The sequence below is a fragment of the Chitinophaga niastensis genome (assembly GCF_003014755.1).
GTDB classification, from domain to species: Bacteria; Bacteroidota; Bacteroidia; order Chitinophagales; family Chitinophagaceae; genus Chitinophaga; species Chitinophaga niastensis.
On the sequence record NZ_PYAW01000002.1, the window covers coordinates 691,588 to 749,258 of the forward strand.

Consider the following 57,671-nt stretch of genomic DNA (forward strand, 5'->3'; position numbering starts at 1 on the left):
ACTGCAGCAAATGTCGGTAACCGTGTGGGTGGAGCAGGGGGCCGGTGCGCATGCTTTCTATAACGATGACGCCTATATGGACGCCGGCGCATTGATTAAACAAGCCGGAGAAATTCTTTCAGGTGCGGATATCATTTTTACACTGCAACCTCCATCCAGAGATCTTATAGACCAGATTCCTCCCAGGAAAATCATCACCGGCATTTTACAGCCACTCTACCACGTGAGTGAAGTGGAATACTGGGCTTCCAAAAACATTACTGCTTTTAGTTTAGATACCATTCCGCGTACCACCCGTGCGCAGATAATGGATGTGCTCAGTTCTCAGGCTAATATTGCCGGCTACAAGGCTGTGCTGCTGGCTGCGTATAGCTATTCCCGTTATTTACCAATGTTTATGACTGCAGCCGGAAGTATTGCACCTGCAAAGGTGCTTATTCTTGGCGCCGGGGTAGCCGGGCTACAGGCTATTGCCACTGCACGCCGGCTGGGGGCTGTGGTAGAAGTATTTGATACCCGTCCGGCTGTGAAGGAAGAGGTGATAAGCCTGGGAGCTAAATTTGTAGAAGTAGATGGTGCTGCTGATGCTTCCAAAGCGGGCGGATATGCCGTAGAACAGAGTGAAGATTATAAAGAAAAACAACAACAACGCATAGCGGAGAGTATTGCGAAAGCAGATATTGTGATCACTACCGCACAAATTCCGGGTAAAGCGGCTCCTATTCTGATTACGACGCTTATGCTGGATCAGATGCGTGCCGGCTCCGTTATCGTTGATCTGGCAGCGGCCACCGGCGGCAATACCAGTGTTACTAAAAACAACGAAACGGTGCATTACAGGGGTGTGAGTATCATCGGTAACTCCAATCTCCCGGCTACTATGCCTGCAGATGCGAGCAAACTATATGCAAAAAATGTATTCAATTTTCTAAAACTTATATTAACAAAAGAAGGCAACCTGCTCCTGAATTTTGAAGATGATATTGTGAAAGGTGCCTGTATAACTCATAACGGTGAAATAGTGAATGATCGCGTAAAAAGTGTGATGCAGCAGCTGGCATAGCTGATAGCTTTTAGTTTAATCGAAATACCCGTCAACATGGAACATATTTTATCTTTCCTGCATCAGCATATTGAATTGATCTACATCGTAATCCTGTCTATTTTTCTGGGGGTAGAAGTGATTTCCAGGGTACCATCGGTATTACATACACCACTGATGAGCGGTGCCAACGCTATTCATGGGGTAGTGATCATTGGTGCTATCATTGTGATGGGAAAAGCAGAAACCGATAATTACCTGGCGCTGATCCTGGGCTTCTTAGCTGTAATCCTGGGTACGATCAATGTGGTGGGTGGTTTTGTGGTGACTGACCGGATGCTGGAAATGTTTAAAGGAAAAAAGAAATAGCGAAAGACTCACAGCTAAAACATCATTATGGGATCCAGCATTTTATCTATCATCTACCTGATTGGCTCTGTTACTTTTATCCTCGGACTGAAAATGTTAAGCAAACCGGATACAGCCCGCAAGGGTAACCTGGTAGCCGCTGCCGGCATGACACTGGCTATCCTGGGTACTATCTTTCTCTATAAAACAAATGGTGAACATCTGCATAATTACGGATGGATAACTGCAGGGCTACTCATTGGTGGCATTGTGGGCGTACTATCTGCGAAGAAAGTGAAGATGACGGCGATGCCGGAAATGGTGAGTATGTTTAACGGTATGGGTGGGGCCTGTGCGGCATTGATTTCAATAGTAGAGTTTAATCACCTGATACATTTCAGCTCGCAACCAGGTGATGTGATAAAGGATGGCATGTCGCAGTTAACAAAACTATTACAACAGGTGATCGCTAATTCCAGCTCCATGGCCAATAGCGACCTGAATTTGAATAACATCATAGATTTCCGCGGACAACTCACTATTATTTTACTGGGTCTTATCATAGGTTCTGTTTCTTTTGCGGGAAGTGTAGTGGCCTGGGGGAAACTGAGCGGTAAAGTGAAAGATTTTTCCTTCAACGGACAGCATATCCTGAATCTCCTGGTAATGGCTGTTTTAGTTATTGCGGCTATTGTGTTGGTGGTTATTGTTAACGATAGGTTATTAACCACGCAAACAGATGGCAACCCTTTACTGGTGCTGAAATTGCTGTTTTACAGTATTTTATTACTTTCCCTGTTCTATGGTGTTTTATTTGTACTGCCTATTGGTGGTGCAGATATGCCTGTGGTGATTTCATTACTTAACTCTTTTACCGGCGTAGCCGCTGCCTGTGGCGGATTTTTGTATGATAATCCTGTGATGCTCACAGGTGGTATTCTCGTAGGTTCTGCGGGTACTATCCTCACCATTCTTATGTGTAAGGCGATGAACCGCTCCCTGAAAAATGTGTTGATTGGTTCTTTTGGAGGTGTAAAAACTGCTAACGCAGATAATAAAGATCAGGGTGTTTACAAAGAAATCAGTTTAAACGATGCTGCTGTTGTGCTCGCATATGCTAATAAAGTAATTATTGTACCTGGTTATGGATTGGCTGTAGCGCAGGCTCAGCATGCCTGTCATGAGTTAGAGAAAATGCTGGAAGATAAAGGCGTAATAGTAAAATATGCTATACATCCGGTGGCCGGCCGTATGCCCGGACATATGAATGTATTGCTGGCAGAGGCAGACGTGCCATATGAGAAATTACTGGAGATGGAAGATGCCAATGCAGAATTTCCTACTACCGATGTTGTACTGGTGCTGGGCGCAAATGATGTAGTAAACCCTGCCGCCAAGAGCGATCCCAATAGCCCTATTTACGGGATGCCCATACTGGAAGTGGAAAATGCGAAGTTGGTTATTGTGAATAAACGTAGTATGAAACCGGGTTATGCCGGTATTGAAAATGATCTTTTCTTTCAACCTAAAACATCCATGTTATTTGGGGATGCCAAACAGGTATTGCAGCATTTGCTGGCGGAGATAAAGCAGGTGTAATGGCCACCTTCGGTGGCGAAATTGTCTTTCTCCCGATTAGGCTGATTATGATGATTTTTCTGATTTTATTTTTTTTGATTATAAGAAGATTAGGACGGGTATTATTCGCATTAATCTTCGTTAATTTTTCTAAATCAAAAAATAAAATCAGAAAAATCATCATAATCAGTCTAATCGGGAGAAAGACAATTTCAGCAGCTTTGCTGCTATCCGCACTCTGATTTTTCCTCATTTCCACTTATTTTTGCGGAAAAACTTCCCTTGTCCAGTCATTTACCAGCAGCGCTGATTGAATCATTAGCAGGACTCCCGGGTTATAACCGGGAAACATTTGAGCGTGTACATGCCGCAGCCGAAAAAATCACCTCGCTGCGATTAAATCCTTTTAAGCTAAAAACGCAGGAAAAAGCACAGGAAGTGCTGCAGGCCTTGTCTCCCGCCGGTGTGGGCAAAGTGCCCTGGAGCGGTGACGGATATTATTTACCTGCCAGGCCGTCCTTTACTTTCGATCCTTTTTTTCATGCCGGCGCATATTATGTGCAGGAGGCTTCTTCCATGTTTGTGGAACAGGCAGTGCGTGCTACCGTAGATGTATCTGCGCCGTTAAAGGTGTTGGATCTATGTGCAGCGCCTGGTGGAAAATCTACTTTGTTGCAATCGTTGATAAGCCCGGAAAGTATACTGGTGGCTAATGAAGTGATTAAGCCACGTGCAGCATTGCTGGCGGATAATCTTACTAAATGGGGGGCTGTCAATGTAGTGGTAAGTAATAATGATCCGCGTGATTTTTCGAAATTGTCAGGTTATTTTGATCTGATGGTCGTGGATGCACCTTGTTCCGGTTCCGGTTTATTCCGCCGGGACCCGGAGTTGGTGAAGGAGTGGTCGCCCGAAAGTGTAGCGCTCTGTAGCCAGCGGCAGCAGCGGATTTTAGCCGATGTGTTACCTGCGTTGAAAGAGGGGGGAGTAGTCATTTATTCTACCTGTTCTTTTTCACAGGAAGAGGATGAAGCTATTCTGGATTGGCTGGCAGATCATTTTGAGCTGGAAAATATTCCGGTGACCATCGATGAAGGCTGGAAAATTATACCAACGGTAACGCATAAACGAAATTGCACCGGTTATCGTTTTTATCCTGATAAACTAAAAGGTGAAGGTTTCTTCATTGCCTGTTTCCGTAAGCGCAGCGGCGAATCTGCGCGTAAATTTAAAGAACAGAAAACAGCGTTGCTGAGCGCAAAGGAGCGGGGTAAAATTACACCCTGGATCAATGCGCCGGAAGATCATCAATATTTTCAGCACCAGGAAGATGTATTGATTTTACCGCCCTTATTGGCAGCAGAAATACCATTGTTGCAGCAACAATTGTATATTCGCAAAGCAGGCGTTAAAGCAGGGCAGCTTGGCGCAAAGGAATTGATTCCTGATCATCAGCTGGCCGCCAGTACGCTGGTGTCTGACGACCTGCCTGCTGTGTCGCTTAGTTTGCCGCAGGCCTTGCAATACCTGCGTAAAGAAGATCCGGGAGTTACTACAGATGTGAGAGGATGGGCATTAATCAGGTATGGAGATATGAATCTTGGCTGGGCCAAATTTTTATCTAACCGCATGAATAATTATTATCCGAAAGAGCTCCGCATCTTAAAAGAAATTACCGGGGTGTAAAAAATAATCCGCTGCTATTTATCTCTGTCGCATAGCAACTATGAAATGCGCTGCCAACGAGTGTTTGATGAGTATATTGTTGTGAACGTGCTTATGCTGACTACCACAACAAAAAGCTTATTTTTCCGTTTGGTTTATTAAACAAAATTGTCAATTTTAACGCATATATTCGTTGCCCGAAATAGTATAAACAGAGTTAGTATGGTAAAATCGATTCTATCAATCGTCTTGTTTGGTTTCAGTGCAGGAGCGGTGCAAGCGCAGGACACGCTGCAGGTACAAGGTACCTCACCCGCCCTTTACATATCCCACACCGTTAAAAAAGGAGAAAATTTTTATAGCCTGAGCCGTGCCTACGGATTGCCGCCAAAAGAAATAGCCACTGCCAATAAAGTGACTATGGAACAAGGCTTGCAGCTGGGACACAACCTGCATATTCCGCTCACTGCTGCTAACTTTTCCCAGAAGGCAGATGCAGCCGGTAAGCCGGTGTATCATAAAGTAACTGACAAAGAAACTTTATACCGCGTGAGCGTTAATTTTAACAAAGTGCCGTTGGATAATATCCGTCAGTGGAATAATTTTTCCGGTGATGGGTTGAAGAAAGATAGCTATGTGATTGTCGGCTTCCTGAAAGGTGGTGGCGCTGCTGCTGAGCCTGTGAAACATGTAGAAAAAGCGGTGCCTGTTGGTACTGAACCTGTAGAAGTGGCGAAGGAAGCACCGGTAGCACCTGCTCCTAAAAAAGAAGCCGCTAAAAAAGAACCGGAAGTTGCCCGGCCGGTAACTGACAGTCCGGAAACCACCCCTGCACCGGCTAAACCAGCCGTAGTCAGTGGTAGTGGCGATTTTGAACAGCTATACGATAAACAAACCAACGGTGGTAAAAAGGCTGCTTCTGAAAAAGGCCCCGGTACCTGGTTTAAGAGTAATGCAGTCGGTAAATATTATGCACTGCATAACACTGCTCCACGTGGTACGATCATTAAAGTTACCAATCCGCTGAATGGAAAATCTGTATACGCAAAAGTGCTGGATGTAATTCCACAGATGAAATCCAACGCCGGTTTGATCATTAAGCTGAGCGACAGTGCCATGCAGGCCCTGGGCAGCAATGAAACACGTTTTTACTGTGAACTGAACTACGAGAACTAGCTTTTAGTATTTAGCTTTTAGCTCTTAGGAAAGATGTTTTACTAAGAGCTAAGAGCTAAAAGCTAAGAGAGCTAAATGCGCTACAAAAATCTATACCCTCTTAAAAAGGCTTCGATATCCATCCGTTTTTTGCCTTCCAGCTGTATTTCATCCAGGAATAAATAGCCGTCAGGAGTAGCTATTTTCACATACGTTTTCTGGTCGGTGTCAAAATCACCGGGAGCTTTTGATGGTGTTGTATGTTCTTTATGTGCTTTGTAGATCTTTAGATTTTTCCCCTGAAAAACTGTCCACGCTGCCGGATAGGGGCTGAGGCCACGTACCAGGTTATAAACTTTATCCAGCGGTTGCTGCCAGTTAACCTGACAGGTTTCCTTAAATATTTTAGGGGCATGTTTGATGGCTGCAGCCGGGATATTGGCCTGAGGTGTTTCTTTTACCTGTCCTGCTGCAATGGCCTGTACTGTTTTGAGTAGCAGTCCTGCACCGGTTTGCATAAGGTCATCATGCAGTTCTCCTGCTGTTTCATCTTCCCTGATCGTTACCTTATCACTGAACAGGATATCGCCGGTATCAATTTCATGTTGCAGTTTAAAAGTAGTTACACCGGATTCTTTTTCACCGTTGATGATAGCCCAGTTGATAGGCGCCGCTCCGCGATAATTTGGCAGCAGTGAAGCATGTACATTTATAGTGCCTTCCGGGGGCATATTCCATACCATTTCCGGTAGCATACGAAAAGCTACCACTACTTGCAGATCAGCCTTTAGCGCCGTTAATTCCGCTATAAAATCAGGGTTCTTTAACTTCTCCGGTTGCAAAACGTTTAATCCTTTGCTCACAGCATATTGTTTAACAGCACTCTCTTGCAACTGTAAGCCACGACCAGCGGGCTTATCCGGAGCGGTGATCACACCAACAATATTAAACCCGTTCTGAACCAGTATATCCAGGGACGCTACTGCGAAATCAGGCGTGCCCATAAAAACGATGCGGAGATCTTTACTCATAGGGTGCAAAAATAACTGTGATTTTTGTGATTTCCCTGATGAAGGAAGTCTGAACTGTGATTATTATGATTTTTGTGATTATCCTGATGAGCGGAGATCTGTGCGGGTGTTGTCTGAACCAGGATTTTTAAGATTTTACAGATTACCTTGATGGGTGCCGAAGATATTAGCGGAGATTGTCTGAACTGTGATTTTTATGATTATTCTGATTATCCTGATGAGCGAAGATTTCAGTGGAGATAATCGCATATATCTATGGGGTTTGCAACATAACACCCATCAGGGTAATCCATTCAATCCTAAAAATCCTGGTTCAGACAACACCCGCACAGATCTCCGCTCATCAGGATAATCAGAATAATCATAAAAATCACAGTTCAGACAATCTCCGCTGAAATCTCCGCTCATCAGGATAATCACAAAAATCATAATAATCACAGTTCAGACATCTTTAATACAATAAGTATTTCGCACGTAAGGTCCTGAATTTCTTTAACCCCGGTTCCCAGCTTTTGCGGATATCCGCTTCAGATACGCCGGTTTTTATCTGTTGTTGCAATTGTGCGTTACCAGCCAATTTATTGAAGAAGGGATTGAAAAATTTATCTTTCTCCGGAAATAAACGATAGGCTTCCAGCAGCCACTTTAATTCCAGCTTACGACCCTTATGGGGCGTAGCTTCCGGGGCATTACTCAGATCAAAACCGTAACACAGCTGGTCTTTTAATACCGGGTTTTTAGCGCCGGCAGTACTGCGTGGAGTGAACGAGTAGCCTGTTTTAGGAAACCCTGGTGCACCATAAACCTGGAAAGGCTTATCCGTACCGCGTCCCAGACTTACTGCGGTGCCTTCAAAAAAGCAGATGGAAGGGTACAGGTTAATAGCCGCCATGTCAGGCAGATTGGGCGAAGGTTTTACAGGCAAACGATAAAATGTTTGATGGCCGTAGTTTTCGCAAGGGATCACCCTGATATCGCATTGTATTCCTTTGCTGAGCCAGTGCTGTCCGTTCAGCATCCGGGCGTATTCTCCTACGGTCATGCCATGTACGATGGGAACCGGTTGCATACCTACAAAAGAATGAAAAGCAGTATCCAGAACAGGACCGTCCACATAATCCCCGTTGGGATTGGGGCGATCCAGGATGATCAGTGTTTTTTTGTTTTCAGCAGCGGATTCCATGAGTTCCTGTAATGAGGAAATGTAGGTGTAGAAGCGGGCGCCTACATCCTGTATATCAAATATCAGGATATCCACATCCTGCAGATCGGCTGCAGTGGCCTTCCGGTGCTGCCCATAGAGTGAAATAACAGGCAGGCCAGTTTTGCCATCGGTGCTGTTGCCTACTGTTTCGCCAGCATCGGCGTTGCCCCGAAACCCGTGCTCAGGGCTGAAAATCTTCTGAATTTTTATGTGCAGCTGCAATAAAGAGTCTACCAGGTGTGTATTATCAATGGTAGCTGTTTGATTTACCAGCAGGGCTACGCGCTTATTTTTCAGCAGGGGCAGGTAGCGGGAAGTCTGCGCTGCGCCTGGTATTACATGGTCTGCGTATTGTGCCGATGCATTAAACAAACACCCACAAATAAGGGTGCAAATAAGGAGAATACGGTTCATGCCGTTAAGATACAGCAAACCTTTATTGGGTGCATCAAAAAGTGGTGATTATAGCAGCTTTTTGTATCTTGTGCGGAATTATTAACACTAAACAATTTATTTTTATGCAAGCTGTTAAAAACGGGGATACAGTGAAGGTGCATTACCATGGCCGTTTAACGAACGGAACTACTTTTGATTCTTCTGAGGGCAGGGCTCCACTCGAATTCAAAGTAGGTGCTGGTATGGTTATCAAAGGTTTTGAGAATGGTGTGTTGGACATGAAAGTGGGCGACAAGAAAACCGTTCACATCCCTGTTGATCAGGCTTATGGTCCCAAGAGCGAAGAAATGATCATGGATTTTCCAAAAGAAAATATCCCGGCTGATCTGAATCCTGAAGTAGGTATGGAACTGCAGATGAGCAATCCTCAGGGCCAGGTATTCCAGGTAAAGGTAGCTGCTATCGGTAACGAATTCATCACCCTGGATGCTAACCACGCGCTTGCTGGTGAGGACCTGGTGTTTGATCTGGAACTGGTAGAAATCGTATAATATTTAGGGATTTTTTGATTTTTGTATGTAGATAGATAGTTACCATGAAAACGTTCTTGCTGTAATTAAATAGCTACATACAAAAATCGGAAAATCCCTAAATAATTATAGCCGCCGGCTTCTTATTCTCATCTATTGCTACAAACGTAAAAGTACCACTGATAGCCTTCTCCCGGTGATCCAGGTACATCTGCTCCACAAATACTTCTACTTCTACCTTTAAACTGGTGTTTCCTACATGGATCACTCTTCCTACCAATTCTATAATTGTTCCGTGCGGAATAGGTTTCTTAAAATCGATTTTGTCTGATGACACCGTAACGGTGCGCATCCTGGTAAAGCGGGTAGCCGTAATAAATGCTACTTCATCCATCAGTGCCATGGCTGTGCCACCGAATAAGGTGTCATAATGGTTTACTGTATTGGGAAATACTGCTTTGAAGATCCGGGTAACGGAATTTTCAATCTCTTGCTCGTAGGCCATAATATTTTTTATGATGATGCATCCGGCAGTTGATAAACTGCTTTCATATCGCGTAAACAATCTGCACAAAGACAACCATTGTACTGTTGCCGGATGAAGCTCCGTTCCTCTTCCGTTAATGTAACATCCTGGCACTGGCAGCGAAGGATAGAACCAACGCGGCATTCGAAGGTGCGTTGACATCGCGGGCATGTAACGGTTTCATGACTGGCCATGAGCTAAATTACGAATTAAAGCGTAAGGGAAGGCCTTCGGCCTTTGTCTTTTCTTTACCATGATTTTGATGATTAATCTTGATTTTTCTGATTTTATTTTCTTTTTAACGATATCTATATCGTTTAATAATATGCTTTTAGAAAATCAGTATAGATATTGATTAGCAAGAAATGAAATCAGAAAAATCAAGATTAATCATCAAAATCATGGTAAAGAAAAGACAAAGGCCGAAGGCCTTCCCCTACGCTTTAATTCGCTTGAGCTCTCATATTTTTAGCAGCGGTTACCATGTTACGTAATGCCATTTCCGTTTCGGGCCATTTCCTCGTTTTGAGGCCACAGTCGGGATTTACCCAGATATTGCGTGGCGGTAATAATTTAGCCGCCTTGTGCAGGAGTGCTTCCATTTCCGCTACAGCAGGCACTCTGGGAGAATGGATATCATATACACCCGGTCCTGTTTCATTTGGGTAGTGAAAATGGGCAAATGCTTCCAGCAATTCCATCTGTGACCGCGAAGTTTCTATTGTGATCACATCTGCATCCATGGCGGCGATGTGCTCAATGATATCATTAAATTCTGCATAACACATATGTGTGTGGATTTGTGTGGCATCGGCTACTGTACTTACGGCTAGCCGGAACGCGGCTACGGATTGCTGCAGATACGCTGGGCGACGGGCTTTGCGAAGTGGCAGCCCTTCCCGCAGGGCAGGTTCATCTACCTGTATCACCGTAATACCGGCATCTTCCAGGTCTTTTACTTCGTCACGGATGGCCAATGCCAGCTGAAATGCTGTTTGCATACGGGGTTGATCGTTTCGTACAAAAGACCACTGCAAAATGGTAATGGGGCCGGTGAGCATACCCTTTACCGGTTTGTTGGTGAGCGACTGTGCATAGCTGCTCCAGCCTACTGTCATAGGTTTGGGGCGCTGCACATCTCCAAAAATAACAGGTGGTTTTACACAGCGGGTACCATAACTCTGCACCCAGCCGTGTTGCGTGAATACAAATCCCTGTAGCTGCTCACCGAAATATTCTACCATGTCATTCCGCTCAAACTCGCCATGCACCAGTACATCCAGCCCCAGGTGTTCCTGCCAGTGGATGGCCTGTGTAATAGCGGTGCGTATATCTGTGTCATAAGTTTCCAGTGAGATATTTCCTTTTTTGAGATTAGCACGCAGCTGCCGGATTTCATCTGTTTGCGGAAAAGAGCCGATAGTGGTAGTAGGAAATAAAGGCAGTTTAAGTGCGGACTGCTGCAGCGATTGTCTGACTGGAAAAGTACTGTGGCGCTGCATATCAGTATCTGCAATATTTTGCATCCGCGCCTTTACTGCCGGGATATGTATGCTGGCGGCCGTTTTACGGCTGTTCATCACCTGCTGGTTTTCTTCCAGCAGATTTTTATCTCCCGCAATAATATCCTTTAATGCTATTACCTCTGCTACTTTCTGTTCTGCGAAAGCCATCCATTGTTTTATTTCCTGTGGTAATGCTGTTTCATTATCCAGGTTGTAGGGAGTATGGAGCAATGAGCAGGAAGTAGCCAGCAGTATGCGTTCGGAGCCGATGCTGTTGATAGCTTGTGTAATCAGCGCCACGGAAGATACATAATCGTTCTTCCAGATATTCCGGCCGTCTACAACACCCAGGGAAAGTTGCATTGCTTCCGGAAAGTTGGATAATACCGTTTCCAGCTGTTCCGGTGCACGTACAAGATCAATGTGCAGTGCCTGCACTGGTAGCTGCAAAGCCAGGTCTGTATTGTCTTCCAGACCACCGAAGTAGGTGGTTAATAAGATGTTTAAAGTAGGTAAAGCCCGTTTAATGGATGCATAGGCCCTGCGATAAAGCTCTCTGGTAGCTGGTTCCAGGTCAGTAACAAGACAGGGTTCATCCAGTTGGACCCATTCAGCGCCGGCATTGTGCAATTCAGTGAGCAATTGAATGTATACGGGCAAAAGTCTTTCCAGTAGCGTGTTGTAGCCAATACTGCTGTCTTTTATTTTGCCACTCAATATAAATGTGAGTGGTCCAATCAGTACTGGCTTGGTAACAATACCGAGGCTGAGGGCTTCTTTAAATTCTTCCACACATTTGCGGGAATGCAGTGTGTATTGTTGTTCCGCTTCAAATTCCGGTACCAGGTAATGATAATTGGTATCAAACCATTTGGTCATTTCCATGGCGGTAATATCGAAATTATTTTTCTGGTAGCCACGGGCCATAGCGAAGTACAGTTCCAGGCAGGCCGGGTTGGCGAGTGTTTGTTGTAATGCTTTGAAGCGTGCAGGTATCACGCCCATTGTGAGGCACATATCCAGTACCTGGTCATAATAAGAGAAGTCGTTGGAGGGTATCAGATTGATGCCGGCATCCTGCAGGAGGCTCCAGTGTTGTTTTCGTAGCTGCCTTGCCGTTAGTTCCAATCTTTCGAGTGAAATTTTTCCCGTCCAGTAGTTTTCGCAGGCTTTTTTTAGTTCCCGCTGGCTACCTATCCGTGGGTAGCCTGGAATGTTGGTAAGCATATATAGGATGTGTTTTTATTCTACGCAAACCTATAATTATTGCATCTTTGTTCGATCAAATGGGTAATATTTAGTGTTTTGTCTTTAAATTATCTGTTTAAAAAGAAAATATTACTTTATCATATATTGTGAGAGATGGTAAAACAGAAAATTCTACGGCAGAAGTGTGTCGGTGTTTTTTCCTTAGGTTTGCAATATGTTTACAAATTACTCATATACGGTTGACACACGCTTTATGCGTTATGTGCAAATAGATACGCAATCAGATCCGATGAGCAACAGCTTTCCTACCACAGAAAAGCAGAAAGACCTCTCACGTTTGCTGGTAAAGGAATTAAAAGACATGGGCATCAAGGATGCGGAGCTGGATGAGCATGGCTATGTGTATGCTACCATCCCCGCTAATACCGATAAGAAGGTACCGGTGATCTGTTTTTGTTCTCACGTAGATACTTCTTCAGATAGCAGTGGCACTGGTGTAAAGCCCATTGTACACAGGCAATATGATGGCGGTGATATTGCATTACCGGACGATGAAACAGTGGTGATCAGTGCAAAAGAGCATCCATATCTGGCCAGCAAAAAAGGAGATGATATCATTACTGCCAGCGGTACTACCTTGCTGGGCGCAGATGATAAGGCTGGTGTGGCAGAAATCATGGACGCTGCCAATTTTCTGATCACACATCCTGAAATAAAGCATGGTGCTATCCGCATCCTGTTTACGCCAGATGAAGAAGTAGGTCGTGGTGTAGAAAAAGTAAATATGAAAAAGCTGGCCGCCCAGTTTGGTTATACGATGGATGGTGGTGAACTGGGATCACTGGAAGATGAAAATTTTTCTGCTGATGGTGCTAAAATTACTATACATGGTATCAGTGCGCATCCCGGTGCTGCTAAGGATAAGCTGATCAGCGCTATCAAAATAGCCGGTGAAATTGTGGATGGATTGCCGAAAGACAGCCTGTCGCCTGAAACTACAGAAGACCGCGACGGCTTCATTCACCCGGTTCGTATAAGCGGTACCGTAGAAAAAGCGGAAATAGATTTTATTATCCGTGATTTCGAAACTTCCAGTCTCGAAGCGCATGAAACGTACCTGCGCCGCATTATGGAAAAAGTGCTGGACAGATACCGTGGTGCAAAAGCTTCCCTGAAAATTACAGAGCAATACCGCAATATGAAAGAGGTGCTGGTAGATTATCCACAGGTAACCGCCAATGCTGCGGAAGCTATACGCCGTGCGGGTGTACAGCCGCTCAAGATGAGTATCAGGGGTGGAACAGATGGTTCCCGTCTTTCTTTTATGGGTTTACCCTGTCCAAATATTTTTACCGGTGAAATGGCGCTCCACAGCAAACATGAATACGTGAGTATACAGGATATGCAGAAAGCGGTACAAACTATTGTGTATCTGGCACAGGTTTGGGAGGAGAGGTCTTAAAATAATTACGAATTGCGAATTACGAATTACGGAACCACGTGGAGATCTTCTTATATATCTCCTCACAAATCCGCAATTCGCAATTCGTAATTATTTATTACTTTAACCGTTTATAGAAGAAAAAAGCTCTCACATGTTAGGTCTTATTACTTTATTACAGGATACTTTACATCCTGCCACAGATTCCACAGCTCATGGTGCAGGTGCAGTTCCGGCAGCGGCGCAGCAGATTCATCTGATAGACATGTTGATGAAGGGTGGTGTGCTGATGATTCCTTTGGGGGTTCTTTCGCTGATTGCGGTATATGTGTTTGTTGAAAGAGCCATTACTATTTCAAAAGCAGGTAAGTTGCCAGACAACTTCATGCCAATGGTCCGCGATCAGATCACGACTGGTAATATGCAGTCGGCGCGCTCACTGGCTAAGAATACGTCAGGGCCCATTGCCCGTATGATTGAAAAAGGTATTCAGCGTATAGGCAAGCCTATTGATAATATTGAGAAGTCTATGGAAAATGTGGGTAAGCTGGAAATTTACCGCATGGAAAAGAACCTGGTGATCCTGTCTATTATTGCAGGTATTGCGCCAATGTTTGGATTCCTCGGTACTATTGCCGGTATGATCCAGACGTTCTTTAACATCTCCATCACCTCTGATATTACATTGGGTACTATTGCGGGTGGTATTTATGTGAAGATGATCACTTCTGCTTCCGGGTTAATTATTGGTATCGTAGCTTTCATCGGTTACAGCTTTTTGAATGCACAGATTGACAAGGTAGTTAACAAGATGGAAGGTGCTTCCGCAGAGTTTATTGATATTCTGCAGGAACCTACCCGCTAAAACAACAGATAATGAATTTACGCAGGCGAAATAAGAAACAAGTGGAAATGCACAACTCTGCATTGAATGACATTCTGTTCATTCTGCTGTTGTTCTTTCTGATCGTTTCCACACTGGCAAATCCAAATGTTATCAAGTTACTGTTGCCGAAAGCGAAGAGCAATACCAAATCCAAGCAAACGGTAGTAGTGAGCATCAATGATAAACGTGAGTTTTTTGTAGGTACCAGCAAAGTACCTTTTGATGGCCTCAAACGTGCATTGGCACCGTCTATCGGCAATGAGAAGATAGAACCAACCATCGTCATCAATGCAGAAAAATCAGTTCCTGTAGAAGACGTGGTGAGTGTAATGGAAGTAGCCAGAGAAATGGGCGCAAAAGTAGTGCTGGCAACAGCGCATAAATAGCGGTTAGCTTTTAGCCTTTAGCTTTTAGTAAAAATGCAGCGGAGATAAAGGTTTAAACCTGATCTCCGCTGCATTTTTACTAAAAGCTAAAAGCTAACCGCTAATCGCTAATCTCTCCTTTCACCATCCGGTCTTTTCCAAACATATCCTGTTTTAGTGTTACCTGTTGAAATCCGTGTTCCTCCATCAGGGCTACTACTTCCTTTCCTAAGGCTTCGTTGATTTCGAAGTAGAGGGCACCACCTGGCTGTAGTTTACTTTTAGCGAGTATGGTAATATGACGGTAAAACAGCAGGGCGTCGTTATCTGGTACAAAGAGCGCCAGCGAGGGCTCATAGCCCCAAACCCGTTCCTGCATGCTTGTTTGCTCACTTTGTGTGATATAGGGTGGATTGCTTACAATCATATCAAATTCCGGCAAAGTAGCTACCTGCTGCGCATCCAGCGCATCCATGTGTATAAAGTTTACCTCCAGCCGCAAACGGGAAGCGTTTGTGCGTGCTACATGCAGGGCGCCTTCACTTACATCTATAGCCGATACCTGTGCATCCGGCAGCGCTTTTTTCAGTGCCAGGGGGATGCATCCGCTGCCAGTACCTATGTCCAGCAGCTGTAGCCGATGCCGGTGTGCCGCATCATGTACCATCCACTCCACCAGCTCCTCTGTTTCAGGACGGGGAATGAGCACATCTTTATTTACCATGAGTTCCATGCCGTAAAACCAGCTGCTGCCAGTGATGTATTGCACCGGTTCCTGACGCTGCAGCGCTTCAATGGCCAATTTCAGGCGATTATTCTGATCTGGGGAGAGGATTTTTGTTTTGTGAACAATGCGATCCAGTTTGCTCATGCCCGTTAGGTGCTCCATTATGATATGTGCTATGTTGGCGGCTTCCCGCTCATCATAGAGTTCACTAATGGTACCTGTGATATAAGTGAACGCAGTTTGTATAGTCAATATAGATAATTTAAGGAATAAAGCCAGAAAAATGCAAACCTGGGGGAGCGGCATTATCCGTCGGCTAAAAACGATATTTTTGCAAAAATATTACTTCGCCGGTTATTATGGATAGCACGTTCAATGAATTTTTTATGCAGCGTTGCTTGGAGCTTGCTGCTATGGGAGCGGGTCAGGTAGCACCCAATCCTATGGTTGGCGCCGTATTGGTGCACCAGGGGCGTATCATAGGGGAAGGTTATCACCAACAGTACGGCCAGGCCCATGCTGAGGTGAACTGCGTAAACAGTGTACCGGAAGGTGACCGGTCATTAATTCCTTTAGCTACTATGTATGTGAGCCTGGAGCCTTGTGCGCATCACGGTAAAACGCCTCCCTGCGCGGATCTCATAGTATCTCAGGGGATTAAACAGGTAGTGATTGGCTGTGTGGACACGTTTTCTGAGGTAGCCGGAAAAGGAATTGAAAAGCTGCACAAGGCCGGCATCAGCGTACAAACAGGTGTGCTGGAAGCAGCTTGCAGAGATATTAACCGCCGCTTTTTCACTTTTCATGAAAAGAAGCGACCTTACATTGTACTAAAGTGGGCACAAAGCAGCAACGGTCTGATGGCCGGCAGTAACGGCGCCCCGGTAAAAATATCAAATGCGCTCAGTGATCGGTTGGTACATAAATGGCGCAGCGAAGAAATGGGTATCCTGGTAGGCACCCGTACAGCACTCAGCGATAACCCCAGGCTCAATAACCGTTTGTGGACCGGCAAAGACCCGGTGCGACTGATTATAGACCGGGAGTTGAAAATACCACGTTCGTATCATGTATGGGATGGCAGCATTCCTACCATTTTCATTACTGCTGCTGAAACGGATACCAACGGCTTAACGGAAACACTGACCTTGGATTTCCAGCAGGCATTGTTGCCGCAGTTAATGGAAAAATTACATCACCGGAAAATACAGAGTGTACTGGTAGAAGGCGGCAGCTATGTGTTGCAGCGTTTTATGGAAGCAGCATTATGGGATGAAGCCCGCATCATAACAGGTACCGGCACGCTGCCGGAAGGATTGGCAGCTCCCGTGTTAACAAATGCTTTGTTGATAGATACAGTGGAATTGGAAGGCGATCGTATTGATTTTTATAGTCGCACGTAACCCGCGACAGTATTGTGTTAAGAGAGAGAATTTAATATTTGGTTTTTCTAAATTATTTGGATGGAGGTTTATTTTACGATTGATAAAACGGCTGTAGCAGAGTTTAAGGACAGGGGCAGCAAATTTCTGGCATATGCCTTTCCTGTTAAATCCCCGGAAGAGGTGAAGGAATGTTTGGGCGAAGTAAAGAAAGAACACCCTAAAGCCACGCATCATTGTTATGCGTATCGCCTCGGCACAGGCGGACTGCAATTCCGCGCCAGCGACGACGGTGAGCCGTCTGGTTCTGCCGGCAAACCCATTCTGGGGCAAATAGATAGCAGGCAAATTACCGATGTATTGATAGTAGTGGTACGTTATTTTGGCGGCAGTTTATTAGGTGTGCCAGGACTTATCAACGCGTACAAAATGAGTGCAGCTATGGTGTTGCAGCTAATTCCTGTTATTCAGAAAAACATAGAAACAAAATATCATCTCAGCTTCGATTATACCATCATGAATGAAGTGATGATGGTAGTAAAACAAAATAACTGTACCGTAATATCACAGGAATTACAACTGTTTTGTGAAATGGATATCGGTGTGCCCAAATCCGGTGAGGAGCTATGTTTGATACGATTTAAAGATATTTATGGATTAGAGATAAGAAAGCTGAAACTGTGAGCGAAGGTTGTCTGAACCAGGATTTAACGGATTGTATGGATTACCCTGATGGATGCCAAAGATCTTAGCGGAGATATTCGCTGATATCTTCTTAATAAAACAACATAACACCCATCAGGGTAATCCATACAATCCGTTAAATCCTGGTTCAGACAATCTTCACAAACAAATATGAATTATATGCTATCAACAGCTGCTAAATATTAAAATCTTTCACTCACTACCAGCTCTTTACTACCGGCAGTATATTTATAAAATCCTTCACCACTTTTCACACCAAGATACCCGGCGGTAACCATATTCACCAGCAGTGGACAGGGAGCATATTTAGGATTACCAAATCCATCATGCAGTACGTGCAGAATGGAGAGGCAAACATCCAGTCCTATGAAATCCGCCAGCTGCAAGGGTCCCATGGGATGTGCCATGCCCAGTTTCATTACTGTATCAATTTCGGCTACACCGGCCACGCCTTCAAAGAGGGAGCAGATAGCTTCGTTGATCATAGGCATGAGAATACGGTTGGCAATAAATCCGGGATAGTCGTTAACTACGCATGGTACTTTGCCCAGTTTTTCGGATAGGGCAACAATAGTGCTGGTAACGGTTTTATCGGTAGCGTAGCCGTTGATGATCTCTACCAGTTTCATGACTGGTACAGGATTCATGAAATGCATGCCTATTACTTTAGCCGGACGTTTTGTGGCTGCAGCAATTTTTGTGATGGAAATAGAAGAGGTATTGGTTGCCAGTATTGCATCGGGATGTGCATGCTGATCGAGGTCCTGAAATATTTTCAGTTTCAGTGCAATGTTTTCAGTGGCAGCTTCCACTACCAGGGAAACGTCTTTTACACCTGTTGCCAGATCTGTTTGCAGGGAGATGTTACCGAGTGTTTGTGTTTTAATGGCTTCGGTGATGGCTTCTTTAGCCAGTTGCCTGTCGAGATTTCTGGTGATGGTTTGTAATGCCTTTTCAAGAGCAGGTGCAGATACATCTACCAGGTTGACAGCGTAGCCATTCTGAGCAAATACATGAGCAATACCATTTCCCATGGTACCTGCGCCTATTACCGCTATTTTTTGCATGGTGTATTGATTTCTGGGTACGAAAGAATAAAAGTACTAATATAAAGAATTACGAATTACGAATTACGAATTACGTTATTGAAGCGAAGATCACCTCAATCACGTAATTCGCAATTCGTAATTCTTTTTGTGAGATATTTTAATAGCCGTAATTGTCGTCTTTGCGCTTGAAATCACCGCGTTTCCAGGCCTGGATAAATTGGGCCCATGCCAGTGGATTAAAGATATTTTGTGGTGGTGGCTGACCTGCGTAATAAAGCGACTGTGCTTGTTTGTTGAGGTATTGATTCACGCCTTCACGCCCGTCGATAGGGGTGTAGCGTGCCATGGCGCGAAGCCTGGCGTTATTGGTATTTTTTCGCGCAACCTCATAGGCATCATCCGGGATGTCCATATTGGCAAAGGCGCGGTCAAATTCTTCTTTGGAGAGATAAGGTTTGATGATGGTAACAGGGAGATAGGTGGTATCTTCTACCATCAGCTGTATCAGTGAAAAATTATTTCCTTTGATGTTAAGCGGTACCCGGTAATCTTTTCGTTTAAAGCCAACGGCGCTGAAGGAGAGGGTATCGCCTTTGAATACAACAATGGAAAATATACCCGATCTGTTGGAGATGGTACCTCTTCCCTGGCTTCTGACCATTATGCTTACTGCAGGAATTGCCCGCAGGCTGTCGGCCGTCATGGTGAGGCCGGAAATTTGGATTACACTGTCTCTAAATTCCGCAATCTGTGCTTTCAAAAGGAAAGGAGATAAAAGGAAAACAATTATAAGTGACAGTATGTAGGATCTTTTCTGATGCATGCCGGCCCTAAGATATAAAAATTTAATTACGTGTTCCCCGAAGTAGATAGCCAAGGAGAAATTGTAAATTAAATCCCAATTGGGTTAACTTTGCTCTTTGGATTCAAAAATTAACAACAATTTATGATCACGAAAGAACAGGTTTTACAGGCCCTGAGCAACGTTGAGGAGCCAGATCTGGGGAAGGATTTGGTTACGCTGAACATGGTGAAAGATATAGAGATTGACGGCAATAAAGTGAAGTTTACAGTCATTCTTACCACGCCTGCATGTCCGCTGAAGGACCTTATCCGGAATGCATGTGTGAATGCTATCCACATGATTGTGAGTAAAGAAGCAGTGGTAGAGGTAATCATGACTGCCAATGTAAATACCAAGCGTACAAGCGGTCAGGGTGTATTGCCCAAAGTTAAAAATATCATTGTGGTGGCCTCCGGTAAAGGTGGTGTGGGTAAATCTACTGTAGCAGCCAATCTGGCCCTCGCATTGGGCAGAGATGGTGCAAAAGTAGGGTTAATGGACGCTGATATTTACGGCCCTTCCGTACCTATCATGTTTGGCCTGCGTGGTGAAAGACCGCTTATGGTAAACGTAGACGGTAAAGGCATGATACAGCCGATGGAAAAATTCGGCATCAAGGTAATGTCTATTGGTTTACTGATTGATGAAAGACAAGCCGTTGTTTGGCGCGGACCTATGGCCAGCAGTGCACTGAAGCAATTTATCACGGATGTATACTGGGATGAGCTGGATTACCTGATCATCGATATGCCTCCCGGCACCGGCGATATTCACCTCACCCTGGTACAAACAGTACCGGTTACCGGTGCCGTGATTGTAACCACACCGCAGGATGTAGCATTGGCAGATGCCAAAAAAGGTATCGCCATGTTCCAGGGACAACAAATCAATGTTCCTATCATCGGCCTGGTGGAAAATATGGCCTATTTCACGCCCGCAGAGCTCCCGGATAACAAATACTACATCTTTGGTAAGGAAGGCGGCAAACAGCTGGCAGAAGAGCTGGAAATACCCTTCCTGGGGCAAATTCCGCTGGTGCAGAGTATCCGTGAAGGTGGTGATGCAGGTGTACCCGCAATGGCCGGTGACGATAAAATTACCCGCAAGGCATTTCTGGATGTTGCCGGCGCAGCTGCCCGCAGCATAGCTATGCGGAATGCGAATATGGCACCAACCAAGATAGTTGACATCATCGTATAAATAAAGCCTTCGGCTTGTCTTACTCCCGATTAGACTGATTATCCTGATTTAATTTCTTTCTATAATTTATCTAAATAAATATTTTAAAAAGAAAACTTAATCAGTCTAATCAGTCTAATCAGTCTAATCGGGAGTAAGACAAAAGCCGAAGGCTTTATTTTCCCATAACCTATAATATCAACGTATGCATACTCCCAAACATGATCAGGAAGCCAACTGGGAAACTATTGCCGCTTTTATCAGAGAAAATGGTTTTGGTATGTTAGTAAATGTAGATGAGGAAGGCACGCCACATGCCACGCATATTCCTATGACATTGGTAGAAAAAACACCCGGCAACTTTGTTTTACACGGACATATAGCCAGAATAAACCCGCAATGGAAATGGTTTACGCGCAGCACCACATTGGCGGTTTTTTCCGGACATCATAGTTACATTTCTTCTTCCTGGTATGAAAAAGAAAAAATTCCTACCTGGAATTACATGGCAGTACATATTCACGGTCAGATGCGTGTACTGGAAGAAAAAGAATTGATACAATCGCTGGAAGTAATGATGGATCATTACGAAGCGCCTTCTGCCTGCCCGGTGCATATCCACGATATAACGCCAAAAACACTCGATAATAATGTAAAAGCGATCGTTGGTTTTGAATTGGAAGTGAAAACAGTAAATGCCCGTTTTAAGCTTAGCCAGACCAGGAATGATAACGATTATTTCAGCGTTATAGCGCACCTGCGTGCACTCGGAGATGAAAACTCCCTGCGTATTGCAGCAGAAATGGAAGCACGCAGACAACCATCTGCATAACCCGAAATATTTTATTTTTTGTTGTTTGTCGTAAGCCCAAAAAAGAATATCTTTATTTTGATCTTCTTCATAAAAACAGGACAGGATTGTCGGTAAACCACAACTACCACAACGAAAAATAAACGATCGACTTTAATTACACGTAATCATAATATGTTTAAGCAAGCGTCAATGCTAAGTTTTACTTAACTTTGCGCCCCAAATTAACCGACTATGAATCGACAGGAATTGGTGAATCTGATTAAGGAAAAGCAATCTTATTTGTGTGTAGGATTGGATACAGACATACAAAAGATTCCAAAACACCTGCTTGCTCATGCAGATCCGGTGTTTGCCTTTAACAAGGCAATTATAGATGCTACCAAAGACCTTTGTGTAGCCTATAAAATTAATACAGCTTTTTACGAAAGTATGGGCATCCGCGGCTGGGAAAGCCTGCAACGTACAGTGGAGTACATCCCTTCCGGTATTTTTACTATTGCTGATGCCAAACGTGGCGATATCGGCAACACATCTACCCAATACGCAAAAACATTTTTTGAAACGTATAAATTTGATTCCGTAACTGTAGCGCCTTACATGGGTAAAGACAGCGTAACGCCTTTTCTGCAGTTCTCTGAAAAATGGGCGATCCTGCTGGGACTTACCTCTAATGAAGGCAGCCAGGACTTTCAGATGCAACAGATAGGAAACGAATTCCTGTTTGAAAAAGTACTGAAAGCCGGTATGGAATGGGGTACACCAGATAACCTGATGTTTGTGGTAGGAGCTACCCAATCTTCTCAGCTGGGTTATATCCGTAAACTGGTACCGGATCATTTTTTCCTGGTTCCCGGCGTAGGTGCGCAGGGTGGTAGTCTGGAAGAAATCTCCACACAAGCCATGAATAAAGACTGTAGCCTGTTGGTGAATGCCAGCCGCGCTATTATTTATGCCGGTAACGGAGAAGATTTTGCAGTAGATGCCAGAAATATTGCATCACAATATCAGCAGGAAATGTCTGGGTATCTTAATAAGATAGCAGTAGGAACAGTATAGTATTTTGCGGGTTTGTCTGAACTATGATTTTTATGATCAGGATGATTATCCTGATTTGCGGAGATTCCCGCATATATCTTTTCTTTCAAAAAAATGTTCAGACAAACTCCGCTATAATCTTCGCAAATCAGGATAATCATTCTAATCATAAAAATCACAGTTCAGATTACTTAAACACACAATTTTTCATCGTCCACCAGGGTATTACTTCAAAACGCAGCCACCCGGCTGTTACTGCCGGATCTGCCTTTACCAGGTTCACGGCTTCCAGACTGTCTTTACAGTCCATGATAAATATGCCGCTCAGCTCTTCATCATTGCCAAAAGGGCCTGCTACGAGCAATTTGCCTGCATTGGCCAGGCGGGAGATATTGTTCAGATGATCATGTTGTATTTTTTTTATTTGTGCTTCGTCCAGATCACGATGGGGGCCTTTCTTCAAAAAGATCATCCAGTAACGTTTTGAATCGGGTGTTGCTGATTTTGTTGTTGGTGGTAAGACCTTTAGTGCAACTGATTGTAATGGGGTGGGATGAAATGAAAACATCACAATGACTAAAAATCCCAATAGCAAAATTGCAGGTATAACTTTGCTTGCCATAGCGCTCGAATTTGCCGGTAAGGTACTAACTTATAAGGAATTAACACGTTCATGTGATTAAAAATAATGATTACCCCAACAGCTATCTCTGCATGTTACAAAATCCTCTATGCTCAGATACCGTAATTCGTCGTTCGTATTTCGTAATTTCTTATATTGGGTATTAAACCCGTTATTGATGCCACAAGATCTGTTTCAATCACCTGATTATTTTGCTGTAGATGACTTGTTGAAGGAAGAACACCTGCTGGTCCGCGATGCAGTGCGGCAGTGGGTGAAAAAAGAAGTATCGCCTATTATTGAAGATTATTGCCAGCGCGCGGCTTTTCCAACACAAATTATAGATGGACTGGGAACGCTGGGATGCTTTGGACCTACCATTCCGGTGGAATATGGTGGCGGCGGCATGGATCATATTGCTTATGGTCTTATGATGCAGGAGCTGGAACGTGGGGATAGTGGTATCCGCTCTACGGCCTCCGTGCAGGGGTCGCTGGTGATGTATCCTATTTTTACTTTTGGCAGTGAAGCACAGAAGAGGAAATATCTGCCTAAACTGGCCAGCGGAGAGTGGATGGGCTGTTTCGGATTAACAGAGCCTGATCATGGTTCCAATCCTGCCGGTATGTTGACCAATTTCCGGGAGGAGGGCGATCATGTTATTTTAAACGGTGCCAAAATGTGGATTTCCAATGCACCCTTCGCAGATATTGCGGTAGTGTGGGCAAAGGATGAGGGGGGCGTTATCCGCGGTATTATTGTGGAGCGGGGCATGGAAGGCTTTACCACACCTGAAACCAAGGGGAAGTGGAGTTTGCGCGCCAGTGCTACCGGTGAGCTGGTATTTGATAATGTAAAAGTGCCAAAAGAAAATATACTGCCTAATGTAAAAGGACTGAAAGGGCCTTTAAGCTGCCTTTCCTCTGCGCGTTACGGCATTGCCTGGGGTGTGATAGGTGCTGCTATGGATTGTTACGATACCGCCCTGCGGTATGCCAAAGAACGTATTCAGTTTGACCGGCCCATTGGAGGATTTCAGTTAACGCAGAAGAAACTGGCGGAGATGATCACCGAGATTACCAAAGCCCAGTTGCTGAACTGGCGTTTGGGTGTATTGAAGAATGAAGGGAAAGCCACGCCAGCACAGATTTCCATGGCTAAGCGTAATTCCTGTGAAGTAGCGGCTAACATTGCACGCGATGCGCGTTCTATTTTGGGTGGTATGGGTATTACCGGTGAGTTTCCGGTAATGCGGCACATGATGAACCTTGAAAGTGTAATGACCTACGAAGGCACACATGAAATACATTTGCTGATAACAGGTATGGATGTTACCGGCCTGGATGCATTTAAATAATAGCGATCAGCTTTTAGCTTTTAGCAATTAGCCATTAGAGCTGATTACTAAAAGCTAACTACTAAAAGCTAACTACTAAAAGCTAATAGCTGAATGAAAAGATTTTTATGGCTGGCGGGCCTTTTTATCGCTACGTCAGCCGGAGCGCAGCAGGCACCTGCCTTGAAGCTGATGGCCTGTGAAGGCAAAGCACAGGGTACCTACTTCATCGTTAAATATTTATCTGCGGATACTACTTCTCTGCAAAATCGTATTGACTCTATATTTGGCGTGATTGATCAATCACTGTCGTTGTATAAACCCGGTTCACTCATCAACCAGTTTAATGAAACCGGCGAAGTGCAAATGGATATGCACATGCAGGCCGTGGTAGAAAAGGCACTCTTTACGAATAAAGCTACCGGCGGACTATTTGATATCACTGTAAAACCGCTGGTATACCTGTGGGGCTTTGGTGTGAGCAAGCCTACTTTTAAAGGCATTCCGCCTGCAGATAGCATCAAAAAAACAATGGCGTATATTGGTTCCCGTTATCTGCGGGTAAAAGGTGATCATCTCTCTACAACAAAAAAAGGAGTGCAAATAGATTGTAACGGAATTGCACAAGGCTATACGGTGGATGTGCTGGGTAATTTCCTGGCGCAACTGGGAATAGAAAATTACCTCGTAGATGTAGGAGGGGAGTTATGTGCCAAAGGGCATAATCATCTGCATAAAGTATGGAGCGTAGGTATCGAAAGACCATCGCCCGGTGATACTACCTATGAGCCCGTACAGGGCCTGGTGCGGCTGCCCAACAAAGGCATCGCTACCAGTGGTAATTATCGCCGCTTTTTTGATCAGGGGCGTACACGTTTTGCACATACCATACATCCTTTAACAGGAATAGCTTTGCATAATAATATTATCAGCGTAACTGTGATTGCAAAAGATTGTTTTACCGCAGATGCTTTTGATAATCCGCTGATATTAATGGGTGTGGAAAAGGGGATCGCTTATATACATCAGCATCCGGAATATGGGCTGGAGGCCATTTACATCTATAAAGCCAAAGATGGTACCATCAAAGAAGCTTTCAGCAAAGGGTTTAAACAATACATGGAATTCTAAAAAAAAATCCCGCCCGGTGGTTAGCCGGACGGGAGACACTCTCACGCTTGCTTTTTAGAATATGGACAAAAAGAGCTTAGTTTAAATGGAATTTTAAACCAATATTTCCTTGTACTGAATTAAAACCAGTGATGTCACTATAGCTGTACGGTGCATAATTGTAACGTACGTTTGCATTAAACATTACTGGTGACGCTTTTCCGAAAGGCACATTGATACCTATTTCCGGGCTCACCATAAACTGCCAGCTATTGTTCTTCTCTACAAATTCTCCCCAGTATTTTTCGTAATTCATATTAGCTGCACCAATGCCTACACTGGCATATGGGATAATTGCTTTATCCGGTTTTGTAAACGCATAACCTACGGTTGCCTGAATAGGAATAACCTGCAGCGTACGTGTTTGTACAGCAGATACATCACCCATTTTATCAGGGTATACAGCGCGCGGTAGTTTTTGGTAGAAGTCCTGGAAACCAGTACGGATACCTACAGACAATTGATTGTTCAACATATATTGCAAACCTGCACTCCAACCACGGAAGCTGGTTTTATCACTATAATCTTTTAATGAACCAAGCGGTTGCGCTATTGAATAATTTATATCCACAGACAAAGGTGGACGAACCTGTGCAGATACCGTTTGAGCGGCCATACATCCTGCAAAAATCAATATCCAGTTTCTTATCTTTTTCATCTTCCTATCAATTTAAAAATTTCAAGATCAACATTATTTGGTTTTACTCAGGTAAGGTGATTGGGCAAAAGATGCCTGCACCATCGTATCAATATTATCGATGTTCCATACACCTGAACCACGCCAGAGGGCATTCCAAACTGCGGTGAGCTTGTTGTTTTTAGGATTTTTCAGGTCAAACAGATCAACAGCTACCTGCTTTTCATTTACCTGGTATACTGTGTAGTAAGAAGGCCAATACCAGCCACCACCGGGATATCCCCAATAACCTGGGTCCCAGTAACCAATACCACCCCACCATCCCGGATTCCAGGAGATATTCGTGAAGGAATTGTCGATACGGGTAAGATTCACTCCCAGATCAGGTTTAGCTGCTTTGTTTACCAGTGTATATCCTCTTTGTTGCATCGATGCTGTAACAGATGCAATCAGTTTTTTGTCGTAATCAGTGAGCGCTTTCTTTGCGGAGTCGCTTCTGTTGGTCAATACCACTACCGAGTCTACTATACTGAATGTTGAATAGGAGGTGAAATTAGCGCTGTTGTCATGATTGGTAATATAGATCCGTGACTCTTCATTTGTCATATCTTTTAACGGATCTTTCCTGCAACTGCTAAAAGAAACCATCGCTACCAACGCGGCAGCGGCACTGAATAAAAACAATGTTTTTTTCATATCCTGGCGTATTAATTTAAAAATTGGATTCCTTAGAAAAGGTTAACGGTCATGAACAAAGGCCGGCGATTTGTCATGACATCTTTTTGCTTTCCTTTCACGTTCAACGGATTAGAAAGGGGGATGTTACAAAAAGTTTATCGGGGGAGTGTTAAGATATTCTTAAAGTGAAAGTTGGGTTAACAATAACAGTGACTAATAAAGTTGATTAAACTAATATAATTCTATTCACTAATTCATCTTTTAGTTGATCCGGGTTATTGAAGAGAATGCTATCAATACCAAATTTCTGTGCAGCGGTTACATTCCGCAAATTATCATCGATAAATAAGGCGTCTGCAGCAGCTATGTCATAACGATCCAGCAACAACTGATAAAAAGAAGCGGCAGGTTTGCGTTGCTTCTCACGACCTGAAACAACAATGCCATCAAATAATTGCAGGAAAGGAAATTCTACCAGTGCCAAAGGAAATGTTTCATTAGACCAGTTAGTGAGTACATATAATTTATACTGTCCGCTGTTCTTTAATGCATGCAGCAGCGCTACTGTGCCGGCAATTTCTCCACCCAGCATTTCTTTCCATCTGCCATAAAATGCACGGATATTATTTTCATGCTTCGGATGGCTGTCTATCAATAGTTCTGTGCCATCCTGCAAGCTCCTGCCGGCATCCTGTTCTTCATTCCAGTCGGCTGTGCAGATGTGCTGCAAAAAATCTTCTGTTTCTTCTTCTGAAGAAAAAATTTTACGATATAAATAACGGGGATTCCAATCTATCAATACTGCTCCCAGATCAAAAATGATGGTACTGTAAACTTTGTGTTCCTGGCTTTTCATAGGTGATTTAATAATGAAATGGATTGTTTTTTTATGTTAACTACTCGAAAATTTCATCGGCTGCATCTTCCAGTAGTTGCAGGTCTACGGAATCATTACCTGCAATTCCTTCGACGGAGCCTTTGATATGTGCAGCGTTGAGTAATACTTTTTCCAGCTGTTTTTCGCGTGCTTTCCACAATTTTTCCATGGCGTCGCGTTCTCTTTGAATAGATAATTTCATGGACATAAATCCTTCGCGGATAGCTTTCCATTGCTCTGCAAACTCGCCACCGGTGAGGTATTCATAGAGCATGTGCATTTTATCTCCTTTGTTTTCCTGGGAGCGCAGCTTGCCGGAAATTTTAACGATACCATCGCGGAGTACATAGGCTAATGCTTTTACTTCTGCGAAAGTACAGATCCAGATGCCTTCTTTTTCGCCGAACCGTTCCATGTCTTTAGGCATGGTTTGGGTAACGAGGATGGCTACATCCACGCCCTGGCTGCGCATATCGGCTTTGAGTTTTTCTACCCAGTCTTTAATAAATTCTTTGGTGCGTTTGCTTTCGTAAATGATGCGACCGCATTCCTGTCCGTATTGGTTACGGATCAGCTGTACACAGTCGGCGCCCCGAACACCTTTACCCACGGGAGTTACCTCGTCAAAAGGAAAGGCTATGCGCAGCATTTCTTCCAGCACCAGTTCCTGTGCTTCTCCCTGTAGTTGGGTAGAACCCTGTTCAGCCCTGCGTTTCATCTCTTCTGCCAGTCTGCGCTGATCTTCCAGTTGCTTTTCCAGTTCACGTAAGCGGAGTTGGTATTCAGTATCTTTGAGGATGTTGCGGTCTGTTTCCTCTTTGCGGATCTTTTCTGACAGCTCGGAGCGGGCTTCCAGGAGTTTTTTCTGCAGGTTTATTTCCAGTTCCTGCTCTTTATTTTTCAGTTCCTGTTCTTTGCGGAGAAAGTCCAGTTCCTGTTTGCGGGCTTCTTTCAGCTTTTCTTCCTGGCCCTGGTTAGTTTCTTTCAGCATAGACAGCTGATTATCGAAATCAGCCGTAATTGATTTGCGCAGATCTTCTGCCATCGTTTCCTGCAGCTGTTTTTTTTCTGCCTGAACACGTTTGCTGACTTCTTCTTCCTGCTGTTGTATCAGCGTTTCTATCTGCTGGCGTTCCTGTGCCATCTTATTTTTTTCGGAAAGGAGGGTGTTCTTTTCAGTTTGCAGTGCATCTAAGCGCTTACGCCATTCAGATTCCATTTTACCCCGCATTTCCTTTTCTATATCTGCTGCAAATGCATCTTCCATTACAAACTGGTGTTTGCAATTGGGACAGGTGATTGATGTTCCCATAGTTTCTCAGTAAAAAATTACGTAAAGATAGTGGTTTAGATAGTTTGGTTGGCCGGAATAAAAAAAGGAAGGAGTATCCCATCCTTCCCGATCAATCAACATTGATAAAACAAACAATAGCAAAAAGGGTTTCCAGTAAGGCTAGTTAATGCCTGCGGGGGTATACCTGTAAATTCGACAATTATTGTTAGAAAGATATTAAGCAGAGGTTAGTTAATTGTTAAGGATAGGCACTTATTAAGCCGATATTTTTTCTTTTGTGCGCCAAACGCTTGCCGGGAGCTGATATGTGGTCAGGAAAATTCGTTTGCCTGCTGTAATTTAAAAAAACTATATTGATAAAATATACTGTACTAACATATACCCGGATAATGATAAAAGTTGATTTCATCGGAGCCGGAAACCAGCTCCTGTTTACCTGCTCTTTTACTGAGCATGAATCTGCGGAGGCGCTTATAGAGAATATCCTTGTTGACGATCAGTATTGTGAGAACGGTCCATATTCATTGCTATATCGAAATGCTGAAGGGAAGGAGATACATACTTACCGCCTCTGTGAAATACCGCCTAATACAAGTAGCGCATTTGCATTTGCCATAGCAGAACAGCAAAAGAGGGATAGTTATAAAGATGATTTGAGAAGCGCATAAATGCAGTCATTGAATATTTCGGGGAAGTTGCTTTAACAGGTTTTTGTGGATCAGATTGGGGGATATTTAAAAACAACCTGCCGCCGCTATTCAATAGCCTTGTAGTTATATTGTACGCTTTAACTCCCTACGATAGCACAATGACGACACAAGGAAAGCCCCGGAACAGCTATTTGTTGGTGAATTTTAATAAAAAGTATAAATTTATTAAGAGAACAGATTATTATCAATAACTCTGAAATCATAGCCCATGGCAAGGCTTCGTGATAATTTTCCTTTCACCGGTACTTTTTCCGGTTGCTGCATTTATAAAATGGCAGGTAAGCATTATTTACGAGCAAAGAGTTCTCTTACGGGTAAGCGGGTAAAAAGAGACCCTGCTTTCCATAAAACCATGGAAAATGCCGGGTTATTTGGCACAGCGTCAAAGATTGCATCTGCAGTATACCAGCAACTACAGAAAAAGGATAAGGTACGCGCCTTATACAAGGAACTTATTGGTAAGGCATTACGCTTATTACGTGAAGGTAAAGACAGCGAAACTATCTTTACTATATTACTGGAAGAATGTTTGCCAGTACCTGTTAATGTTGTAGTAATACCAGCACACAGATCAGTTGCCGGAAAAAGAAAACCCGCTGTATCAGCGGGTTCTCTTTATTGTGTGCGAAGGAGGAGATTCGAACTCCCAAGTCCTTTCAGACACTACCACCTCAAAGTAGCGCGTCTACCAATTTCGCCACCTTCGCATCTGGTAGATTGGGGTGCAAAAATAATAGCTTTTTCAAAATAAGCAAATTTTTTTATTCGTTTTGTGCTGACAAGGCTATTATTTCCGCAATAATATGCGGAAAGTGGTGCCTTTGTTTATGTCTGATGATTTTACATAGAGCCTGCCTCTATGGTATTCTTCGATGATCCGTTTTGCGAGGGATAATCCCAGGCCCCATCCCCGCTTTTTGGTGCTGAATCCGGGTTTGAACACTTTTTCGAAGTTCATTTTAGAGATGCCTTTGCCGGTATCTGCGATATCAATAGTGATGAAAGTAGGGTGATTTTCGATGGTAAGATCGATCTTTCCTTTTCCTTCCATGGCGTCTAAAGCATTCTTTAATAAGTTTTCCACAACCCAGTCAAAAAGGGGTGGGGAGAACATGGCGGGCAGTTCTGTTTCCTTACTATGGACCGTTAATTGCACTTTTTGTGGTGCTCTTTTACGGATATAGTTGGTCATATTTTCGATCTGTTCCACAATGTCTTTTTCTTCCAGCTTGGGCACACTGCCTATTTTAGAGAAGCGGTCGGTGATCAGTTTGAGGCGGTCCACGTCTTTGGACAGCTCTGCTACCAGCAGGCGATTGGCATCATTTTCCTTCAATATTTCCAGCCAGGCCTCCATAGAGGATAGCGGTGTACCCAGTTGATGGGCAGTTTCCTTGGCTAGTCCCACCCATACCTGGTTTTGGGTAGCACGGTTGGTGCTGGAGAGGGCAAAGAGTACAATGCCGATGAACAAGGTAACCACCAGCAGCTGCACATAAGGGTAGTAGCGCACCTGCATAAGGATGAGGGAATCGCCGTAATAAATGTAGTTATAGAGCTTATGCCGGGCATCCACTTCCATGATAAAGGGCGGGTGCTGCTTTTTAAAAGCCTTCAGTTGTTCGGGCAGGTAATTGGGATTTTGCGTAATGCGCATGGAATCCAGGTTACGGCTGTCCAGGATTTTGCCTGCTTCATCGGTCAGGATGAGGGGGATGGTGGTGTTGTTGGTGACAATATCTACCGCCAGGTTGATGTTAACATCAGAATCGGACCGCAGCAGTTCGCGGTTGGCTTCTACCCAGGTAGCTACTTTTTTTCTTTCTTCTTCCTGAATATTTCTTGATAAATTACTCACAAACCATATAGTGGTCACAATGATGAGCACTGCTATGGAGGCCAATACAAACTTCCACCCGATAAACTGTTTAAACATACTTCTAATTTAAGCCTTATTCGGCTTTCCTGGTTCTGTAATATGATTCGCAAATATTAAAATCCTTTGTCGCATATTTGCATCTCAAAAATTAATTATTCACGCATAAACGTAATATCAGTTGCCCGTATTGCCATCAGTTGCAGTTGTTATTTTAAATTGGAACGGAAAATCTTTCCTGGAGAAATTCCTGCCGTCTGTTTGCCGCTCCACGTACGGCAACTTGCAGCTTGTATTGGCGGATAATGCCTCTTCGGATGACAGTGTGGCGTTTGTACAGGCCCATTATCCGCAGATCAGGATTATCCGCAATCCGTCGAACGACGGCTTTGCCGGCGGTTATAATGAAGCCTTACAGCAGGTACAGGCAGATATTTATGTGTTGCTGAACCAGGACGTAGAAGTGGAACCAGGCTGGATTGAGCCGGTTATAGCCCTGATGGGGCAGGATTCGCGTATTGCTGCCTGTCAGCCTAAGATGCGGGCCTACCATCAACCAGATGAATTTGAGTATGCCGGTGCTGCCGGCGGCTGGATGGACATCCTGGGCTATACCTTTTGCCGTGGCCGTATCCTGTACACTACAGAAAAGGACCTTGGGCAGTACGACGACGTACAGGATATCTTCTGGGCTACCGGAGCCGCCCTGTTCATTCGTTCGGCCTGTTTTCATGAGGTAGGGGGCTTTGACTACGATTTCTTTGCTCATATGGAGGAAGTGGATTTGTGCTGGCGTTTGCAAAGGGCAGGGTATCGGATCTGTTATTGCCCGGAATCAAGGGTATTCCACGTAGGTGGAGGGAGCTTACCGCAGGGGAACCCGCGTAAACTGTATCTCAACTTCCGGAATAACCTGATGATGCTGTGGAAGAACCTGCATAGCGAAGACCGCTGGATTGTGCTGGTACAGCGCTTTTTCCTGGATATACTCGCCGGCGTAAAGAGCCTGGTAGCAGGCAAACCCAGGGATATGGCGGCTATTTACCGGGCCTACAGGGATTATTATCGCTGGCGGCGTAAATATGTTAAGAAAGATAATCTGCCAGAGCGGAAATTATTGAAGATGAGCGGTGTGTTTCATGGTATTATGATCTGGCGTTATTATTTTTTAGGACATAAGAAGTTCTCCGAGCTGCATAAATAGCTATTGGCTTCTCCGCTTTTTTAAATATTTGCTTTGATTATTATCTGACTTGATGTAAGTTTGCAATGGAAATAAACTGAATATGGAACAGAATACAGTAGAAAATAAGAATGATATTACCTTAGATAAGGTTTCCCGCTCCCGCTGGCTGTTTTACGTACAATTGTTTTGTATGTTAGCCTTTATGTTAGGTGGCTGCTACAATCTTTACAAACATAAGTATGAAGGTAAACCAGAAGTAAAAGTGCAGGAAAGTAGCCTGTACAATCCAAAATATAAATAAGCTGCGGCTTCAACATAATTATCCAGGCCTCCTCCGGTATTTCCGGAGGAGGTTTTTTCATTTCAGGGCTTTCCTTTTTGCGTAAATAAAATTCCGGATACGAGTAAACACTATGGCCTTTTGCATAGACTTTTGCAGGACTCAATGTTTTATCATTGGAACTGCAACGTATATGATCAAACGAACGGATAAGATAAACAAGAAGCAGCGAAAATCCCTGGCCAGGATAGTGGTGGATAAGCTGCATCTCTGGCTGGGACTGGGCTCAGGACTCATTGTATTAATTGTAAGTATAACGGGCTGTCTGTTTGTTTTTCAGAAAGAAATTAACAACCGTATATATCGTCATGCCTTATTTATCACACCGCAACAGCAGCCGGTGTTGCCGTTAAGTGTGTTGAAACAAAAAGCAGCAGATGCACTTGGGCAGGATAAGCCCGTACTCAATATCACAACTTACAAAGCGGCTGATCGTGCCTGGGAATTTATGACCTATAAAGCCAATGATACCGCGCTTACTTATTTTGGTGGTATTGAGTATTATGAATCCGTACTGGTGAATCCTTACACTGGTGCTGTTACCGGCAGGCTGGACTATAAATACAATTTCTTCAATATCGTTAAAAACCTGCACTGGAGCCTATTGCTCAACACCCCTTACGGACAGCCAATTGTGGGCTGGAGCACCTTTATTTTTGTAATCCTGCTTATCACCGGACTGGTATTATGGTGGCCTAAAAGATGGAACAAAAATACCCGGGAACAAAGCTTTAAAGTAAAATGGAAAGCCAGCTTTAAACGGGTGAATTATGACCTGCATAATGTACTTGGATTTTATAGTATGCTGATAGCGCTGGTAATTGCTTTAACCGGCATGGTGTGGGCTTTTACGTGGTTTCAGAAAACCGTATATGTGGTAGCTTCCGTGAGTATTACACCGCCGGATGTGAAACGACATGCGTCTGCAGATACAGCTGTTGTTGTAACCGGAAATCCGCTGGATATTGCTTTCAGTGCGGCTTTGCCGATACTCAAAGATGCACGTCGTATTTTCGTATATCCGGCAACGTACCCTGCAGGGGTGCATACAATTGGTGGGTTAAACGGAGAAGAAACATATTATGGGGCAGATGAATTACAGTTTGATCAATACAGCGGAAAGCTGCTGGGGAGGCGGAACGACAGGCACAAGAACCGGGGCGAACGTTTGATAGATATGAACTATGATATACATGTTGGCGCGATAGGAGGATTGCCTGGAAAAGTAATTGCCTTTATCATCAGTTTGATATGCGCTTCCTTGCCCGTAACGGGTTTTTTAGTGTGGTGGGGCAAGCAAAGAAAGTCGAAAAAGAAGCCGGTACAAGTATGTTTTTCAGTGACATCAGGCACATTGTAAATAAAAAGTATTACTTATTTTTACTGTCGAAATGCTTTGTAGTACTGTGTTTCAGTGCGTTATCATATGTGTTGGCATTAAAAATATGCAGGAAAGTTTGAAAAAAAATTTTGTGTTTTCAGTCTGTTTCCTATCTTTGCAATCCCAACAAAAAACGCCATACGGCAGAGAAACAGAAACGGTGCTCAATTTGTTGGAAAAAGCTCTTAAAATAACGAAGTTCTTAATACCTGCGAAAGTAGCTCATTTGGTAGAGCACGACCTTGCCAAGGTCGGGGTGGCCGGTTCGAGCCCGGTCTTTCGCTCCATTTTTTTATAAAGTTCTTAATACATCTGCGAAAGTAGCTCATTTGGTAGAGCACGACCTTGCCAAGGTCGGGGTGGCCGGTTCGAGCCCGGTCTTTCGCTCTAAAGCCTGATTGAAGATGATTCAATCAGGCTTTTTTTATGTCTTTGTCTTTCTCCCGATTAGGCTGATTATGCTGATTACCCCGATTTTATTTTGATTATAAAAGATTAGCGAAGATCAAAGCAAGTATTATCCGCTTTGGTCTTCGCTAATCTTTTATAATCTTTCAAAATAAAAAATAAAATCGGGGTAATCAGCATAATCAGCCTAATCAGCCTAATCGGGAGAAAGACTATTGTTTTAATACTCTCCGCTAGCTCCACCACCACCGCCGGTTCCACCACCAAAGTTCATATCATTTGAAGGTGTTTGCGGGCCAGGTTTAAACGTTTGGGCTATCACCAGCGATTCTACATTCAGTTTATCTGCCAGCGAAGGTTCATCTGTTTCCAGGTAAGTAAAGCCATGGCGCGGCGTTTGCAGGTAACTTATGAGCGCCCAGGCACCGCCGGTAAGTATTATACCACCCGTCACCATGGCTGTTTCCAGCGGCATTACGCTATGGTAATAACGGATGGTGAATACAATGGCAGCTAACAGAAGCATACCGGTACGTAATAACACCGCATCCTTTCTGCGGATGCCCAGATACAGATATACAAATGGTATCACCGTAGTAAAGATCCAGAAGAGCATGGCACCCGGAATACTTTGTCCATCTTTTAGCTGCAGGTCAAACATGGCATTACTTACTTCTCTTACCACAAAATAATTGCCGGCCAGGTATAGTGTGAGTAACGATAGCACTTCTACCACTGTTAAACAGTGCTTATAATGTCGTAATGGTTGCTGTGTGGCTAATCTTCTTACAACAAACCACGTTGCCAGCGACAGTAACATAATAACAAAAGGAGTGATAGTTTTAGCAACAGGTCCCAGCTTCACTAGTATACTGAAAACAAAGGCCAGGAAAGCCAGGTAGGCTACACCACTCAATGCCATATCGGCAAAGCGTAAGGTAGCCAGTAAGGTGAGTACAAGGACGCATATGCTCCAGGTGGAGAGGGAAGTATTTCCTTTGATGGCGAGGGCGCAGAGGAACAGTCCTATGGCAGACCATAACAGCGCATCATCTACACCCGCCTTATAAAATTTCTTTTCCCGGATAAATAACTCCAATGCACCATAACATACCAGGCCAAAGAAAACACATAGCCCTGCATAGCCCGATTCATTACGTATTGCTTCAAGGCTTATCAAGGTTAAGAAACCCATTGAAAAAGAAGCAATGATGACGGTTAATATGAATAAACCGATTTTTATAATGGGATTGGGTGTATAAAAATTTACCGGGTGAGCGGCTTCAATTGCTTTAAAAGTAGCTGCATCAATACAGTCTTTCCGCAGCGCCTTTTCCGCTTCCTCTTTTATTTCCAGGTTATCCAGCGTTTGACGGTTATATGCGAGCATGTTTAATTTTTTTGTTGAGGTTAATTAATAACAATATCACACCAATGGCAGAGCCGATCACATACAGTAGTCCCAGGTATACTGCACCAATATCATTTGTCAGTACCAATAAACGGAATACGATAATACTAATCCCCACATAGGCATATAACACTGTAATGAGTACAAAATAAAAAGAACCTTCGCGGAATGCCTGTTTAAAGGTGTAAACACTCACCGCCGCCATTATGATGATCAGCAGCCATAACATGGGATTATTACCAAATACACAAAGGGCGCTGATGCAGGCAATAAAAATAATATTGGTACCAAAGTTCTGATAGGTAAAAGTGAAATGTTTTTTCAGGTTCCGTCGGGTAGAAATTATTGCCAGCAACAATAATATTCCGCCCAGTAAAACACCGGTATAGATAATCGGGTCGCTGCTGAAATCATTGGCAGACAGCACCTGGAACGGTGTTACTGCTATTCCCATCCAGGCAGCCAGGTTGGTGATAGCCATGGATAGTACACCCAGGTGATCAAAGTAATAGGCGCTGACAGCGAGTACTGCAAAAGGTATAAAGGTAGCGAGGCCATAAGCTTTGCCAAAGGCGGTGTATTCGAACTGCAGGTAACCAATAAACGTTACAAACGTGAGGCAACCTAACAGTAATGCATAATCGAAAAAAGCATTGGGCGAAATTACTTTTTGCCAGGAGAAAGGTGCCTTCTTTCGGATGCAGTAGCTGAAACAACCGGCGCAAAGCAGTCCTATGAAAAGCAGTATCACCTGGTGTCCTATGGTATCTATATTTTTGTAGATGAGAATGCCTAATCCTCCACTAAGCAGCAATACGCCCAGGTATAAGAGGGTTTTTATTTCCCAGTGAAGGGAAAACAGCCGGTTGGACTCTTCGGTTTTTACTGCCTGCACAGCGGTATCGCTGACCAGTCCTTCTGTGCGCAATTTTTCAAATAAGTGTATGTTCATAAAGGAGTTAAAAATGAAAATTATAACAAATTAAGCATATAGCAACTGCTTTATTGCGATTGCAGTGCTTTCCTGTATTGTCCCGGGCTCTTATGCCGTATCATTCGGAAAAACTTATTGAAGTTAGTGAGGTTCTGATAACCGCTCTCATAGCATACATCGCTGATGCTGCGCGTTTCATCCATCAGTAGTTTACAGGCATGTCCAATGCGGAGTTCATTAATGAAACGGGTGAGTGATTTGTTGGTGTGTTTTTTAAAGTACCGGCAAAAGGCAGGTGGCGTCATATTAGCTATGGTAGCCACTTCTGCCAGTTTTATTTCCTGTGTGTAATGTTGCAGCAGGTACTGGAATACGGCGTTTATTTTTTCTGCTTCCTTACCATTCCATGGATTTTTGAATTGAATACTGCTCAGGTATTCAAACTCATCAGTTGTAGCAAGCTGGTCTATAACCTGTAAAAAGGTGAGCAGTTTTTTTAATCCTTTCTGCCCGGTAATGCCCGACAGTAGCATTGCTGCGGCTTTTTGCGCTTTGCCGGTAAAACGGATGCCCCGGCTGGCATTATCCATTAACCATTTTGTTGTAGCTGTAATTTCATCATCATCTGTCAGCCGTGTTAAAAGGGTAGCCGGAAAATAAACTACCACTGATTTCACTTTCTGTGGCGCCTCCCCGCTGGCAAATACCGGGTCATTCAGCCATATATGCGGTAATTGCGGGCCCATGAGCACCAGGTCGCCTGCACTGAAATCTCCGATATGATCTCCCACAATGCGTTTACCATAACTTTCCTGTATCAATACCAGTTCACATAAATCATGAAAATGATAAGACGATTGCAGGTAATCGGTCTGTACTTTTTTGATATGAATGGTATTGGCTGCCGGAGCGCCAACGTCTATAAACTGCGCTTTCATAGCAACTAAATTACTGGTTTTGCATATTATTTAAGTATTTAGGGTTAAAATAGTTGCTAAATCAGTTAATGAGGTTGGAGAAATTGGTGTGCGGAGAGAATAGCTTTGTGAGATAAATATTTTGCAGATGATCCACTGGAAGAATGATACCGAATTATTTATTATAATAAAGAGAGAGCTGTACACCGCTGTGGTGGGCGATATTATGGATAAGATAGGCCTGCAGCAGCAGTTTCTGCCGCCACGTATCCGTCCTTTAAAGGAGGGTATGTTCATTGCCGGCAGGGCTATGACAGTGCTGGAAGCAGATGTGCACGGAGAAGCAGTGGATGGCCACAATCCTTTGCTGCAGCAGCCTTTCGGTTTGATGCTGGATGCCCTGGATGGATTAAAGCTGCATGAAGTATATGTATGCAGTGGCGCCTCACCCCGTTATGCGCTATGGGGGGAGCTGATGAGCACGCGTGCGCTGCAGCTGGGGGCAGCCGGCGCTGTGGTAAATGGTTATTCCCGCGATACACGTGGTATATTGCAGGTGGGAATGCCCGTATTTTCATACGGACCTTATGCACAGGACCAGGCGCCCCGTGGTAAAGTAGTGGACTATCGCGTGACGATTGAAATGGAAGGTGTTTTAATACGTCCTGGTGATATTATAATAGGTGATATAGACGGCGTATGCGTTGTGCCACAACATGCTGAGCTGGAAGTGTTCCAACAGGCATTGGAGAAGGCCCGTGGCGAGAAAATAGTACAGAAACAAATACTAAAAGGTATGAGTGCAAAGGAAGCATTCGAAACATATGGCATACTCTAATACATCTATGATGCTTAAAAAGATATTCTTAATAGTTTTTTTATTATTTAACGGACTGTTGTTGCAGGCGCAGTTACCTTCCTTAACACCCCGGCCAGCAGCAGTGATAGATATACAACAGCCACTTATGCTGTTGAACGGGCAATGGCAGTTCTCCAATGGTATGAATGGGAAAGTGAGCACCATAGCGGTTCCTGGAGAATGGGAAATGCAGGGACACTTTTTAAAGGAGGGAGATACGGCCATGTATACACGTAGTTTTACTGTGCCGGCAGATTGGAAAGGACAATTGGTGAAACTGCGTTTTGATGGGGTAAGTTCCTGGGGAGAAGTATGGATAAACGGACAAAAAGTGGTTGCTCATGAAGGAGGCTTTGTGCCTTTTGAAGCAGACATCACACCGCAGTTACAGCCTGGTGAAAACAAAGTGCAGGTATTGGTGAAAGCCCTTACCATCAGTGACCGGCTGGGCTGTGTATCACAATATGCGGTGCATACAGTTGGTGGTATTTTACGTAAGGTAACGTTGTTTGCCGTGCCTGTAGCGCATATCAACAGGTTATACATTACGCCGCGTTTTTCAGATAGCCGTTACCGTAATGGGGACTTAATGACTGATATAGCTGTTACTAACGCAAACGGGCATACGCAATTACAATTCACTTTACGGGATGCGCAGGGGAAAACAGTGCTGCAAAAAAAAGTAGCTGTTGGTATGCCGGTAGTGCTGGAAGCCGGTAAGGTACAGCCATGGACACCAGAAATACCATATTTGTACACACTGGAAGTAGCGCTGCAACAGGATGGGATCACTACAGAAAAATTGGTGCAGTTAACAGGATTCCGGCAGGTGGAAATTAAGGATGGCGTGCTGTTGGTGAATGGCATGCCTGTAAAATTGCGCGGTGTGAATCGGCATGAAACGCATCCTTTGTTGGGCCGCAGCCTTACACCGGCGTTATGCCGGCAGGATGCAGCATTGTTTAAAGCAGCTAACTGCAATTACATCCGTACCAGCCACTATCCGCCTTCAGAGGAGTTTTTGGAGGCAGCTGATGAGTTGGGATTATTTGTTGAAAGTGAATCAGCCATCACCTGGATACAACATGGCGCCTCACCGATCTGGCGCAGCTGGAATTATCTCGATGAAAAGTATTTGCCCTTTTTTATACAGGCTAATGTAGACAAGATGCAGGCTGGTTACAATCATCCGGCTATCATTATCTGGTCGCTGGCCAATGAATCTTACTGGAGCCCGCTGTTTGCAAAGGTGCTGGCAGTAGTGAAAAGTATGGACAGCTCCCGTGTGACTACCTTTCATGATCAGTGCTGGGGTGGGTTTAATAATGGTGGTAGTAAAGCTGATATAGCCGTGTATCATTATCCTGGCCTGAACGGCGCTGCTGCAACAGATACCATGAAACGCCCTGTACTCTTTGGTGAATATGCACATATCTCTGACTATAATCGGAGAGAACTGGCTACCGATCCGGGTATCCGGAGTGCTTACGGCGCGCCGCTGGTACAGATGTATGATAGTATATTTCATCATTCAAAATGTTTGGGTGGTGCTATATGGAGCGGTATAGATGATATTTTTCACATGCCGGATGGCCGCATTGTGGGCTATGGCCCATGGGGCCCCATTGATGGCTGGAGAAGACCGAAGCCGGAGTATTATGGAATGAAAAAAGCCTATGCGCCGGTAGTGATTACAAATCTGCAAAACCCTGAACACAAAGGGAATGTGTTATTGCTGCGTATTGAAAACCGTTTTGACTTTACCAATTTGCAGCAAACAACGGTGAAGAGCGTAGTGGATGGTGTGGAGAAAGTTTATCATCCGGCCATAGCACCGCACCGGCAGGGCATATTGCGTGTACCCGTGAATGCTGCTGCAGGGCCGGTACTGATTACTTTTACAGATGTTGCCGGTAATGTAGTGAATGAAGAAAAGGTGTCACGATTGGATTGGGTAACGCGGGAATTATCAATTAATTATCCGTTATCGGTAACTGAAAATGAAGCCACATACCAGGTACATCAGGGAGTTAATGAATATAAAATATCCAAATTAACAGGTGTAATTTTATCTGCCAGCAAAGATGGTAAAGAGATCTTATCACAGGGGCCGGTTTTTTCTGTCGTTCCTGCCAATGAAGAAGATGGCGGCAAACCGAATGTAGCGGGTGAAACATACCAGAATAATATCTGGCCACTAAAAAATTATCCGCTGTATACCTTATTCACAAAAGATTTGACAGTAAAGCAGCAATCGCATGAAATAGTTGCAGAAATGAATGTAACTTATACAAACGCGAGTGGTAAAATCAAATATCATTTTTCTGATGTGGGAGAAGTGAAAATAAATTATGAGATACATTATAAAGGAGAAGATACAATACCAAGGCAGTATGGATTGCTGATGGAATTGCCCGCTACCTTCGGTCAACTTTCCTGGCAGCGTAACGGTGCATTCACTACTTATCCGGCGGATGATATTTCACGTAATGAAGGCAGCGCGCAGCTGCATGCACGTAGCATTGATGGGGTGGAAGTGTGGGGAGAACAGCCGAAAGGCCCATGGAAAGACGATGCCAATGAACTTGGCAGTAATGATTTCAGGGCAACGCGCAGGCATATACGATGGGCTGCCTTGCAGGATGATCAGCAGCAAGGTATCAGGGTTACGTCTGACGGAAAAGGGCAGGCAGTAAGATGCTGGTTGCAGGATCAACATCTTCAAATGCTGATTGCAGATTACAGTAACAATGGCTCAGAGCCCTTCTATGGCTCACCGCATTCCAACGGAAAAATAAATATCAAAGGTAAAACGCTGCAGGGCAGCATAACATTCAGCTTATTTTAAATTGCGCATATGAAAATTACAGACGTTAAAGTGTGGCTGGTAGAAGGCGTAAAATACAACTGGACACTACTGAAAATATATACAGACGAAGGTATTACCGGCGTGGGAGAAGCCACTAACTGGCCCGGTAGTCCTATTGTGTACAATGCTGCAAAGCATGTAGGGGAGCGGATCATCGGTTTGGACCCTATGCGTACGGATTTTATCTGGACAAAACTATATCGTGACCTTAACTGGATGGGACCATATGGTGCAAGTCTTTGTGCCATCAGTGGTATAGACATGGCGCTGCTGGACCTCAAGGCAAAGAAGCTGGGTGTGCCCTGTTATGAATTACTGGGTGGCGCCTACCGGAAAGATATTTTATTGTATGCCAACTATTGGTTTACCGGTGGCGGGCATACGCCGGAATCCTATGCTGCACAAGCATTGAAGGTAAAGGAGGCCGGCTTTACCGGGTTAAAGTTTGATCCTTTTGCGCATGTGAATTATTTATATGGAGAAGATTTGTCGGCCAGTTTAACATTAACCGTAGAGCAACAGGACCTTGCATTTGAAGTAAGCAAAGCTGTGCGCGAGGCCGTGGGCGCTTCTTTCGACATTATGATAGAAACGCATGCGATGTTGAATTTTCGTATAGCCGTGAAAATGGCGCAGCGATTGTCCGAGTTGGATATCACCTGGTATGAAGAGCCGGTAGGACCGGAAAGTGTGGATACGCTGAAAGCCATGCGTGACAGGCTTCCTGGCAATGTAGTTATTTGCGTGGGAGAAAGACATTATACACGTTATGGTATCAGGCCGGTATTGGAAAAGCAGGTATGTGATATCCTGATGCCGGATATAACGCGTTGTGGTGGCCCCTCTGAAATGAAGCGCATGGCCACTATGATGGAAACATATAACGTACTGCTGGCGCCGCATAACCCCAATGGTCCTTTGTCAACGTTGGCCAGTGCACATGTATGTGCGGCAGTGCCCAACTTCTTCCGGCAGGAGTTTATGTTTACAGATGTGCCGTGGAGAGATACCGTTATTGATCATCCCATAAAGGATATGATCCATAACGGACATCTTCGTTTATCCGACAGAGCGGGTTTGGGCGTGGATTTGGTGGAATCTGAGATGGAAAAACATCCAGGTGTTTTGCAACCGCGGCCCGGATTTTATGTATAACTGAAATCTATAGCTATGAGTTTATCCATTGATCTGTCAGGAAAGGTAGCATTGATTACCGGTGTTACATCCGGCATAGGTGCGGGCATTGCGCGGATGTTGCATGCAGCAGGTGCTGTGGTAGCGGGTTGCGGGCTGGAGGCCGCATTTGAGGATAAAAGTGTATCCTTATACGTAGCCACGGATGTAAGGGTACCCGAACAGCTGGATGCGTTGGTAGCAGCTACAGTAGATGCTTTTGGCAGGATAGATATAGTAGTGTCTAATGCAGGCGCCAACATATTTACCGGTGTAACAGCCACCACGGAGGCGCAATGGCAACAGAATACAGATTTGAATCTGGCCGCCCACTGGCGTTTGTGCCAGCGTTGCCGCTCCTGGCTGGAAGTGAGTGGTAGCGGCGTAATTGTTATTGTTACCTCTAATCATGCATACCAGACAATTCCCGGTTGTTTTCCTTATAATGTAACCAAAGCGGCACTTACAGGGATGGTGAGAAGTATCGCAATAGAGTGGGGGCCTGCGATTCGTTGTGTAGGGATAGCGCCCGGTTTTATTGATACGCCGGGGAACCAGGGTTGGTTTAACAGCTTCCCGGATGCCGCAGTGGAACGCACCCGTACGGTAGACAGTCACCCGGTGAAACGTTTGGGCACGCCTGATGAAATAGGCGCCTGGTGTGCTTTTCTGGCAAGTGAATACAGTGCTTTTGCCAGCGGCACTACCTATTTGCTGGATGGAGGAAGAAATGCCTTACTACAATAATTATAGATGATGAAGATATACCAGGCGGAATTATTTGCACATTTATCCTGTGAATTAGGCGAGAGTGCTTTCTGGTGGCCGGAAAGGGAAAGCTGGTGTTGGGTGGATATACTGGATTACACTATTTATATAATGGATAAAGCTGGGCGGCAGCAGCAATTTCATATAGGCGAGCACGTGAGTACCATAGTGCCGGTAGCCGGCAGCAATGAATTGTTATTGGGGCTGAAAGGCCGCGTGGCCTCCTTTTCACCGGAGCGTGGCCTGGGTGAAACCATGGCTTTGCTGGATGGCCGGAACAATATGCGTTGTAATGACGGCAAATGTGACCCTGCCGGGCGGTTATGGATAGGTACCATGCAAATGCCGGTAGCAGCAGGTTCCGGTAGTTTGTATTGTGTAGAACATACGCTGCCACCGGTAGTAAAGCTGCCGGTAGTTACTATTCCCAATGGGTTAGTGTGGCATGGTGATAAAATGTACTTTAATGATACCCTCACGCATAGTGTGCAGGAGTTCAGCTACGATGTACATACAGGAGCTATTGCCTTTACACGTGTAGCTGTGCATATTCCGAAGGAGTTAGGGCTGCCTGATGGTATGACCATTGACCGGGATGGCATGTTATGGGTGGCTCACTGGGGCGGACAGGGCGTATATTGCTGGAATCCGTTAACCGGGGAGCTGCTGGCGAAGGTGGAAGTGCCTGCCCCGCATGTATCTTCCTGTATTTTTGGCGGGGCAGATATGCAGGAAATGCTGATCACTACTGCACAGGAGCATATGATTGATGCTCAATTGGATCAATTTCCCCTTAGTGGTAGCGTGTTTCACGTAAAATTACCCGTTAAAGGCCTACCTGTCAACCACTTTAAATATTAATTATTTTAAGATACTGATGTTTCACGGTTTTCTGCTATATTATTAGTATATTTGCGGACGGAATGAGCTTTTTTAGGGTATTTTAATACCAATCATGCTATCTTATTACAACTTCCCCTTTGCATAAGATATTTCCCTTAGTACGCTACCGCAAGAACATCAGTGTAAAAAATAATTATGATCATGAAGGATTTTAAAATTATTGACAACAAGGAAGCCAGACAGTTCGAAGCGCACATCGCTGGACAAATGGCCAAGGTTATTTACGAAAGAAATGGAAGCCGTATTTTCCTGACGGGCGCAGAAGTGCCTCCGGTATTGGAAAAACAAGGCATATTACCAATGATGCTGGGTAAAGTGATGGAGGAAATTTCTGCACAGAATATCCGCATGGTGCCATCCAGCAAAAAGGTAGCTGAATTTGTACGCAGCAATCCGCAGTGGAAAACATTGCTCGCGCACGGTCTGCATATATAATTTTTTTATTGGGTTATTTAGTTATTTAATTATTTTGTCAACGGTTGTTATGTGCTGTTAAAGAATGGCGGAAGAGAGCTTAAACATAATACCAGTCGTAAAATAATTAAATAACTAATAAACCGAATAATCCTACTACTTGATTCCCATCTTCACTTTTACCGCTGCCATCAAGTCATCGGCTTCTGCGGAAACTAATACCGCATCTCTGGAGTTATCAATCACAAGCGTATAGCCTTTTTCGTTAGCTACCACCTTTAAAATCTTCTTTGCTTTATCTAATATTGGCGCAAGCAGCTCCTGCTCTTTTGCAGATATGATTTGTTCTGCTCGTTCTTTAAACTTTTGTATGTTGGCCTGTGCCGACTGAATCTCTTCTACCTTTACCTGTTTCATGGTGGGGCTCATAGTCGCTGCTGTACTATCAAACAGTGTTACCTTCTTCGTATACTCAGCCACCAGTTCCTGCCCATCTTTATTCATCTTTTCCTGTAATAATCCTAATGTATCATTTGCTTGTTTACTTTCAGGCATCATGCTGATCATTTGCTGGAAATTAATGTAGCCTGTTTTCGATTGCGCAAAAATAACAGTGCTGCATATGAGCATCAGACAAAGTGTACAGATAAATTTCATCGAGATAATTTTCAACAATATTAAGGATCAGGTTGTGAAATATTCTTTAACACTAATATAATATAATGTTAAATTGATGGATTTTCAAAATTATTGAGAATGAGGCAGATATGGAGACACGATAAAAAAAATTCGACCTCGTAGGGGTATTGTCTTCATAAAGTGTCGTTTAATAAATCGGTTCAATTGGCAGAAGGAATTATATTTGACTTTAGTTATCAAACCCTAAGCATGGAATTGAATAGTCCGGGTAATACACCATTACTGGAAATGGAAGACGCATTAACTTTTGAACAGGTTTTTAAAACACATTTTAAAGGCTTGCATGCATATGCGTGCACTTTATTAAAAGACGAGGTGATGGCGGAAGAAATGGTGCAGAATGTTTTTTGTAAATTATGGGAGAAGTCGGGCGACATTAAAATAAAGCAATCAGTATCCGGATACCTTTATCGCGCTGTATACCATGAAAGTATTAACTACCTGCGGCATCAAAAAGTAAAAGCCACCCATCAGGCACATACCAGATATCAAATGAGCAACGATCATAGTACCGGTAATACCTCCGGTAAAATAATGTTACGCGAGCTGCAGGAAAAGCTGGACAAGGCTTTACAGGAGCTGCCAGAAAAATGCCGCACGGTTTTTCAGTTGAGCCGGTTTGAAGAATTAAAATACCAGGAAATAGCAGACCGCCTGGACATCTCTGTAAAAACAGTAGAAAACCAAATGGGAAAAGCGTTGCGGTTGTTACGAATGAACCTGGCTGATTTTCTGCCATTGTTATTATTAATTTTGCTCCATCTGTAAAAGCGCTCAAGTGAAAAAACAAACTGATCATATAAACGACGACTTGCTGGTGAAATACCTGCTGGGCATCACTACGGCGGAAGAGCAGGCAACAGTAGCGCAGTGGATGGCGGAAGATAAGGAGCATCAACGTTATTTTGAACACTTCCAATTGATATGGGATGAGAGTAAAAAACTTGCTGCCGTTACTACCGTCAATGAAAATGATGCCTGGTCCCGTTTTCAACAACGGGTAGGTACCAACGAAAATACTACACGTATTATAAAACTGGATACCGGATTTTCCTATCGTAACTTACTGCGTATTGCCGCTATTCTGGTGGTTTTGCTGGGAGCTGCCGGCATATGGTATATGACACAACAGCGCTCACCGGAATTGATAGTGCGCTCTGAAGACCAGGTTAAACGCGAAACATTGCCCGATGGCTCTACGGTTACGCTGAACAAACAATCTACCATTACCTATGCTGCTGCCTTTAAAAATACGCGTAATGTAAAACTGCAGGGGGAAGCATTTTTTAATGTAGCACAGGACCCGGGAAAACCTTTCGTGATCAAAGTAAATGATGTAACTGTAAGGGTATTGGGAACTTCTTTCAACATTAAAAGTATCAATGGTAAAACAGAAGTGATTGTAGAAACAGGCGCGGTGGAAGTAACAAAGAATAATAAAAGTGTGCAGCTGAAACAGCATGAAAGAGCCACTGTATCTGACGATCAGGTATCGCCACAGAAACAGAATGATGATGATGAACTATATAATTATTATCGCACACAAACATTTGTATGCAATAAAACGCCGCTCTGGAAGCTGGTAAATATATTGAATGAAGCCTATGGTGTAAACATTGTAATTGCCAATAACAGCAAACGCAATATTGCTATTACTTCCACCTTTACCAACGGCTCACTGGATAGTACGCTGCAGGTAATTGGTCTTACTTACGAAATTGCTGTTGAAAAAAATGGCGCACAAATCATCTTGAAATAATACCGGCTGTACTGTATGTCACTATCAAAAATATTACTGACCTTTTTCTTCCTATGCGTGCTTTCATGGAATGTAACTGCACAGCAGTTATTAAATAAAACAGTTAGCTTAGAAGTAAAACAGCAGCCACTTTCAGTGGCGCTGAACCAGATCAGCAAACAAGGCAATTTTTATTTCTCGTATCTCAGTACGATCCTTCCGCAAGATAGTCTGGTGAGCATCTCTGTAAAAAATAAAACGGTAAAACAAGTACTCGATATTTTATTTGAAGGAGATTATTCATATAAGGAATCAGGTAACTATATCATCCTATTAAAAAAATCATCCGGACAAACCTATTACCAGATCAGTGGTGTGGTCATGGATAAAAATACAGGGCAACGGCTACCCAATGCGAGTGTGTATGAACGACAGCAACTCATTTCTACATTAACAAACAACGACGGTTACTTCAGGCTGCGGTTACGGGATAAATATCCCTCCGCAGCCATCAGCGTTAGTAAGGACCTGTATGCGGATACCTCGCTTTTGCTTACTACGGGCTATGATCAGGAAGTAACAGTGAGTATATCTCCCACTACTTATCAACTGAAAGTAGTAGACATCACGGGTCGTACACATGTGGAAACAACCTGGTTTGGTAGCATGTTTTTATCTTCCCGTCAGAAACTGACGAGTTTGAACATTGGTGCTTTCCTGGCTGATAAGCCTTACCAGATGTCACTTACACCGGGTTTGGGGTCGCATGGAAAAATGAGCGGACAGGTAGTTAATAAGGTTTCATTTAATGTGTTAGGTGGATATGCTGCAGGTGTAGATGGTTTCGAAGTTGGCAATATTTTTAATATTGTGAAGCACGACATGCAATACGTACAGATAGCAGGCATGGTGAATGTAGTAGGGGGCAAAGCCCATGGTGTGCAAATAGCAGGTGTGCATAACAATGTACTGGACTCAATGAAAGGTGTGCAGATAGCGGGCCTCAGCAACATTACAGAAGGGAGTCAGGATGGAGTGCAGGTTACTGGTGGTATCGGCCAGGTATACGGCAATATGAAAGGAGTGCAGGTCCAGGGATTGGTTGGTATTACACGAGGTACTACTAACGGCTGGCAGGTAGCCGGCGGGGGCACTTACAGCGGAAAAGATGTAACAGGTGCTCAGGTGGCAGGTTTGCTTAATTATGCTAAAGCAGACTTACACGGGACGCAGGTGTCTTGTACCGGCAATATCGTACACGGTGCTGTGTATGGTGTGCAAATAGGTGGCCTTTTTAACTATGCGCGTAGCATGCATGGTGTGCAGATAGGCCTCGTAAATATTTCAGATACTTCTTCCGGCTATAGCATTGGTTTGGTTAATATTGTGCGCAAAGGCTATCATAAAGTAGCGCTGTATAGTACAGATGTATTACCATTAAATTTTGCGTGGAAAACTGGTCGCAGGCAGCTGTATAGTATACTGCTGGGCGGTTTAAACCCGGATAAAAATAATAGCGCTTATTCTGTAGGTTATGGTATTGGTACAGAAATTCTTTTTAATAAAGTACTTTCTGTAACTGCAGAAGCTACAGAGCAAAACATTTTCCTGAGAGATGTGAAGCACGATATACAACTCTATCGACTGCAACCTTCACTGAATGTAAAACTGGGAAAGAAATTTTCTTTATTTGCAGGGCCTACGCTGGAAGTGAATGTAGGCAAGGATATCACAGCTTTATCCGGCTATAAAACTGTTAATGGTGCTACTGCTATTGGTTGGTTAGGCTGGCAGGCGGGCATTATTCTTTTTTAATTTTTCGTAGGGGTAGATGATTATCAACGTGTCGTTATGTTGTACGAAATAATCATACAACATGAAAACGTTTAACTTAAGCAGTAAAATTATTTTATCCCTCGGTGCTTTCTTTTGCTTTGCCATAGCGGCTAATGCGCAATCTCATCTAACCAGTCCGGCGAATATCGGATTGGTATATCCATTGAGCAGCAATGGAAAAAATGCAGCAGCTTATACCAACCATTTTTCTTTGCATATTATCGCAGGTGTTTCCAAATCCGAAACTGGTGCAGCCATTGCGGGTATTTCCAATATTATTAAAGATAGTGCTACCGGTGTACAGGTGGCCGGTTTCTCCAATCATATTGGTAGTACCTGGCATAGTGTGCAGATAGCAGGTTTTATGAACCAGGTGAAGAAAAGCGCTGATGGTGCACAGATTGCCGGCTTCATGAATCTTGATAGCAGTTTGAATGGACCCCAGGTGGCAGGCTTTGCCAATATTGTTAAGCAGGATGTGACAGGTACGCAGGTGGCAGGCTTTATGAATACTGCAAAGAGTAATTCACAGGTGCAGGTTTCGGGCTTTCTGAATAACGCCAAAACAGCCAATGTACAGGTGGTAGGTTTTATGAATAAAGCAGATGAGGTACATTCACAGGTAGCCGGTTTTATTAACATTGCTAAAAAGGTGAAAGGTGTACAGGTAGCGGGTTTTATCAATATTGCAGATAGTAGTGAATACCCTATTGGTCTTATCAATATTGTAAAGGGTGGAGAAAAACAGGTGAGTGTGAGCATTGATGAAACTGCCACTATGATAGCTGCTTTTAAATCAGGCGGACGGGTACTTTATGGCATCTTAGGAGCAGGATATAATGTTAAGAACAGCGGTAATTCCTTATATGCTATGCAAGCCGGTATTGGCGCACATTTTTATCTGCTGTCACATTTCAGGTTAAACCTGGAAGCTACCAACATGGCACTAACTGATTTCAAGGTGTCCTACTATAACCGGCAGTCGCTGGGCATTTTCCCTGCCTATCGTTTTGGCAGGAGAGTGGAATTATTTGCAGGACCTACGCTGAATTTTGTTCATACCAAAAATGATGTAGGCGTAGATTTGAGAAGTCATTATATGTGGTCAGAAACAGTGGGCGATAATAAGTTTCATGCCGCGTACATTGGTGCTGCCGGCGGATTGCAGGTAAGATTGTAATGGTCTTTCTCCCGATTAGGCTGATTATACTGATTACCCTGATTTTATTTTTAGGATTTTGAAAGATTAAAAAAAGATTGGTGAAGATCGAAACGGATATATTCGCTTTTATCTTCGCCAATCTTTTTAAATCATAAAAAAATAATCGGGGTAATCAGCCTAATCAGGAGAAAGAAAAAATTCGCACTATCTCTTAAACCAGGCAAATACGGATTTGCCCGCATGGTGCAGCTTTATAGCAGAGACACCTTCAAATGCCTTCGGAAAACGATGTAACATAACATGAAATTACAAATTCTTTTTATGGCATTGTATTTGGTAAAATGCTTCTAAAAGAAACTCAATATGAAAACATGGTTTTACCTTCCGCTGCTATTGCTGGGTTTCATCCTCCCCGGCTGTACCAAAACAACAAATGAGGTGGTTATTCCAAATAAGACCATCCTGGTGGATATTAAGTCTACAGACTGGAAACAAGTGAATGGGGTATGGGGTGTAACGTTTATTGTTCCCGAACTGGATAATAGTACTAACCAGACAGATGGTGTGATTGTATCGATGTCGAGGGGCAATGCCGTGTTTGAGATTCTGCCGGAGGTATACCAGGATCAGTCGTATACGGTGATACACAATCCGGGTAATATTGTAGTGGAGCTGAGAGGTACAGACGGAAGACCAACTATAGTGCCGGCTGAAAACATAACATTCAAGCTTGTATTGATTCCTTCCAGTCAGATTCAATAATAAGCAGCTTTACCATTTATTCAACATATATGGCTTCCGTGCAAACGGGAGCCTTTTTTATTTATGTTTGTAATGAATCCAAAATCTCCCGCAATGAAGAAAGATGAGCTGCAGTATAATCAGTTGGCAGGACAACGTATACAGCGCATAGAGGCGCTCAGTGATGGTGTATTTGCCATAGCTATGACCTTACTGGTATTAGATCTGAAGGTGCCTGTTGGCAATGCACTGAGTTCAGAGAAAGATCTGTTGCACGAGCTGGGCCTTTTGTGGCCTAAAATAGCCACTTATTTTGTTGGGTTTATGACCATGGGAATTTTTTGGCTGGGACAGTCGGCTCAGTTTTCCTTTATCGAAAGAACAGACCGCAGACTTTCTATGGTATCTGTCTTTTTTCTGGCCTTTGTATCGCTGGTGCCCTTTACCACGGCTTATTTGAGTGAACATTTCAATTTCAGGATAGCTATAGGGTTGTACTGGCTGAACATTCTTTTATTGGGCGTATTTCTGTATATCCATTGGGTGTGTGCTTATAACAGTGGATTTGTAGAAATAAAAACGCTGGATCGCGGAAAAGTAGACAAGGCGATCAGGAACCGGATTATAAATGCACAATTAATGTATGCCGGCGCTGCCTTGCTGTGCTTCATTTCCCCGATGCTGAGCATTATTATTATCTTCCTGATACAATTTAATTACGCGGTGGTGTTTACATCTCCCATAAAAAAATTGTTCTCCCGGCGGGGTTAACAATAACATAACTACCACTCCTCACAGTTAGTTGCACACAAATATAGTTTTTACTATTTTCGACCGCCTTAGATAAAACCCTTTAATGGCGGGCATTACAGCGATCATGAAAAATTCAGAAAACAATGGATAATAGAAGAGATTTTATTAAGAAAGCAGCGTTATTGTCCGGAGCTGCAGGTGTATTCAGCGCATTACCTGCCTCTATTCAGCGGGCGATGGCCATAGATCCCAAGGCTGGCACTACATTTCAGGATGCTGAGCACATCGTTGTGCTGATGCAGGAAAATCGTTCTTTTGACCATTGTTATGGTACACTCAGAGGGGTGCGTGGATATAATGATCCGCGTGCTATTCAGCTGCCCAACAAGAACCTGGTATGGCTGCAGAGCAACAGCAAGGGCGAAACCTATGCCCCCTTCCGTTTAAACCTGAAGGATACCAAAGCCACCTGGATGAGCAGTTTGCCACATGCATGGGCTAACCAGGTAGATGCACGCCATAATGGTAAATATGATCAGTGGTTGCTGGTGAAACAATCCGGTAACAAAGAATGGGCTCCTATGCCACTTACCCTGGGTTTTTATAATCGTGAAGATATTCCGTTTTATTATTCACTGGCGGATGCATTTACCGTGTGCGATCAGAATTTCTGTTCTTCTTTAACGGGCACAACACCCAACAGGCTTTACCTGTGGACAGGTACCCTTCGGGATGAACAAAAGGCGTCTGCTAAAGCAAACGTATGGAATGAAGATGTGGACTATGGTGCAGAAGCACATTGGCCTAGTTTTCCGGAACGCCTGGAAGACAATGGTATTTCCTGGAAAATATATCAGAATGAAATCAGCGCAGCAGGATTGGAGGGCGAAGAAGATGGTATGCTGGCTAATTTCACGGATAACCCTATTGAATGGTTTGCCGCTTATAATGTGGGTTTCGCAAAAGGCCATATTGCCTGGTTACACCGTCAGATAGCATCGCTTCCGAATGAAATTGCTGATCTGGAGAAAACAGCCAGGCTTAGTTCCAATAGCGATGAGATAACCAAACTGGAAAAGAAAGTAAAACAGCAGAAAGCAGATCTGGAGAGATGTAAAAATGATGCGGAGAAATTTACAGCGGCTAATTTTGCAAAATTATCACAGCGGGCCCAAAATCTCCATAATAAAGCATTTACCACCAATATCAATGATCCTCATTATCATGAACTGGAAACGCTGACTTATAATGACGGTGATACCAAAAGAACAGTGCAGGTGCCTAAAGGTGATATATTACATCAGTTCAGAACGGATGTTAATACCGGCAAACTGCCTACAGTTTCCTGGCTTGTAGCTCCCGGTGAGTTTTCTGATCATCCGGGTTCTCCCTGGTATGGCGCCTGGTATGTGTCGGAGGTATTGGATATCTTAACCAAACAAACAGAAGTATGGAAGAAAACCATCTTCATACTGTGTTATGATGAAAATGATGGTTACTTCGATCACGTGCCTCCTTTTGTAGCGCCGCATAAACCCGGTACCGGACTAGTTTCTGAAGGAATTGATACCAGTGTGGAATATGTTACCAAAGAACATGAGCAGGCCAAAAAACATGTAACGCCGGAGGAAGTGCGGGAAGGGCCTATAGGATTGGGATACCGCGTGCCATTGGTGATAGCATCGCCCTGGAGCCGTGGTGGTTATGTGAATTCGCAGGTTTTTGACCATACCTCCATCGTTCAGTTTATAGAGCAGTTCCTGCAACATAAGACAGGCAAGGCTATTAAAGAAACAAATATCTCGGAATGGCGTCGTACGGTTTGCGGAGATCTGACTTCCGTGTTCCGTCCGTTTAATGGCGAGAAAATAGCGGTGCCTTTCCCTGAGAGAAATGAGTTTATTGAGAGTGTGTATAATGCGAAGTTTAAGAAGCTGCCGGATGGTTTCAAGCCATTGACTGCCGAAGAGATTGCAAAGATCAATGCGGACCCTGCGCATGCAGCATGGATGCCTCAACAGGAAAAGGGTGTACGTGTTTCCAATGCTTTGCCTTATGAATTATATGCAGGTGGTAAATTAAGTGCAGATAAAAAATCTTTCGGGATCAGTTTTACTGCTGCTAATAACGTGTTTGGTAAAAAAGCCATGGGCGCACCGTTCAATGTATATGCACCTGGTAAATATTTGCAGGAAGCTACCCAGACGATGGAGCCGTTAAGGGCCTGGTCTTACGCCGTTAAAGCCGGTGATGAGCTGAGGGATAGCTGGCCGTTACAAGCTTTTGAGAACGATCATTATCATTTGCGTGTATACGGTCCTAATGGATTTTACCGTGAATTTGCCGGTGATGTGAACGATCCGCAGGTGGAAATTAAATGTGCATACCAGGGTGGTAAGAAACTCACGGGGCATGTGCAGCTTGAATTGGTTAATCATAGTGGTCAGTCTAAGGATTTTGTTATCACTGATATGGGTTACAAAAAGGGGGAGATGAAGAAAACCGTTGGCGCCAATGCATCTGCCATTGTAATAATAGATTTGTCTAAAAGCCATGGCTGGTACGACTTTTCAGTGAAGGTTGCCGGTAGCCGTTCATTTGAGCAGCGTTATGCCGGTAGAGTGGAAACGGGTAAAGAGAGTGTCAGTGATCCTGTAATGGGAAGAGCCGTATAGCGCTTATATTATTAATTTGAAAGCCGTTCGCTATCAGCGGGCGGCTTTTTCTGTTTTATAGATAAGAATCGAACTAAACTATTTGATTTTTGTTGTTGATTTATATATAGTTTATAGTAGTGTACCCCAAAATTGTTTAGCAACTGTCGGATCATTTTAAACACCCAAAATCATTATTTATGAAACACTTCCTCCGTCTGCCGTATGTTTTACTACTTGTTATCATAGTGTCGTTTGCAGCATGCTCCAAGGATGGAGCGCAGGGTATTGCGGGTAACCCGGGCCCTGCCGGTCCAGCTGGCCCCGCTGGTCCTAAAGGTGATTCAGGTGCTACCAACATTATTTATTCTACCTGGCAGGATGTTGTGTTTGATAGCTTGAAAGATGACAGTGGACACGTCATTCTATTTCTTGGCAAAATGGATGCTCCCAAGTTAACCAAAGAGATACTTAATAATGGTCTTATTAACGTTTATTTTAATTTTGATTCGGCATCAATACCCTATATAGTACCAGTACCTTATATAGGCCCCAGGTTCTATATCAACTTTCAGGCAGAGGAACAGCTGATTCATCTTGAATCCGATCTTGACCTGAGTCCGGCGACGTACGGGGCGGGTGGCAGTAAGGTATTTCAGTTTCGTTACGTGCTTGTGCCTGGAGGTACCGCAGCGCGGAGTGCGGGCACCAATGGGGTAAACTGGAAAGATTATAAGTCGGTACAAAAGTACCTGGGGTTAAAAGATTAGCACATGAAGTATCACAACGATAGTAATGAGTGGTCCTCTTGTTAATCACAAGAGGACCTTTTTGTTGCTGTATATGCACAGTCTGTTTCCTGCCGGCTACGGGTTTTCATTTATTGGAAGCACTGCTATGGCCGGTGAGGTAACCGGCTTTTATTTTGATAAAGAAATAATATGAAAAGGCTGCTCATTATTGCATTGCTGACCTATATGGCTATCAATGGTTGTAACGCTCCATTTGTGCCTGTTACTGTTAAAGACAGTATTACCCTTACCCCGCGTAACAGCAACATCACAAAAGAGAATGCTTTTAATGACCTGTTCCTCGACAGCAATGTTGTAGAAAAATTTATGGAGACGCAAAAGCTGGATGATACCACTGCCAACCGTTTACGCAGCTTTTACAATGCCCGTAATTTTGAGTTTGCCTGGCTGGATAGCAAAGGGCCTATAGAGCAGGCCGCTGCCTTCAGTAGTTTGTATAATTATAATAAAGACAGCGTTAGTAACAAGGCACTCAATGCACGACTGGATGTACTCGCAGAGGAAGACAGTCTGAAAGTAACCGCATCCGATCCTGCCATGATAAAGACGGAGCTGCAATTGACCTTGCAATTGATTAATTATTTTAAAGAGAAGTCGGCCAGTATCGGACAGCTGGAACATATGGTGCCTGTGCAGCGTTATGCGGTTATGGAGCTGGCTGACTCCATGCTGCAAACCAATGATAAAATGTTCCCTGGTGTGGAGCCTATGAAGGCACCCCTGAAAGCATACCTGAAATATGCCCGGAATGGCGGCTGGCCGATAATTCCGGTCGTAAAAAAAGGATGGAAGAAAGGTCAGTCATCTCCCGAAATAATGCTGGCGAAGAAAAGATTATTTATTACCGGTGAACTGAAGAACAATGATACTACCTCCCTGTTTACTGATGAACTGGAAGCAGCTGTGAATACCTTTCGTAACAGTCACGGTTATACGCAGAACGGGGTAGTGAATGATACCGTGATCAATGCCATGAATATATCTGCCACTGCGCGTTTGCAGCAATTGTTGGTAAATATGGAACGTATGAAATGGATGCCGGTAGAACCGGCCGGTAAGCTGATACTGGTAAATATACCGGCCTTTGTATTGCATGTAACAAATGGTTCAACGCAATTATTTGATATGGATATTGTAGTGGGAAAAGAAGGACATAGCACCACTATGTTTTCCGGCCAACTGAACCAGGTTGTTTTTAGTCCTTACTGGAATATTCCCCGGAGTATTGTGCGTAAAGAAATATTGCCTGCCATGCGGCGCCGTAAAAACTACCTGGCCTCCAGGAACATGGAGATTACCAGGGAAGCCAATGGTATACCGGTAGTACGGCAGCGGCCGGGTAAAAGAAATGCACTGGGACGGGTGAAATTCCTGTTTCCCAATAGTTATCACATCTACTTTCATGATACGCCGGAAAAGGGCTTGTTTAACCGTGATAACCGTGCATATAGCCATGGGTGTATCCGTTTGAAGGATCCGGTGAGGATGGCCCGGTTTGTTTTGGAAGACTCACCCAAATGGACCAACGAAAAAATTGATAGTGCCATGAATAGCGGGAAACAAAGGTTTGTAGCGCTGAAACACCCCGTACCAGTGATTATTACCTATTTCACTGCATGGCTGAATGGAGGAGGATTACACTTTGCAGAAGATGTGTATGGACATGATGCTGCTTTTAGCAGAAAGCTATTTCAATAAATTACGAATTACGGATCGAGGCGATCTTCGCTTACAGCCGTAATTCGCAATTCGTAATTCTTTAAGAGGCAGTGCTGTCTTTCAGCAGAATCTTTGTATGTGCTGAATAATATTTATCCGGACTGTATAAAAACAGACAGGTACCATTCCTGATGCGCTCAATTACTTTGCGCTGCATGTTTTGAGGGATAGCGGGGCA

The 57,671-nt window shown here is 43.9% G+C and carries 55 protein-coding genes and 3 tRNA genes (2 of these 58 only partly in view); 38 read left to right on the forward strand and 20 right to left on the reverse strand.

Features of this window, described 5'->3' with window-relative positions; genetic code table 11:
* The 5 genes from CLV51_RS11450 to CLV51_RS11475 form a co-directional block, all read left to right on the forward strand.
* Positions 1-1,063: the 3' portion of a Re/Si-specific NAD(P)(+) transhydrogenase subunit alpha gene (locus CLV51_RS11450; protein WP_106528167.1), read on the forward strand. The gene continues 71 nt to the left of window position 1, outside the view; the window shows 1,063 of its 1,134 coding nt (coding positions 72-1,134); its start codon lies off the left edge, out of view; its stop codon occupies positions 1,061-1,063.
* A gap of 36 nt (positions 1,064-1,099) precedes the next feature.
* Positions 1,100-1,411 (forward strand): NAD(P) transhydrogenase subunit alpha part 2, encoded by a 312-nt coding sequence (locus tag CLV51_RS11455; protein WP_106528168.1) that lies wholly within the window; start codon positions 1,100-1,102, stop codon positions 1,409-1,411.
* Between the two features lie 27 nt (positions 1,412-1,438).
* The gene (locus tag CLV51_RS11460; RefSeq protein ID WP_106528169.1) at positions 1,439-2,989 is read left to right on the forward strand and encodes an NAD(P)(+) transhydrogenase (Re/Si-specific) subunit beta; all 1,551 of its coding nucleotides are present in this window, start codon (positions 1,439-1,441) and stop codon (positions 2,987-2,989) included.
* Between the two features lie 261 nt (positions 2,990-3,250).
* Positions 3,251-4,654, forward strand: coding sequence for a methyltransferase RsmF C-terminal domain-like protein (locus CLV51_RS11470; protein ID WP_106528171.1), 1,404 nt, complete (start codon positions 3,251-3,253; stop codon positions 4,652-4,654).
* Positions 4,655-4,855: 201 nt separating this feature from the next.
* Positions 4,856-5,809: a LysM peptidoglycan-binding domain-containing protein gene (locus CLV51_RS11475; RefSeq protein ID WP_106528172.1), complete on the forward strand. Its 954-nt coding sequence runs from the start codon at positions 4,856-4,858 to the stop codon at positions 5,807-5,809.
* An 80-nt stretch (positions 5,810-5,889) separates the two neighbouring features.
* Here the strand turns inward: CLV51_RS11475 and fmt are convergent, their stop codons facing one another.
* Complete coding sequence (fmt, locus tag CLV51_RS11480) at positions 5,890-6,819, reverse strand: methionyl-tRNA formyltransferase (RefSeq protein ID WP_245898682.1); 930 nt, start codon at positions 6,817-6,819, stop codon at positions 5,890-5,892.
* Between the two features lie 196 nt (positions 6,820-7,015).
* Here fmt and CLV51_RS29095 point away from each other — a divergent pair, with 196 nt between their 5' ends.
* Positions 7,016-7,171, forward strand: a complete 156-nt coding sequence (locus CLV51_RS29095; RefSeq protein ID WP_158266977.1) for a hypothetical protein — start codon at positions 7,016-7,018, stop codon at positions 7,169-7,171.
* Between the two features lie 99 nt (positions 7,172-7,270).
* Here the strand turns inward: CLV51_RS29095 and CLV51_RS11485 are convergent, their stop codons facing one another.
* Positions 7,271-8,437: an exo-beta-N-acetylmuramidase NamZ family protein gene (locus CLV51_RS11485; protein ID WP_106528173.1), complete on the reverse strand. Its 1,167-nt coding sequence runs from the start codon at positions 8,435-8,437 to the stop codon at positions 7,271-7,273.
* A gap of 104 nt (positions 8,438-8,541) precedes the next feature.
* Between CLV51_RS11485 and CLV51_RS11490 the strand changes: the two genes are divergently transcribed.
* Complete coding sequence (locus CLV51_RS11490) at positions 8,542-8,970, forward strand: FKBP-type peptidyl-prolyl cis-trans isomerase (RefSeq protein ID WP_106528174.1); 429 nt, start codon at positions 8,542-8,544, stop codon at positions 8,968-8,970.
* A gap of 97 nt (positions 8,971-9,067) precedes the next feature.
* Here the strand turns inward: CLV51_RS11490 and CLV51_RS11495 are convergent, their stop codons facing one another.
* From CLV51_RS11495 to metE, 3 genes are all read right to left on the reverse strand, one after another.
* Positions 9,068-9,454 carry an acyl-CoA thioesterase gene (locus tag CLV51_RS11495; RefSeq protein ID WP_106528175.1) on the reverse strand — a complete coding sequence of 129 codons (387 nt, stop codon included), beginning with the start codon at positions 9,452-9,454 and terminating at the stop codon, positions 9,068-9,070.
* 8 nt (positions 9,455-9,462) lie between these two features.
* Entirely contained in the window at positions 9,463-9,669 is a 207-nt protein-coding gene (locus CLV51_RS11500) for a cysteine-rich CWC family protein (RefSeq protein ID WP_106528176.1), read from the reverse strand.
* Between the two features lie 249 nt (positions 9,670-9,918).
* On the reverse strand, positions 9,919-12,207 hold the full coding sequence (gene metE / locus CLV51_RS11505; RefSeq protein WP_106528177.1) for a 5-methyltetrahydropteroyltriglutamate--homocysteine S-methyltransferase: 2,289 nt from the start codon (positions 12,205-12,207) through the stop codon (positions 9,919-9,921).
* A gap of 196 nt (positions 12,208-12,403) precedes the next feature.
* Here metE and pepT point away from each other — a divergent pair, with 196 nt between their 5' ends.
* The 3 genes from pepT (at position 12,404) to CLV51_RS11520 (ending at position 14,902) form a co-directional block, all read left to right on the forward strand.
* Positions 12,404-13,651: a peptidase T gene (gene pepT, locus CLV51_RS11510; protein ID WP_106528178.1), complete on the forward strand. Its 1,248-nt coding sequence runs from the start codon at positions 12,404-12,406 to the stop codon at positions 13,649-13,651.
* Between the two features lie 133 nt (positions 13,652-13,784).
* The gene (locus CLV51_RS11515; RefSeq protein WP_106528179.1) at positions 13,785-14,495 is read left to right on the forward strand and encodes a MotA/TolQ/ExbB proton channel family protein; all 711 of its coding nucleotides are present in this window, start codon (positions 13,785-13,787) and stop codon (positions 14,493-14,495) included.
* A gap of 11 nt (positions 14,496-14,506) precedes the next feature.
* Positions 14,507-14,902, forward strand: a complete 396-nt coding sequence (locus CLV51_RS11520; RefSeq protein WP_106528180.1) for an ExbD/TolR family protein — start codon at positions 14,507-14,509, stop codon at positions 14,900-14,902.
* Positions 14,903-15,002: 100 nt separating this feature from the next.
* On the opposite strand, the gene prmC is transcribed toward CLV51_RS11520, so the two are convergent.
* Positions 15,003-15,860, reverse strand: a complete 858-nt coding sequence (gene prmC, locus CLV51_RS11525) for a peptide chain release factor N(5)-glutamine methyltransferase (protein ID WP_158266978.1) — start codon at positions 15,858-15,860, stop codon at positions 15,003-15,005.
* A 134-nt stretch (positions 15,861-15,994) separates the two neighbouring features.
* On the opposite strand from prmC, the gene ribD reads away from it, so the two are divergent.
* Together ribD and CLV51_RS11535 are read left to right on the forward strand one after the other, a co-directional pair.
* Positions 15,995-17,011 (forward strand): bifunctional diaminohydroxyphosphoribosylaminopyrimidine deaminase/5-amino-6-(5-phosphoribosylamino)uracil reductase RibD, encoded by a 1,017-nt coding sequence (gene ribD, locus CLV51_RS11530; protein WP_245898684.1) that lies wholly within the window; start codon positions 15,995-15,997, stop codon positions 17,009-17,011.
* Between the two features lie 60 nt (positions 17,012-17,071).
* A complete protein-coding gene (locus CLV51_RS11535) occupies positions 17,072-17,674 on the forward strand; it encodes an IMPACT family protein (protein ID WP_106528183.1) in 603 nt (200 codons plus the stop codon).
* A gap of 203 nt (positions 17,675-17,877) precedes the next feature.
* Here CLV51_RS11535 and CLV51_RS11540 read toward each other — a convergent pair whose 3' ends face one another.
* Positions 17,878-18,762 carry a 3-hydroxyacyl-CoA dehydrogenase family protein gene (locus CLV51_RS11540; protein WP_106528184.1) on the reverse strand — a complete coding sequence of 295 codons (885 nt, stop codon included), beginning with the start codon at positions 18,760-18,762 and terminating at the stop codon, positions 17,878-17,880.
* Positions 18,763-18,901: 139 nt separating this feature from the next.
* Entirely contained in the window at positions 18,902-19,567 is a 666-nt protein-coding gene (locus tag CLV51_RS11545; RefSeq protein WP_106528185.1) for a carboxypeptidase-like regulatory domain-containing protein, read from the reverse strand.
* 123 nt (positions 19,568-19,690) lie between these two features.
* Between CLV51_RS11545 and CLV51_RS11550 the strand changes: the two genes are divergently transcribed.
* The 3 genes from CLV51_RS11550 (at position 19,691) to pyrF (ending at position 22,637) form a co-directional block, all read left to right on the forward strand.
* A complete protein-coding gene (locus CLV51_RS11550; protein ID WP_106528186.1) occupies positions 19,691-20,788 on the forward strand; it encodes an Mrp/NBP35 family ATP-binding protein in 1,098 nt (365 codons plus the stop codon).
* A gap of 184 nt (positions 20,789-20,972) precedes the next feature.
* Positions 20,973-21,599, forward strand: coding sequence for an FMN-binding negative transcriptional regulator (locus CLV51_RS11555; protein ID WP_106528187.1), 627 nt, complete (start codon positions 20,973-20,975; stop codon positions 21,597-21,599).
* 213 nt (positions 21,600-21,812) lie between these two features.
* Positions 21,813-22,637, forward strand: coding sequence for an orotidine-5'-phosphate decarboxylase (gene pyrF, locus CLV51_RS11560; protein ID WP_106528188.1), 825 nt, complete (start codon positions 21,813-21,815; stop codon positions 22,635-22,637).
* Between the two features lie 166 nt (positions 22,638-22,803).
* Here the strand turns inward: pyrF and CLV51_RS11565 are convergent, their stop codons facing one another.
* Entirely contained in the window at positions 22,804-23,238 is a 435-nt protein-coding gene (locus CLV51_RS11565) for a YciI family protein (protein WP_106528189.1), read from the reverse strand.
* A gap of 178 nt (positions 23,239-23,416) precedes the next feature.
* Here CLV51_RS11565 and CLV51_RS11570 point away from each other — a divergent pair, with 178 nt between their 5' ends.
* Entirely contained in the window at positions 23,417-24,595 is a 1,179-nt protein-coding gene (locus CLV51_RS11570) for an acyl-CoA dehydrogenase family protein (protein WP_106528190.1), read from the forward strand.
* Positions 24,596-24,688: 93 nt separating this feature from the next.
* Positions 24,689-25,705, forward strand: a complete 1,017-nt coding sequence (locus tag CLV51_RS11575) for an FAD:protein FMN transferase (protein ID WP_106528191.1) — start codon at positions 24,689-24,691, stop codon at positions 25,703-25,705.
* A gap of 76 nt (positions 25,706-25,781) precedes the next feature.
* Here the strand turns inward: CLV51_RS11575 and CLV51_RS11580 are convergent, their stop codons facing one another.
* The 4 genes from CLV51_RS11580 to CLV51_RS11595 form a co-directional block, all read right to left on the reverse strand.
* Complete coding sequence (locus tag CLV51_RS11580) at positions 25,782-26,402, reverse strand: outer membrane beta-barrel protein (protein ID WP_106528192.1); 621 nt, start codon at positions 26,400-26,402, stop codon at positions 25,782-25,784.
* A gap of 33 nt (positions 26,403-26,435) precedes the next feature.
* Positions 26,436-27,077 (reverse strand): DUF4136 domain-containing protein, encoded by a 642-nt coding sequence (locus CLV51_RS11585; RefSeq protein WP_106528193.1) that lies wholly within the window; start codon positions 27,075-27,077, stop codon positions 26,436-26,438.
* Between the two features lie 208 nt (positions 27,078-27,285).
* The gene (locus CLV51_RS11590; protein WP_106528194.1) at positions 27,286-27,915 is read right to left on the reverse strand and encodes an HAD family hydrolase; all 630 of its coding nucleotides are present in this window, start codon (positions 27,913-27,915) and stop codon (positions 27,286-27,288) included.
* A gap of 40 nt (positions 27,916-27,955) precedes the next feature.
* Positions 27,956-29,248 carry a DUF2130 domain-containing protein gene (locus CLV51_RS11595; protein WP_106528195.1) on the reverse strand — a complete coding sequence of 431 codons (1,293 nt, stop codon included), beginning with the start codon at positions 29,246-29,248 and terminating at the stop codon, positions 27,956-27,958.
* Between the two features lie 371 nt (positions 29,249-29,619).
* Here CLV51_RS11595 and CLV51_RS11600 point away from each other — a divergent pair, with 371 nt between their 5' ends.
* Positions 29,620-29,898, forward strand: a complete 279-nt coding sequence (locus CLV51_RS11600; RefSeq protein WP_106528196.1) for a hypothetical protein — start codon at positions 29,620-29,622, stop codon at positions 29,896-29,898.
* A 665-nt stretch (positions 29,899-30,563) separates the two neighbouring features.
* Here the strand turns inward: CLV51_RS11600 and CLV51_RS11605 are convergent.
* Positions 30,564-30,647: transfer RNA gene (locus CLV51_RS11605), tRNA-Leu, on the reverse strand.
* Between the two features lie 80 nt (positions 30,648-30,727).
* Positions 30,728-31,876 carry a sensor histidine kinase gene (locus CLV51_RS11610; protein WP_106528197.1) on the reverse strand — a complete coding sequence of 383 codons (1,149 nt, stop codon included), beginning with the start codon at positions 31,874-31,876 and terminating at the stop codon, positions 30,728-30,730.
* A 121-nt stretch (positions 31,877-31,997) separates the two neighbouring features.
* Between CLV51_RS11610 and CLV51_RS11615 the strand changes: the two genes are divergently transcribed.
* The 5 genes from CLV51_RS11615 to CLV51_RS11635 all read left to right on the forward strand — a co-directional run bounded on the left by CLV51_RS11615 (position 31,998) and on the right by CLV51_RS11635 (position 35,110).
* Positions 31,998-33,020 (forward strand): glycosyltransferase family 2 protein, encoded by a 1,023-nt coding sequence (locus CLV51_RS11615; protein WP_106528198.1) that lies wholly within the window; start codon positions 31,998-32,000, stop codon positions 33,018-33,020.
* An 82-nt stretch (positions 33,021-33,102) separates the two neighbouring features.
* Positions 33,103-33,303: a hypothetical protein gene (locus tag CLV51_RS11620; protein WP_106528199.1), complete on the forward strand. Its 201-nt coding sequence runs from the start codon at positions 33,103-33,105 to the stop codon at positions 33,301-33,303.
* A 172-nt stretch (positions 33,304-33,475) separates the two neighbouring features.
* Positions 33,476-34,702 carry a PepSY-associated TM helix domain-containing protein gene (locus CLV51_RS11625; RefSeq protein ID WP_106528200.1) on the forward strand — a complete coding sequence of 409 codons (1,227 nt, stop codon included), beginning with the start codon at positions 33,476-33,478 and terminating at the stop codon, positions 34,700-34,702.
* Between the two features lie 232 nt (positions 34,703-34,934).
* Positions 34,935-35,010 (forward strand) — tRNA-Gly (locus CLV51_RS11630).
* A 27-nt stretch (positions 35,011-35,037) separates the two neighbouring features.
* Positions 35,038-35,110 (forward strand) — tRNA-Gly (locus CLV51_RS11635).
* Between the two features lie 241 nt (positions 35,111-35,351).
* On the opposite strand, the gene CLV51_RS11640 is transcribed toward CLV51_RS11635, so the two are convergent.
* Genes CLV51_RS11640 through CLV51_RS11650 form a run of 3 tightly spaced genes read right to left on the reverse strand, consistent with a single transcriptional unit; the run spans position 35,352 to position 38,414 of the window.
* Positions 35,352-36,521 (reverse strand): hypothetical protein, encoded by a 1,170-nt coding sequence (locus CLV51_RS11640; RefSeq protein ID WP_106528201.1) that lies wholly within the window; start codon positions 36,519-36,521, stop codon positions 35,352-35,354.
* Complete coding sequence (locus CLV51_RS11645) at positions 36,508-37,494, reverse strand: DUF2157 domain-containing protein (protein WP_106528202.1); 987 nt, start codon at positions 37,492-37,494, stop codon at positions 36,508-36,510. The genes CLV51_RS11640 and CLV51_RS11645 overlap by 14 nt, the downstream gene beginning before the upstream one ends.
* 50 nt (positions 37,495-37,544) lie before the next feature.
* Positions 37,545-38,414: an AraC family transcriptional regulator gene (locus tag CLV51_RS11650; protein WP_106528203.1), complete on the reverse strand. Its 870-nt coding sequence runs from the start codon at positions 38,412-38,414 to the stop codon at positions 37,545-37,547.
* Between the two features lie 127 nt (positions 38,415-38,541).
* Here CLV51_RS11650 and CLV51_RS11655 point away from each other — a divergent pair, with 127 nt between their 5' ends.
* From CLV51_RS11655 to CLV51_RS11680, 6 genes are all read left to right on the forward strand, one after another.
* The gene (locus CLV51_RS11655; RefSeq protein ID WP_106528204.1) at positions 38,542-39,231 is read left to right on the forward strand and encodes an RraA family protein; all 690 of its coding nucleotides are present in this window, start codon (positions 38,542-38,544) and stop codon (positions 39,229-39,231) included.
* On the forward strand, positions 39,218-42,100 hold the full coding sequence (locus tag CLV51_RS11660; protein WP_211301984.1) for a glycoside hydrolase family 2 TIM barrel-domain containing protein: 2,883 nt from the start codon (positions 39,218-39,220) through the stop codon (positions 42,098-42,100). The genes CLV51_RS11655 and CLV51_RS11660 overlap by 14 nt, the downstream gene beginning before the upstream one ends.
* 9 nt (positions 42,101-42,109) lie before the next feature.
* A complete protein-coding gene (locus CLV51_RS11665; protein WP_106528205.1) occupies positions 42,110-43,276 on the forward strand; it encodes a mandelate racemase/muconate lactonizing enzyme family protein in 1,167 nt (388 codons plus the stop codon).
* 15 nt (positions 43,277-43,291) lie between these two features.
* On the forward strand, positions 43,292-44,041 hold the full coding sequence (locus CLV51_RS11670; protein ID WP_106528206.1) for an SDR family NAD(P)-dependent oxidoreductase: 750 nt from the start codon (positions 43,292-43,294) through the stop codon (positions 44,039-44,041).
* A 6-nt stretch (positions 44,042-44,047) separates the two neighbouring features.
* Positions 44,048-44,923, forward strand: a complete 876-nt coding sequence (locus tag CLV51_RS11675; protein ID WP_106528207.1) for an SMP-30/gluconolactonase/LRE family protein — start codon at positions 44,048-44,050, stop codon at positions 44,921-44,923.
* 183 nt (positions 44,924-45,106) lie between these two features.
* Positions 45,107-45,400 carry a GNAT family N-acetyltransferase gene (locus tag CLV51_RS11680; protein WP_158266979.1) on the forward strand — a complete coding sequence of 98 codons (294 nt, stop codon included), beginning with the start codon at positions 45,107-45,109 and terminating at the stop codon, positions 45,398-45,400.
* 135 nt (positions 45,401-45,535) lie between these two features.
* Here CLV51_RS11680 and CLV51_RS11685 read toward each other — a convergent pair whose 3' ends face one another.
* The gene (locus CLV51_RS11685; protein WP_106528209.1) at positions 45,536-46,036 is read right to left on the reverse strand and encodes an OmpH/Skp family outer membrane protein; all 501 of its coding nucleotides are present in this window, start codon (positions 46,034-46,036) and stop codon (positions 45,536-45,538) included.
* Positions 46,037-46,267: 231 nt separating this feature from the next.
* Between CLV51_RS11685 and CLV51_RS11690 the strand changes: the two genes are divergently transcribed.
* The 9 genes from CLV51_RS11690 (at position 46,268) to CLV51_RS11730 (ending at position 57,472) form a co-directional block, all read left to right on the forward strand.
* Positions 46,268-46,846 (forward strand): RNA polymerase sigma-70 factor, encoded by a 579-nt coding sequence (locus tag CLV51_RS11690; RefSeq protein WP_211301985.1) that lies wholly within the window; start codon positions 46,268-46,270, stop codon positions 46,844-46,846.
* A gap of 10 nt (positions 46,847-46,856) precedes the next feature.
* Complete coding sequence (locus CLV51_RS11695; protein WP_106528210.1) at positions 46,857-47,837, forward strand: FecR family protein; 981 nt, start codon at positions 46,857-46,859, stop codon at positions 47,835-47,837.
* Positions 47,838-47,852: 15 nt separating this feature from the next.
* Positions 47,853-49,631, forward strand: a complete 1,779-nt coding sequence (locus CLV51_RS11700) for an STN and carboxypeptidase regulatory-like domain-containing protein (protein WP_146151271.1) — start codon at positions 47,853-47,855, stop codon at positions 49,629-49,631.
* A 61-nt stretch (positions 49,632-49,692) separates the two neighbouring features.
* Complete coding sequence (locus CLV51_RS11705) at positions 49,693-50,832, forward strand: hypothetical protein (protein WP_106528212.1); 1,140 nt, start codon at positions 49,693-49,695, stop codon at positions 50,830-50,832.
* Between the two features lie 345 nt (positions 50,833-51,177).
* Positions 51,178-51,576, forward strand: coding sequence for a hypothetical protein (locus CLV51_RS11710; RefSeq protein WP_106528213.1), 399 nt, complete (start codon positions 51,178-51,180; stop codon positions 51,574-51,576).
* A 93-nt stretch (positions 51,577-51,669) separates the two neighbouring features.
* Entirely contained in the window at positions 51,670-52,326 is a 657-nt protein-coding gene (locus tag CLV51_RS11715; protein WP_106528214.1) for a TMEM175 family protein, read from the forward strand.
* 125 nt (positions 52,327-52,451) lie between these two features.
* Positions 52,452-54,983 (forward strand): phosphocholine-specific phospholipase C, encoded by a 2,532-nt coding sequence (locus CLV51_RS11720; RefSeq protein ID WP_106528215.1) that lies wholly within the window; start codon positions 52,452-52,454, stop codon positions 54,981-54,983.
* Positions 54,984-55,162: 179 nt separating this feature from the next.
* Positions 55,163-55,732 carry a hypothetical protein gene (locus tag CLV51_RS29430; RefSeq protein WP_106528216.1) on the forward strand — a complete coding sequence of 190 codons (570 nt, stop codon included), beginning with the start codon at positions 55,163-55,165 and terminating at the stop codon, positions 55,730-55,732.
* A gap of 171 nt (positions 55,733-55,903) precedes the next feature.
* Entirely contained in the window at positions 55,904-57,472 is a 1,569-nt protein-coding gene (locus tag CLV51_RS11730; RefSeq protein ID WP_106528217.1) for a L,D-transpeptidase family protein, read from the forward strand.
* A 61-nt stretch (positions 57,473-57,533) separates the two neighbouring features.
* Here CLV51_RS11730 and CLV51_RS11735 read toward each other — a convergent pair whose 3' ends face one another.
* Positions 57,534-57,671, reverse strand: partial view of a murein L,D-transpeptidase catalytic domain family protein gene (locus CLV51_RS11735; RefSeq protein ID WP_245898685.1) — the 3' portion only. The gene runs 621 nt beyond the window's last position; only the last 138 of its 759 coding nucleotides appear in the window; its start codon lies beyond the right edge, outside the window; its stop codon occupies positions 57,534-57,536.

Excerpts from the sequence above, each read along its gene's own strand:
- CLV51_RS11455 (WP_106528168.1), top strand. The coding sequence starts at position 1,100 with ATGGAACATATTTTATCTTTCCTGCATCAGCATATTGAATTGATCTAC.
- CLV51_RS11460 (WP_106528169.1), top strand. The coding sequence starts at position 1,439 with ATGGGATCCAGCATTTTATCTATCATCTACCTGATTGGCTCTGTTACT.
- CLV51_RS11475 (WP_106528172.1), top strand. The coding sequence starts at position 4,856 with ATGGTAAAATCGATTCTATCAATCGTCTTGTTTGGTTTCAGTGCAGGA.
- fmt (WP_245898682.1), bottom strand. The coding sequence starts at position 6,819 with ATGAGTAAAGATCTCCGCATCGTTTTTATGGGCACGCCTGATTTCGCA.
- CLV51_RS29095 (WP_158266977.1), top strand. The coding sequence starts at position 7,016 with ATGATTATTCTGATTATCCTGATGAGCGAAGATTTCAGTGGAGATAAT.
- CLV51_RS11485 (WP_106528173.1), bottom strand. The coding sequence starts at position 8,437 with ATGAACCGTATTCTCCTTATTTGCACCCTTATTTGTGGGTGTTTGTTT.
- CLV51_RS11490 (WP_106528174.1), top strand. The coding sequence starts at position 8,542 with ATGCAAGCTGTTAAAAACGGGGATACAGTGAAGGTGCATTACCATGGC.
- CLV51_RS11495 (WP_106528175.1), bottom strand. The coding sequence starts at position 9,454 with ATGGCCTACGAGCAAGAGATTGAAAATTCCGTTACCCGGATCTTCAAA.
- CLV51_RS11500 (WP_106528176.1), bottom strand. The coding sequence starts at position 9,669 with ATGGCCAGTCATGAAACCGTTACATGCCCGCGATGTCAACGCACCTTC.
- metE (WP_106528177.1), bottom strand. The coding sequence starts at position 12,207 with ATGCTTACCAACATTCCAGGCTACCCACGGATAGGTAGCCAGCGGGAA.
- pepT (WP_106528178.1), top strand. The coding sequence starts at position 12,404 with ATGTTTACAAATTACTCATATACGGTTGACACACGCTTTATGCGTTAT.
- CLV51_RS11515 (WP_106528179.1), top strand. The coding sequence starts at position 13,785 with ATGTTAGGTCTTATTACTTTATTACAGGATACTTTACATCCTGCCACA.
- CLV51_RS11520 (WP_106528180.1), top strand. The coding sequence starts at position 14,507 with ATGAATTTACGCAGGCGAAATAAGAAACAAGTGGAAATGCACAACTCT.
- ribD (WP_245898684.1), top strand. The coding sequence starts at position 15,995 with ATGCAGCGTTGCTTGGAGCTTGCTGCTATGGGAGCGGGTCAGGTAGCA.
- CLV51_RS11535 (WP_106528183.1), top strand. The coding sequence starts at position 17,072 with ATGGAGGTTTATTTTACGATTGATAAAACGGCTGTAGCAGAGTTTAAG.
- CLV51_RS11540 (WP_106528184.1), bottom strand. The coding sequence starts at position 18,762 with ATGCAAAAAATAGCGGTAATAGGCGCAGGTACCATGGGAAATGGTATT.
- CLV51_RS11545 (WP_106528185.1), bottom strand. The coding sequence starts at position 19,567 with ATGCATCAGAAAAGATCCTACATACTGTCACTTATAATTGTTTTCCTT.
- CLV51_RS11550 (WP_106528186.1), top strand. The coding sequence starts at position 19,691 with ATGATCACGAAAGAACAGGTTTTACAGGCCCTGAGCAACGTTGAGGAG.
- CLV51_RS11555 (WP_106528187.1), top strand. The coding sequence starts at position 20,973 with ATGCATACTCCCAAACATGATCAGGAAGCCAACTGGGAAACTATTGCC.
- pyrF (WP_106528188.1), top strand. The coding sequence starts at position 21,813 with ATGAATCGACAGGAATTGGTGAATCTGATTAAGGAAAAGCAATCTTAT.
- CLV51_RS11565 (WP_106528189.1), bottom strand. The coding sequence starts at position 23,238 with ATGGCAAGCAAAGTTATACCTGCAATTTTGCTATTGGGATTTTTAGTC.
- CLV51_RS11570 (WP_106528190.1), top strand. The coding sequence starts at position 23,417 with ATGCCACAAGATCTGTTTCAATCACCTGATTATTTTGCTGTAGATGAC.
- CLV51_RS11575 (WP_106528191.1), top strand. The coding sequence starts at position 24,689 with ATGAAAAGATTTTTATGGCTGGCGGGCCTTTTTATCGCTACGTCAGCC.
- CLV51_RS11580 (WP_106528192.1), bottom strand. The coding sequence starts at position 26,402 with ATGAAAAAGATAAGAAACTGGATATTGATTTTTGCAGGATGTATGGCC.
- CLV51_RS11585 (WP_106528193.1), bottom strand. The coding sequence starts at position 27,077 with ATGAAAAAAACATTGTTTTTATTCAGTGCCGCTGCCGCGTTGGTAGCG.
- CLV51_RS11590 (WP_106528194.1), bottom strand. The coding sequence starts at position 27,915 with ATGAAAAGCCAGGAACACAAAGTTTACAGTACCATCATTTTTGATCTG.
- CLV51_RS11595 (WP_106528195.1), bottom strand. The coding sequence starts at position 29,248 with ATGGGAACATCAATCACCTGTCCCAATTGCAAACACCAGTTTGTAATG.
- CLV51_RS11600 (WP_106528196.1), top strand. The coding sequence starts at position 29,620 with ATGATAAAAGTTGATTTCATCGGAGCCGGAAACCAGCTCCTGTTTACC.
- CLV51_RS11610 (WP_106528197.1), bottom strand. The coding sequence starts at position 31,876 with ATGTTTAAACAGTTTATCGGGTGGAAGTTTGTATTGGCCTCCATAGCA.
- CLV51_RS11620 (WP_106528199.1), top strand. The coding sequence starts at position 33,103 with ATGGAACAGAATACAGTAGAAAATAAGAATGATATTACCTTAGATAAG.
- CLV51_RS11625 (WP_106528200.1), top strand. The coding sequence starts at position 33,476 with ATGATCAAACGAACGGATAAGATAAACAAGAAGCAGCGAAAATCCCTG.
- CLV51_RS11640 (WP_106528201.1), bottom strand. The coding sequence starts at position 36,521 with ATGCTCGCATATAACCGTCAAACGCTGGATAACCTGGAAATAAAAGAG.
- CLV51_RS11645 (WP_106528202.1), bottom strand. The coding sequence starts at position 37,494 with ATGAACATACACTTATTTGAAAAATTGCGCACAGAAGGACTGGTCAGC.
- CLV51_RS11650 (WP_106528203.1), bottom strand. The coding sequence starts at position 38,414 with ATGAAAGCGCAGTTTATAGACGTTGGCGCTCCGGCAGCCAATACCATT.
- CLV51_RS11655 (WP_106528204.1), top strand. The coding sequence starts at position 38,542 with ATGATCCACTGGAAGAATGATACCGAATTATTTATTATAATAAAGAGA.
- CLV51_RS11660 (WP_211301984.1), top strand. The coding sequence starts at position 39,218 with ATGGCATACTCTAATACATCTATGATGCTTAAAAAGATATTCTTAATA.
- CLV51_RS11665 (WP_106528205.1), top strand. The coding sequence starts at position 42,110 with ATGAAAATTACAGACGTTAAAGTGTGGCTGGTAGAAGGCGTAAAATAC.
- CLV51_RS11670 (WP_106528206.1), top strand. The coding sequence starts at position 43,292 with ATGAGTTTATCCATTGATCTGTCAGGAAAGGTAGCATTGATTACCGGT.
- CLV51_RS11675 (WP_106528207.1), top strand. The coding sequence starts at position 44,048 with ATGATGAAGATATACCAGGCGGAATTATTTGCACATTTATCCTGTGAA.
- CLV51_RS11680 (WP_158266979.1), top strand. The coding sequence starts at position 45,107 with ATGAAGGATTTTAAAATTATTGACAACAAGGAAGCCAGACAGTTCGAA.
- CLV51_RS11685 (WP_106528209.1), bottom strand. The coding sequence starts at position 46,036 with ATGAAATTTATCTGTACACTTTGTCTGATGCTCATATGCAGCACTGTT.
- CLV51_RS11690 (WP_211301985.1), top strand. The coding sequence starts at position 46,268 with ATGGAATTGAATAGTCCGGGTAATACACCATTACTGGAAATGGAAGAC.
- CLV51_RS11700 (WP_146151271.1), top strand. The coding sequence starts at position 47,853 with ATGTCACTATCAAAAATATTACTGACCTTTTTCTTCCTATGCGTGCTT.
- CLV51_RS11705 (WP_106528212.1), top strand. The coding sequence starts at position 49,693 with ATGAAAACGTTTAACTTAAGCAGTAAAATTATTTTATCCCTCGGTGCT.
- CLV51_RS11710 (WP_106528213.1), top strand. The coding sequence starts at position 51,178 with ATGAAAACATGGTTTTACCTTCCGCTGCTATTGCTGGGTTTCATCCTC.
- CLV51_RS11715 (WP_106528214.1), top strand. The coding sequence starts at position 51,670 with ATGAAGAAAGATGAGCTGCAGTATAATCAGTTGGCAGGACAACGTATA.
- CLV51_RS11720 (WP_106528215.1), top strand. The coding sequence starts at position 52,452 with ATGGATAATAGAAGAGATTTTATTAAGAAAGCAGCGTTATTGTCCGGA.
- CLV51_RS29430 (WP_106528216.1), top strand. The coding sequence starts at position 55,163 with ATGAAACACTTCCTCCGTCTGCCGTATGTTTTACTACTTGTTATCATA.
- CLV51_RS11730 (WP_106528217.1), top strand. The coding sequence starts at position 55,904 with ATGAAAAGGCTGCTCATTATTGCATTGCTGACCTATATGGCTATCAAT.